Raw genomic sequence first — 57,671 nt, 5'->3', positions numbered from 1 at the left:
TCCGCGCGATGTTGAATCAGGTGGAGAAACACACCCCGCTGAGACGCACCGTGACCACCGAGGAAGTCGGGAACGCCGCCGCTTTTCTGTGCTCGGATCTGGCGAGCGGGATCACCGGGGACATTCTGTACGTGGATACCGGGTTCAACATTCTGGGTTTGGGGTGAGAAATGGATGGCGCTCCAGCCATCGGGACATTTTTCCTTTTATGACCGATCCCCTGCTTCAAGTCGAAGGTCTGACCACCCAGCTCGGCGCCGTCGAGCGCCCGGCGAGGGTGGTCGATGGACTGGATTTCACGATTCGCGCGGGCGAGACCTTCGCGCTGCTCGGCGAATCGGGTTGCGGTAAATCCATGACCGCACTCTCGCTGATGCGACTCCTGCCACCCTCGGGCCGCATCGTCGCGGGCTCGGTTCGGCTCAACGGGATCGATCTGCCGCGTCTGACCGAGACCGAGATGCGCCGCATCCGTGGCGGTCGCATGGCGATGATCTTTCAGGAACCCCAAACCTCGCTGAATCCGGTGCTGACGGTCGGCGATCAGATCGCCGAGGCGGTGCGGGTCCATGAAGGCCGCTCGCGCAATCAGGTGCCGGCGCGGGTCGTCGAATTGCTGCGGGCCGTGGGCATTCCAGATCCCGAGCAACGGGTCGGCGAGTACCCCCATCAGCTTTCCGGCGGCATGAAACAGCGCATCATGATCGCCATGGCGCTCGCCGGGGATCCGCGACTTCTGATCGCCGACGAGCCGACCACGGCGCTGGATGTCACGATTCAAGCGCAGGTGCTGCGCCTGCTGAAGGATCTTCAGCGCGACACCGGCATGGCCGTGCTGCTGATTACCCACGATCTGAGCGTGGTGGCCGAAACCGCCGATCGTCTGGCGGTGATGTATGCCGGCCAGCTCGTCGAAACCGCGACAGTGGCGGATTTTTTCGCAGCCCCAGCCCATCCCTACAGCCGCCGCTTGATGGAAAGCCTGCCGAGCGCTGACAAGCGCAGCGGACGGCTGGCCGTGATTCCAGGCCGGGTACCGCCGCTGGAGACGGTTTTTCGTGGCTGCCGGTTCGCCGATCGCTGTCCCGCGGTGATGGATATTTGCCGCCAGGAGCCGCCGCGCTGGCTGGACATCTGCGAGGGGCGGGGCGTGCGCTGCCATCTCTGGAACAGCGGTCGGCGGTCAGAGGTCAGCGATTCGTGGTCGGAGCCTGGGTCCGCGACCGCTGCCGAACCGCGCGCGAGGGAGGATGAGCTGCTGCTGCGCGCGACGGATTTGAAGGTCCACTTTCCGATTCAGCGTGGCGTTCTGCGACGGGTGGTCGGTTATGTCAAGGCCGTGGATGGCGTCTCGCTGGAACTGCGCGCCGGCCAAACCCTCGCTCTTGTCGGCGAGTCCGGCTGCGGCAAGACCACCGCCGGCAAGGGCATTCTGCAATTGATCCCGCCCACCGGCGGTTCGATCCGCTATCGTGACCAGGAATTGGTCGGACTGGGACATCGCTCGATGCGCGCCTTCCGCAAGGATCTGCAGATCATTTTTCAGGATCCCTATGCCTCCATGAACCCCCGCATGCTGGTGGGCGACGTGATCGGCGAGGGCTTGCAGTCCCTGGGGATCGAACCGCGCCGCGCCAACCGGATGCGCCGGGTGGCCGAATTGCTGGAGCTGGTCGGCATGGACCCCGCATCGGCGCAACGTTATCCGCACGAATTTTCCGGCGGGCAGCGCCAACGCATCTGTATCGCCCGCGCATTGGCGGTGGAGCCACGGATCATCGTCTGCGACGAACCCACCAGCGCCCTGGATGTCTCCGTCCAGGCGCAGATTCTGAATCTGCTGAAAGATCTTCAGGATCGGCTTGGACTCGCCTATCTCTTCATCACCCATAACCTTTCGGTGGTCGCCTATCTGGCCCATGAGGTCGCGGTCATGTACCTTGGGCGGGTGGTCGAGCAGGGGTGGGTCGACGAGATTCTGGACGATCCGCGCCATCCCTATACCCGCGCGCTGCTCTCGGCGGTTCCGGTGATCGACCCGGCGCAACGACGCCAGGTCATTCGGCTGGAAGGCGACATGCCGTCGCCGGCGCATCCGCCCGCGGGTTGTCATTTTCACCCCCGTTGTCCAGAGGCCCTCGCTGACTGCGCCAATGCCTATCCCACTCAGACACGCCTGAGCGATTCGCGGCGGGTGCACTGCTTCCTGGCCGAGGTGCGAGCGGAAGCACGGAATCCATCCTGTCAACAGGATGCGTCTTGATCATCGAAAAAAGTTGAAGCCATTCATTGACCACTGATTTTTTCTAGTCCGGCGCGACTGAGCGTCAAGGGCTTGAGTTGGGCGGCTCGCCGCGTCAACCAAGCGCGGATCAATCCGCCTGATCAATGTTGATTAGGTTTTTGGAACAGGTTAAACGCGCCTTGTCGATTTATCAGGCCAATCCACCCATAGACAGTCTCGTGCTCTACAAGATCCGCCCGGCGCGGGTCGTGAGCATCGGCGAGAAGATCGAGATCGAACTCGATGGCGGGCACAGTAAGCGGGTGCGCGCCAAGGATGTCGAACTGCTCCATCCCGGCCCCTTGCGCAGTCTGTCCGAGCTGGCGCCGCAGCAGGGCGAGTTGACCGAGGCATGGGAACTCCTGGAAGGGAGCGAAACCACCCTGAAGGATCTGGCCGAACTGGCCTTCAACGCCTTTACGCCCGCCACCGCCTGGGCCGCCTGGCAACTCGTGGCCGAGGGCTTGACCTTTACCGGCAGGCCGCAAGCGATCCAGGCCCGCACCCGCGAACTGGTCGAACGCGAGCAGGCCGAGCGCGCCGCGAGGGACGCAGCCGAGCGCGACTGGAAAGCCTTTCTGGAGCGTATGGCGGCGGCCTGTCCGGCACCGGAAGACACCCATCGTCTGGGTGAGGTCGAACGACTGGCGCTCGGTCAGTCGGAGCATAGCCGTATCCTCGAAGCGCTCGGCCATCAACAGACGCCGGGCAATGCGCATCGAACGCTGGTGCAGGTCGGCTACTGGGAGCGCAACCACAATCCCTATCCGGTGCGCTGTGGCGCGCCCACCCAGGATCCGGATCTCCCGGTCCCAGAGTTGCCAGAAGAGGATCGGATCGATCTCACCCATCTGTCCGCCTATGCCATCGACGACGAAGGCAACCAGGATCCGGACGATGCGCTGAGTCTCGATGGCGAGCGGCTCTGGGTGCATGTCGCCGACGTGGCCGCGCTGATCGATCCGGACAGCGATCTGGAACGCGAGGCGCGCGCGCGCGGGGCGAATCTTTATCTTCCCGAGCGGATCGTCAACATGCTCCCGAGCGCCGTGACCGACCGGCTGGGGCTTGGTCTCCAGCCGGTCTCGCCAGCGCTGTCCTTCGGTTTCCGCTGCGGGGATGCCGGTGAAATCGAGGCGATCGAGGTATGTCGGAGTTGGGTGCGGGTCGAGCGGTTGAGCTATGACGTGGTCGAGACGCAACTGGATACGGCGCCATTCGCCGCGCTCCGCACGATCGCCAACCGTTTTCGGGATCGCCGCTCGGCGCAGGGCGCGACCAGTCTGGAGCTACCGGAGGTCAGTGTGCGTGTCGTCGACGGGCAGGTGGTCATCCGTCCGCTGCCAAGACTCAAAAGCCGCGCTATGGTCATGGATGCGATGCTGATGGCCGGCGAGGCTGCGGCGCGTTTTTGTCTCGATCAGGGTATCCCGATCCCGTTCGCGACCCAGCCCCCGCCTGAGAATGGCGATGAGGCGACCGATCTCGCGGCGATGTACGCGCGGCGACGCTGTTTCAAACCGACCCGTCTATCGGTCGAACCGGAGTCCCATGCCGGTCTCGGTCTGCCACTCTATACCCGCGCCACGAGTCCGCTGCGGCGCTACTCGGATTTGCTGGTGCATCAGCAGATTCGTGCCTGGCTAGGCGGCCGCGAGCCGCGATCGGCGCAACGGATCATGGAATGCAGCGGCGAGGCAGACACCGCATCCATCGCCATTCGGCGTGGCGAACGTCTCTCGAATCAGCACTGGAAGCTGCTGTTTTTAAGGGATAATCCAAATTGGAAAGGGGAGGGGATCGTGGTTGGTCGCGAGGATCGCAAAGTGATTTTGCTGCTGCCCGAGTTGGCCATGGAGGCGCGCGTCAGGGTTCGCGACGAGGTGGAACTGAATCAACGTCTGCGGCTTGCGGTGGGTGAGATCGACGTCGCGGAACTCACAGCGAGCTTTCGGATTCTCGGTTAAACGGAAACGACCGGCCTATCAAATGATCTGGATCAATTGAGCCTCGCGCGACCAACGTATAACCTCGCCTGAAAAGGGAGATTAAGAGACTCCCGCGCATTGCTGCAAACTCGGGCCATGGACCCGAGTTTCCTTCACCGCGACTCAGGATTCAAAGAGACGCATCGGCTACTCGGACCGGTATCGCTTCAAGCGCCCCAGCGCCTGACCGCACCAGTGTCCAGATGGACGAAATTCGAGCGCGGATAATATCCGACACCGCCGCGGCCAAGCGCGACGGCAGCATCGCGAATATAGCGGATGGACAAATCGGGAAAACGGACATCGACTGCCTGGCCCGTGAGGTGCAGGCTGTTTTTTGCGACGCCATGAGACGCGCGTCGAAGCATCGAATTGGTTTGCGGAGAACGATACGCGCTCAAGACCTCAAAGCGGGCGTCCGAATCTCCCAGGTGGGTTTTGACATCGTACAGCAGGTCGAAAAGCTGGGGATCCATCGCGACGGTTTCGCCGGTGCGGAAATCCCGGAAGAAGTGATTCAGTTGCTGGAGCGCGCCTCGTTGATAGCGGTCACCGATTCGGTAGACGACGCTGATGCGGTCTTCCGTATGTAAATGATGAAATGAGAGTTGACGCGGCCGTTCGGAGACTTTTTTCGCAAGCGCGGGCGCGGACGCCAGGGACAATAGCGTCCCAAGGAAATAACGTCGATTCATGTTCCCTCCGGTACATTATATGGACGTTTAACGATCATTGAGGCTGCCATTATAGGCACGCGAATCGAGAAAGCAATCACAAATTCCCTTCGAGCGGCTTCCTGCGCAAACTTAAAGTGTTACACGAAGTAAAAAACATAGATCGCTAATCTTCAAGTCTTCCAAATGAAAATCCTAGAATTCACTTGACTCGACTTTAACATCTTTTTATAACAAAAAATCTATACTGAAAACAAATGCTTCAAGACCGAGTCCGATCGCATCGATCAGCTTTGGAGATCCGCCGGGAAAGGCACTTGGGTCACGATGCCCTTGGGGCGCGAATTGGATTATGATGGATATTGTTCGCCCTTTCCGGGAGGCACGCGATGCTTGTTGCAATACGGTTTGTTTTGACGGCGGGTCTCGTCGCGACGATGTGTGGAGAGCCCGCCTGGGCGGATGTCTACAAATACGTGGATGCAGCAGGGAATGTCTATTTCACCGATGCGCCGCTGAAGGGCAACCGCTATCGTCTGGAATGGCATCGCGAGGCGAGAAAACTCGTGCGGGAGAGTCAGCGGAATGTGCTTGGCAGCCGACAGAAGTCCTTGCCTCAGGGCGTCTCTTCAGGCAAGTCGCTGCCCAAACAACGCTCCACCTATCACGGTTTGGTGCTCGCGAACGCGCGTCGTTACCGATTGTCTCCAGGGCTGCTGCATGCCGTGATCCGCGCGGAATCCGCCTACAATCCAGCAGCCGTCTCTTCGGCGGGGGCTCAGGGATTGATGCAGTTGATGCCGGGGACCGCGGCTCGCTATGGGGTTTCGGACAGTTTCAATCCGGTCGAAAATGTCCGTGGCGGGGCGGCCTATCTGCGCGATCTGCTTGACATGTTCGATCAGGATCTGCGGCTTGCGCTCGCGGGCTACAATGCGGGCGAGGGCGCGGTGATGAAGCATGGCCGCCAGATCCCTCCCTATGCGGAGACCCAGGGCTATGTCCGCAAGGTGCTCCAATACTTCCGCGACGAGCAGCCCGCCAGCATCGCGCTGACCGTGCGCTGACCCCGCGTTTTCCTGATCGTCTTTTCGCTCAGTCCTCTCCGATCACGCGCTCGTCGCGCGGGGTCGAGAGGATTTTTTCGGCCTCGCCCTGTTGTCTCGCGAAAATCAGACGGTACTCGACGCCCGTCTCGGCGGGCTCGTGTTGGCGACGCTCGCGCACGGTCGCGCGCGCGGTCCGATAACTCTCGACCGTTTCGAGGTGTTCGAGTTGTCGAGGCGGGGAAATCCTGTAGACGAAATAGGGCATGTCGAGAAAATCCTAACGATGGTTGGCCTGACGCAAGGCGCGGAGATTTCAGGAGCGCATGGCGCGAGGGTGGTGGAGAATTTGCCGTGAAGTCTATCGCAATCCGAAGTCGCATGACGCTCCAAACCCTTGCGAAATTATTGGCTCCATAAACATAACCATGTCCGGACTGGTCCGCGCTCGTGATAAGGTTCCCGCGCTGTCAACCATGCTCGTCCGGAACCTTCCAGAGAGCATTGTCCGATCAGCGAACCGCCACGCAGTCATCTTGTTGAATGCACCTTCCGTAATCCGTCGATACAGCCGAGAGGAGAGACAGGCGATGATCAAACCCGTGGGTTCCGAGACCTTGAAACCACTGTTCGTCTACGACCCGGACCAGCACCACGCACTGATGCGCGAGGCGGAAACCCTGCCATCGGTGGTGATCAGTTCGCAGGCGGCCGGCAATGCCGTCATGATGGGCGGCGGTTACTTCAGCCCGCTCGCGGGATTCATGAGTGTGGCGGACGCCGTCAGCGTCGCCGAAACCATGCGCACGGTCGACGGCCTCTTCTTTCCCGTGCCAGTCCTCTGTCTGCTGGAAAGCGTCGCGGCCATCGGCGACGCCCGGCGGATTGCCTTGCGCGATCCGAACGTCGAGGGCAATCCGGTCCTGGCCGTCATGGATGTCGCGGCCATCGAGCAGATCTCCGATGCCCAGATGAACTTGATCACAGAGAAGGTCTATCGCACCCAGGATCCGCAACATCCGGGCGTCGCGACCTTCCATGAGCAGGGCCGCCATGTCGTGTCCGGCGCGATCCAGGTGCTGCATTTTTCGTATTTCCAGGACGATTTTCCGGATACCTTCCGCACCGCCGTCGAGATCCGCAACGAGATCGCGGAACGTGGCTGGAAGCGCGTGGTCGCCTTCCAAACCCGCAATCCCATGCATCTGGCGCACGAGGAACTCTGCCACATGGCCATGGAGCGTCTCGATTGCGACGGTCTGGTCATCCACATGCTGCTCGGCAAGCTCAAGCCGGGCGATATCCCGGCGCCGGTGCGCGATGCCTCCATTCGCAAGATGGTCGAACTTTATTTCCCGCCCAATAGCGCCATGGTGACGGGTTATGGGTTCGACATGCTCTATGCGGGGCCGCGCGAGGCGGTGCTGCATGCCTATTTCCGTCAGAACATGGGGGCGACCCATTTCATCGTCGGTCGCGATCACGCGGGCGTGGGCGATTATTATGGCGCGTTCGATGCCCAGACCATCTTTGAGGAAGAGGTTCCGGCGGGCGCGATGCAGATCGAAATTTTCAAGGCGGATCACACCGCTTACTCGAAGAAGCTCAATCGAGTTGTCATGATGTGCGAGGCGCCGGATCACACCAAGGACGATTTCGTGCTGCTCTCCGGCACCAGGGTGCGCGAACTACTCGGCAGCGGAGTCGCGCCGCCGCCCGAGTTCTCGCGTCCTGAAGTGGCACAGATTCTGATGGATTACTACCAGTCGCTCGATTGATCGCGACGGATCGGCGCAAAGGTCGTCCGCTGACGACATGAGGGGAGCGAAGGCATTGTTTAGGAGTGATCGATGACCGCTGGCCTGCTGGCTTTTTTGCGCCGCGACTGGCATGAGCGCCTGCTAGCCGGGACGGCTCGGACCCCGCTGGAGTCGCCGGACGGCGCCCGCTGGCTGGCGCGCTGGGCCTTGGTTTGCATGATCGTCGCGGCAACGCTGGTTTTGGCGTGCGGTTATCACGCCGGATTCGTTCGCCTGAACGCCTGGGCCGCGGGGTATCCGGACTGGATCTGGCAATGCCTTACGGTCCTGGGCGACGAGCGGGTGCCGTTCGCGCTGTCGCTGCTCTTCTCGCTGCGCTATCCGCGCGTGTTCTGGACGCTGGTCGTGTCCGCCGTGATCGCGATCCTCTACAGTCGCGGGCTCAAGGAACTGGTCGACTCAGCCCGTCCGCCGGGCGTACTGGCCGCCGATGCTTTCCATCTCATCGGTCCCGGTCATCGGCATCACAGCTTTCCGTCGGGTCACAGCGTCACGGCCGGGGTCTTTTTCGGCGTGCTGATCTACCATGCGCGCCTGATCGAGTGGCGTCTGCTGTTTCTTCTGCTCGCGATTCTCGCTGGTCTCAGCCGGGTCGCGGTCGGGGTGCATTGGCCGGTGGATGTCGCGGCGGGTCTGATGGGCGGGGCACTCGCGGCCTGGCTCGGCGCCCGGCTCGCCGCGCGCTGGTCGGGACCAGCCACCGATGTCAGCGTCCATCTGGCGATCGTCACGCTGGCCGCTGTTCTGGCCATCGGCCTGCTGTACGACGATGGCGGTTATCCAGAGGCCGCGCTCATGCTTCAGGCATTGGGCGCGGGCGCGCTCCTGAGCGCGCTCTTACAGTATCTCGTCCTACCGGTGTTGCGATGGCGGCGGCGCGGTTGACCGCCGACAACCTGTCAGCGCTCCCGGTTCAATGGTACTGCTCGGTGGTGTACTGGCCGGGCGCGTGGCGACGGTGCCGGACGAGTCCGCGCGCCTCCAGGATCGCCTTCGCGTCCTTGATCATGGCCGAATTGCCGCACAGCATCACATGGCTGGTCGCCGGGTCGATGGTCGCGCCGACCTGGGCCTCCAACTGGCCGCTGGTCAGGAGGTCCGTGATGCGGCCGGGCAAGGCGCCTGGACTCTGTTCGCGGCTCACCGCGGCGACGAAGCTGAAGCGATCGCCATAACGTCCGGCGATCTCGCTCAGGGTTTCGCCATAGGCAAGGTCCGCTGCCTGACGCACGCCATGGACCAGGATCACGCGCTTGAAACGCTCCCAGGGCTCGGCGGTGCGCAGGATCGAGAGATAGACGCCAAGCCCGGTGCCGGTCGCGAGCAACCAGAGCGTCTCGGCCGGCTCCACCGTTTCGAGGGTGAAGATGCCGCCCGCCGTGGCCGTCATCCAAACCTCGTCGCCGGGATTCAGGGCGGAGAGCGGCGGTGTCAGCGGGCCTTCGGGCACTTCGTTGAAATAGATCTCCAACGGACGATCTTGGGGCGCATTGACTAGCGAGTAGGGTCGGCCGATGCGTTCGCCGTCGATTTCGAGCGCGACCTTAATGTATTGACCCGCCTTGAAATCGGCGATCGGCGCGTCGAATTGCAGACTGTAGAGGCCCTCGGCCCATTGATGTTTGCCGATCGCCTTTGCTTTCACCCAATCGTTCATATCCGTTCCGTTCTCCGTGGTTGATCGTCGCCCGCGAGAGGCTGTCGGGGCGTTAAAACATGATCGGTGCGGGCGCGGCTATTGCAATCCCGCCCGAACCGCCCGACCTTTTTTTCCTGATTCGTGCACTCTCAACCGAAAGAGATCGCTCATGAAAAACACCCTGTTTGCGCTTGGGCTGACCGCCGTCAGTGCCACGGTGGCGGCCGACCCGAAAAGCTGTTCGTCCCTGCTGGATCTCGATGTACGCCGACTCGCCGGCGATGAGACCGTGAATCTTTGCGAGGCCTATCAGGGCCAGGTGATTCTGATCGTCAACACCGCCAGCAAGTGCGGTTTCACGCCCCAATACGAAGGGCTCGAAGCACTCTATCGAAAGTACAGGGATCGGGGGTTCGTCGTTCTCGGGTTCCCGTCCAACGACTTCGCCAATCAGGATCCGGGATCGGAGGAAGAGATCCAGAAATTCTGCCGACTGACCTACTCGGTGGAATTCCCCATGTTCGAGAAGGTCGGCGTCAAGAAGGGCAGGGCGGCCCCCCTGTTCGAGCGACTCGCCGCGGCTGGCGCGCCCTATCCGAAGTGGAACTTCTATAAGTATCTGATCGACCGCAATGGCAACCTCGTCGATCACTACATCAGCACCACCGGGCCGGAGAGCGCGAAGGTGGTGAAAGCGATCGAAAAGCTGCTGTCTTTCCAGGATTCGAAGTAAATGCCAGCGTCAACGTTCAGACCGTCCCCGAAGTTTCAGGCATGACGTCACCATTCCGAGCATGCCGTGAATCGCTAGCAAGGGTCGCCATGCTTTGGACCCTGGCCGGATTGGGTGCTAGGATGCCGATAGAGCCAATGATTCATGATATCCCATCGCTGTGCTCTGACCGATGACGATTCTCCAACTCCAACCTGGAGCGACCCACCGTGAGCGATACTCAACGACTGCTCGAACAGGCCATCGAGCATCAACGAGCCGGGCGTGGCGAGGCTGCCGAGTGGCTGTATCGCGCGGTGCTGGCGCTTGATATCGAACATGCCGAGGCCAATCACCATCTCGGCATCCTCGAAATCGAAAGTGGCCAGATCGAACCTGGATTGGAGCACCTGCAAAAGGCTGTGGAGCGCGCGCCAGAAGTCGGCGGCTACTGGCTCGCCCTCGCCGAGGCACTGCTACTGGCAAAGCGCCCGCCGGATGCGCTGGTCGTGATGGACCGCGCCCGCAAGGCTGGTCTGGATTCGCAAACCGCGGATGCGTTACGGCGGCGTATCGAAGACGCGATCGCGCCAGAGAGTCGGCTGGACCCGCCGCGTCGCGAGGCAATAATCCCGGCGACCGCGCAGGCGACCGCATCGCCTTTGCCATCGCCCCTTATCTCCCCCGCCATTCCGGCCCAGGAACCTCCCTCCGGAACCTTCGTGGTGTCCATAGCCGGAGACGTCCGTGTCCGCGTCCCTGCCGATATTCACTGCCTGACCACCTATGCGCTCCTGGAGCAGGAGGATTGGTTCGAGGATGAAATCTCCTGGGTGCGCCAGTTCGTTCAGCCCGGCATGGTCGCCTTGGATGTTGGCGCGAATCATGGCATCTATGCGCTAACCATGGCCAAACTGATGCAGGGAAATGGCCGGGTGATTGCCCTGGAACCGACATTGACGTCAGCCGACCTGCTCGCCCAGGGGATAATCGAAAATGGCCTGGCGGATGTCCTGACGCTGATTCGTGTTGGGCTGTCTGGCCAAGCCGGCGAGGCGGATATCGCGATCCGCGGCTGTCGCAGACCAAACAGTCCGCAAGACGACCGCCGCACGGAGTGCGTGCCCATGTCGACCCTGGATGACCTGCTTGGGGACGCGCGTTGGCCAACCGGGGTGGCGGTCGATTTTCTACGGCTTAACGTTGGCGGCCAGGATCTCGGTGTCCTTCAGGGAGGAAACGATTTCTTCATGAAACAAACCCCGTTGGTCATGTTCCGAATCCCACCGAACCCAATTCGATCAGGTCTTATGGACGCCTTCGCTGGTTTGAATATGGAAATCTATCGTCTGATCCCCGGACTGAATGCACTGGTTCCCTTTGGTTCCTCGCATCCGCTCGATGAATATCGACGCAATCTTTTCGCCTGCGGGGCGGAGCGCGCCAATTCCTTGAGGCAGCGAGGATTGATGCTCTAAATCGTCTCCGGTATGACCGGTGTCGTAATCGGCATTCCTAATGGAAAAATCGATGAATCAAGCTATCTGGCCTCTCCGACTTGCCGCCTATCCCTATGCGCAGCCGCTGCTGATTGGCTGGCAGATCGCCGACCGCTCGAAAGATGTCTATTGGATCGCTTACGAGACGGCGTTGAATCTCTATCTGCTGGCTCAGGACGAAACCCGTCCCCTGAATGATCGCTATCGGTTCCTGCTCGAAAGTCAGGAGCGTTTCCGGAATCTTCTCGCGCAAGGCGATGGGCATCTCGCAACCCATCTGGTCCTGATCCGGATTCTGCTCGATCTGGGCGAGCGACAGGCGGCGGTGGGTAGGTTAGAGAATTTGTTGCGCGAGATGACCTGGCTCGCGGAGCCGCTGCACGAAGACCTGCAGATTTCCATCAACCGCCCTTTCCTGCCGCCAGCGAGCGATTTCGATCATCGCGAGCTGCAAAGCGATCTCGGCAAATGGCTACAGGCGTCCGTCATCGAGACGCTGGAAAGGCAGCGCGCTTTTTCGTCCTATTTCCATAACGATCTGCATCTGCTCAAAAAAGTGCTGGAGAATTCAAATCATACCCCCGAGATGGAGCGGCGCGAGCGACTCGTCAGGCTACGCCTCGGGATGCCCAGGCCGCCGGCTGGGCTGAATCGCTCTCCTCGGGGCAGCGACGGCGGCCCCAATGCGGCAGTCTGGGATCTTCTCGCATAGCGAGCGCCGATGAAGGCAGTCATCCTGGCGGGCGGTTTCGGTACGCGCATCTCGGAGGAGTCGCACCTGCGACCCAAGCCGATGATCGAGATTGGCGGGATGCCGATCATCTGGCACATCATGAAGTTCTACTCCCATCATGGCGTCAACGAGTTCGTCATCTGTTGCGGCTACAAGGGCTACGTCATCAAGGAGTACTTCGCCAACTATTTCCTGCACATGTCCGATGTCACCTTCGATGTCGCCAACAACCGCATGGAGGTCCATCAGCGCAAGGCGGAACCCTGGCGGGTAACCCTGGTCGACACCGGGGCCAACACCCTGACCGGTGGGCGGCTCAGGCGCGTGGCGGATTACATTCGGGACGAGGACGCCTTCTGCTTCACCTATGGCGACGGGCTCAGCGATGTCGACATCCGCGCGCTCATCGACTATCACCGGGGGCACGGTCGCTGGGCGACCGTCACCGCCGTGCTGGCCCCGGGGCGTTATGGGGCGATCGAGCAGACCGGCAACGAGGTCACCGGATTCGTCGAAAAACCACGCGGCGATGGCGGTCTCATCAATGGCGGTTTTTTCGTGCTCTCGCCCAGGTGTCTCGATCTGATCGCCGATGACCAGACCAGTTGGGAGGGCGAACCGCTCGCCCGTCTGACCGGGATGCGTCAGTTGATGGCCTATGATCACTTCGGTTTCTGGCAGCCGATGGATACCCTGCGCGACAAAAATCAGCTCGAGGATCTCTGGAGTTCCGGTCGGGCGCCCTGGAAGCTCTGGGAATGAACCCAGGCTTTTGGCGTGGCCGGCGCGTCTTCGTCACCGGGCATACCGGCTTCAAGGGTGGCTGGCTCGTGCTTTGGCTGAGCGAATTGGGCGCGGATGTGTGCGGATATGCCTTGGAGCCGCCGACCGAGCCCAATTTCTTCGCCCTTGCTCGTCTCGCCGGGCGCCTGTACGGGCAGCGCATGCGGGATATCCGCGATGGCGATGCCCTGACCGAGGCCATTGCCGCGAGCGCGCCCGAGATCGTTTTTCACTTGGCCGCCCAGCCTCTGGTGCGCGACGCCTATCGCGCCCCGGTCGAGACCTATGGGGTTAATGTCATGGGGACGGTCAACCTGCTGGAGGCGGTGCGTCACAGCGGGACGGTGCGCGCCGTCGTGGTCGTGACCTCGGACAAATGTTACGAGAATCGCGAATGGATCTGGCCTTACCGGGAGTCCGACCCGCTTGGCGGCCATGATCCCTATGCCAGCAGCAAGGGCTGCGCCGAACTCGTCACCGCGGCCTATCGCCGCAGTTTCCTGGCCAGCGCCGGCGTTCAGATCGCCAGTGCGCGCGCCGGCAATGTCATCGGCGGCGGCGACTGGGCAGCCGATCGGCTCGTCCCGGATTTTTTGCGGGCACTCGATGGGGAACGTGCCGTGTCGATTCGCTCGCCCCAAGCGATCCGTCCCTGGCAGCATGTGCTGGAGCCGCTGGCCGGGTATCTGCTTCTCGCCCAACGTCTGTACGAGGGGCGCGCGGCCTATGCCGAGGCCTGGAATTTTGGCCCCCAGGATACCGATGCCCGCCCCGTGTCCTGGGTCATGGATTACCTCTGCGCCAGGATGCCGGAGGCGCGCTGGCGGTACGACCCGCCCCAATGTCCCCCTGACGAGCGTCCCCTAGATCAATGTCCCCCGGCCCGGCATCCCCACGAAGCCGACGTTTTGAGGCTCGACAGCACCAAGGCTGGCGCCCGCCTGGGCTGGCGGCGGCGCTGGAATCTGGAAGGCGCGCTTGATCGCACCCTGGAGTGGCACCAGGCCTGGCGCGATGGCGAGGACATGGCGCGGTTTTCGCTCGGGCAAATCGCCGCTTACCGCACCGCCGGGGCCGGGCCATGAGCGCGCGCTTGCGTCCTCGGTCCACCGACATCGCCGCAGTCACGGTGATCGAGCGGCTGCCGATCGCCGACGAGCGAGGCTTTCTGGAGCGTGTCTTCTGTGCCCGCGTGCTGGCGGACTTCACGCTGGGCAAACCCATCGCGCAGATCAACCGCACCCTCACTCGGCATCGCGGCACGGTGCGCGGCCTGCACTTCCAGCGCCCGCCGGACACCGAAATCAAGCTGGTCACTTGTTTGCGAGGCGAGGTCTTCGATGTCGCGGTCGACCTGCGCGCCGGCTCGCCGACTTTTCTGCATTGGCATGGCGAGCGTCTGAGCGCCGACAATGGCCGCACCCTGGTCATCCCGGAAGGTTGCGCGCATGGTTTCCAGACACTCGCCGACGACTGCGAACTGCTCTATCTGCATACCGCCTTTTATTCCCCGGATACGGAGGACGGTCTCCATCCCGAAGATTCGAGGCTGGCCATTCGCTGGCCGCTCCCCATTACCGGGCTATCGCCGCGCGACGCGGCACGCCCGCCGATCGATGCCCATTTCGCGGGGATGCGGCTGTGAAGTGTCGACATTGCCAGACGCCCCTGCGCACCGTCTTCGTCGATCTCGGCAGCGCGCCGCCGTCCAACGCCTATCTGAGCGCCGCAGCCCTCGATGCCGCCGAGATCTGGCATCCGCTGCGCGTGCTGGTCTGCGAGCGATGCTGGCTGGTTCAGACCCAGGATTTCGCCCGTCCCGACGAACTCTTCAGCCCGGACTACGCCTATTTCTCCAGCACCTCGCGCGGCTGGGTCGCACATGCGGCCAGGTACGCCGATGCCATGATCGAGCGGCTGCGGCTCGTCCCGGACTCCCTGGTCATCGAGGTTGCCGCCAACGACGGCTATCTTCTCAGGCATTTCGTCGCGGCGGGCATCCCCTGTCTGGGCATCGAGCCGACCGCCAGCACCGCCGCCGCCGCCGAGCGCCTGGGCATCCCGGTTCTGCGCGATTTTTTCGGCGAGGCGTTCGCCCGGCGGCTGGCCGCGGACGGTCGACTGGCCGATCTGATCGTTGGCAACAACGTCTATGCCCATGTGCCCGACATCGACGATTTCACCCGCGGACTCAAGGCCGCGCTGAAACCCGGCGGCACCATCACCCTGGAATTTCCGCATCTTTCACGCCTGATCGAGCAGGCGCAGTTCGATACCATCTACCACGAACATTTTTCCTATCTTTCGCTCTTCAGTGTCGCGCACATCTTCAAGGCCGCCGGGCTGCGCGTCTGGGATGTCGAGGAACTCCCTACCCACGGCGGCAGCCTGCGTGTTTTTGGCTGTCACTCCAGGGACTCGCGTCAGGACACGCCCGCCGTGGAGCGACTGCTGACGGACGAGGCGCGGCGGGGTTTGCGGAGCATCGCGACCTATCGCGACTTCCAGGTCCGAGCCGACCGCATCAAGAACGATCTGCTCGCATTCCTGATCGAGCAAAAGCGCGCGGACAGGACGGTCGCCGCCTATGGTGCCGCAGCCAAGGGCAATACCCTGCTCAATTACGCCGGTGTGAAACCGGATCTACTGCCTTTCGTGTGCGATGCCGCGCCGTCCAAACAGGGAAAATTCCTGCCGGGGAGCCGTATCCCCATCGTCGACGAGTCGCAGATCAGGCAGCATCGCCCGGATTACATCCTGATTCTGCCCTGGAATCTGCGCGAGGAGGTGATGGAACAGTTGCACGATGTGGGAGACTGGGAGGGGCAATTCGTGACCGCCGTACCGCGTCTGGAGATTAAACCCTCAAGAAAATGATTCTTCGCTTTGCCGCGATGATTGGCTTCACTACCGAGCGTTGAAATCGCCCATGAAAGTGCTGCTCACCGGCTCCAGCGGTTTTCTCGGACGCTATGTCCTGGAGAGCCTGCATCGGCGCGAGATTGCGACGCTGGCCATCGGTCGGCATCCGCCAGCGGGTCCGGGGGCGGACTTTATCGCGGTCGACCTCCTCGCCGCGCCGGATTTCGATGCCCTCTGTCGGTCCGCCGGGGTCACCCATCTGATCCATCTGGCCTGGTATGCCGAGCACGGCCAGTATTGGGCCTCGCCGCTCAACCTGCGCTGGACCGAGGCCAGCGTCCGCCTGGTCGAAGCCTTCTGCCGCGCCGGCGGTCGGCAGGTCGTGGCGGCGGGCACCTGCGCGGAGTACGATTGGTCTCATGGTTATTGTCGCGAGGACGCGACGCCCCTGAATCCGGCCACGCTCTATGGTGTCGCCAAGGACGCAACCCGTCGTCTGGTCAGCGCCGTGTGCGATCAAGCGCAAATTCCGTGTGCCTGGGGCAGGATCTTTCTGCCCTTTGGACAGGGCGAGTCCAGTCAGCGTCTGATTCCTTCGCTGATCGACGTCTTTCAGGGCAGACGCCTCCCCTTTGGCGTGAACGCGACTGCCTACCGCGATTTTCTACACGCATCGGATGTCGCCGAGGGATTTTTCGCCCTGCTGCACGCTGGCGCGAATGGCGCCTATAACGTCAGTTCGGGTGAACCGGTGCGGATTGGCGAATTGGTGCGAGCATTAGCGGGTTACTATGACGCCGATCCGCGGCCGGTATTGGACTTGACGACGGAGCGCCAGGGGGAGCCGCGACTGCTGGTTGGCGAGAGCCTCGGGCTCAGGGCTTTTGGTTGGAAACCTCAAGACTCGACGATGGGTCATTTATTGAGCGGGAAACAATATGTTTTTTAGTGGCGGTAATTTTAATATCACGAACATCACTTTGTTTAGGCAGTGCGTGGAAGGAATAAGGAAAAGCATTACGACTCCAGATCATTTTTTTTGTTCAGATAACATGATTACATGGAATAAAAATCTGAGTTTTCTTCAGAATGATAAATTTTTGGAATCGATGCGGAAGCATTCGAATACAAATATTGAACTTGCGATTATCTGGAGAACCTATATTCTCTGTTATTTCGCCAATTACGCGAAAAGACTTCGCGGCGATTTTGTCGAAGTTGGTGCCTATAAAGGCAATACCGCGAGCATTATTCTGGACAACACCGGTCTGGAAAAAACGGAAAAGCGTTATTATCTCTACGATACCTTCGAGCATTCCGATATCGATCTCAATCACATTCTTCCAGAGCATAGTAATATCCTTTACGACCAAGTCCGCTCCAGATTCGAGAGGTTTGATTTTGTGAAGGTGATTCAGGGATATGTGCCGGAGTCTTTTTCGAGGGATTTTCCCGAGAAAATTGCGTTTGCCCACGTCGATCTCAATCAGGCGCCAGCAGAGGTTGGAGCATTGCGACGCATTATTCCCGTGCTTTCTCCAGGCGCGGTTATTATCCTGGACGACTATGGTTGGTGGGTCTATCATGAGCAAAAAGAAGCCGAGGATCCTCTGTTCGCCGAATATGGACTTGCGGTTCTTGAGTTACCGACGGGGCAGGGTTTGGTATTAAATCATCGCGACTTTTTTTAGGTGTCGATCATGACCGAGTTCGAGCAGGAAGTCATAGAACGCATTGCCGCGAACGAACAAGATCGGCGGTTAATGGATGCCGGACAAAAATTTCTGCACGCGGCGACACAGCCCAAATATTGCTATAACTTCGCCTGGCTCGGCCGCCCCATCATTCAATACCCGCAGGACATCGTGGCGATCCAGGAATTGATCTGGTCGGCCAAGCCAGACCTGATTATCGAGACCGGCATCGCCCACGGCGGTTCGCTCATCCTCAGCGCCTCGATGCTGGCCCTGCTCGACTATTGCGACGCGGTTGCGGCCGGCGTATCGCTCGATCCCGCCAATCCCAAGCGGCGGGTAATAGGTATCGACATCGATATCCGCGCCCATAACCGCGCGGCCATCGAAACTCACCCCATGATTTCGCGTATCCAAATGATTCAGGGATCGAGTATCGCGCCCGAGGTGGTCGAGCAGATCAAGACCATCGCGGCCAATTATTCGCGCATTCTGGTCTGTCTGGACTCCATGCACACTCATGGCCACGTCCTCGCCGAACTCAATGCCTACGCTCCACTGACCAGCATCGATAGTTATTGCGTCGTCTTTGACACCATCATCGAGGATCAGCCCGCTGACATGTATCCGGATCGCCCCTGGGGGCCGGGCAACAACCCCAAAACCGCCGTGCACGAGTATCTCAAGACCCATCCCGAGTTCGAGATCGACCGGAGTATCCAGCACAAACTGGCGATCACGGTGGCGCCGGATGGATTCCTGAAACGGGTGAAATAACCTCGGCGGGGCGGATCGTTCGCCCCGCCTGGATTCTTCGATCAATGGTTATCAGAGACAGGTTAGGTGCGAGATGACGGCGGCTTCGGGACGAATCTCCCTTCCCGTTTCGTCCATGCCGATCAGCGACCAGCGAGCGCTCCGTAGCGAGCAGGACAATTGCGGCATCATGTCAAGCCATCGAGACACATCTCAGTCGCGCCGAGTATTTGTGTCTGGAAGAACTTGTCGATAACGATCGCACTCTCCTGCTTTTATGAAGGCATCGGATTTGAGTCGAGAGATCGCGATGCCTGAAAACCAATTGACAGCATTTCGGAACGCTGCCGATGACAAATACCGCCGATCTCTGCAATCTTGCTCTGAGCCACTATCGCGCCGGCCGTCTGGACGTGGCGGAGAGTCTCTATCGCGCCATCCTGGCGCTCGACGAATCACATGCCGAGGCGCATCACAATCTGGGCATCATCGACCTCCAGCGTGACCGACTGGAACCGGGACTGACGCATCTGCGCCGTGCCCTGGCACTGGCGCCCGAGATCGGCGGCTACTGGCTCTCGCTCGCCGAGGGGTTGCTGATGGCGCAACAGCCGGAGGAGGCGCGTTCGGTGATTGAGCGGGCGCGGGCGATCGGGCTCGATACGCCAGACGCGCGGGCATTGCGTCAGCGGCTTGTCACGAAAAAAATATCTAACGCGCCTGCCCCGAGAGCGCAAGCGACCGCCATCCCTTTGGCACGACAGGAAAGGGTAGTGGCTTTATTGCAGCGCGGGCAACTTGTCGAGGGAGAGACCGCCGCCCGCAAATTGACCAAGCGCTATCCGAGCGATGCATTCGGCTGGCGGGCGCTGGGTACCCTGCTGTTCAAGCGAGACGATTATCAGGGTGCCCTGACCATGCTTCAGAAGGCGTTGAGTATCGATCCGCATCATGCCGAATGCCTCAATACCCTGGGAAATGCCCTCAATAACCTTGGCCGGGCGAGGGAGGCGATCGACTGCTTTAACCGTGCGCTGGAGATCGATCCGGACTATGCCGCAGCTCACAATAGCAAGGGCGTCGCCCTGAAGGATCTTAATCGCATGGAAGAGGCGATCGCCTGTTATCGTCGAGCGCTTGCCCTTGCCCCCGATCTGGCCGAGGCGCACAACAATCTAGGGGCCGCGTTCAAGGGAGTCGGGCGTTTAGACGAGGCGTTGGAATGTCATCGGCAAGCATTGGCGATCAATCCCCGCTATGCCGAGGCCTACAGCAATCTTGGAGGCGCGCTTCAGGGGCTGGGACGCTTGGATGAGTCGATTGCCGCCTATGAGCGGTCATTGCAGCTGAATCCCAAACTCATCATGGCTCCATCGAGTCAACTGTTCGTTTTGAACTACCATCCCGATAAACCGGCCGAGGAGATCTATGCTGCCTATCGTGATTTCGATCGGCGTTATGCGGAACCGCATCGCGCAAGCTGGCGGGCGCATGACAATAACCGCGATCCTGATCGGCGTTTACGGGTCGGCTATGTCTCGCCTGATTTCCGCTCGCATTCGGCGCGTCATTTTTTGGAGCCGCTGCTGGAGTGGCATGATCGGGGCGAGATCGAGGCGACGGCCTATGCCGAGTTAGCGAGCGAGGACGCGGTTACCGCACGCTATCGTGGCTATGTCGATCATTGGGTCGCCACCCGGGGGTTGAGCGATGAGGCGCTGGCCGAGCGTATCCGCGCCGACGGCATCGATATCCTGGTCGATGTGGCGGGCCACACCGCCAATAACCGCCTGAGCGTCTTTGCGCGTCGTCCAGCGCCGATCTCGCTCTCCTGGATGGGGTATGGCTATACCACTGGGCTTTCCGCCATCGACTATTTTCTGACCGATGACGTCATGGCTCCGCCGGGCAGCGAAAATCTGTTTGCCGAGCGACCCTGGCGTATCCCGGTGCCCTCGTTGGCCTATCGGCCCGCGCAAGGGATGGGCGCGGTTGGTGCGCTGCCCGCGTTGAGACGGGGTTTCGTCACCTTCGGTACCCTCACGCGGGGCATTCGCATCAACCATCGCATCATCCGCGTTTGGTCGGAATTGCTTCAGCGTTTGCCGGGTGCAAGACTCTTAATCGACAGCCAGGATTTCGTCACTCCCGAGGCCCAAATCGCGATATCCAAACGCTTTGCCGCTCACGGCATCGACACCCGGCGACTGGAACTCGGATTTCATTCTCCCCCCTGGGATGTCTTGCGGGGCATGGATATCGGCCTGGACTGTTTTCCGCATAACTCGGGCACGACCCTGATCGAATCGCTCTATATGGGCGTACCCTTCATTACCCTCGCCGAACGCGCGAGCGTGGGGCGAATCGGAAGTATGATGCTGGCGGGGGCCGGACATGCGGAGTGGATTGCCGACAGCGAGGACGATTACATTGAGAAGGCCGTGGAACTGGCAAGCGATTTGACACGCCTGGTGGCCATTCGCGCCGGTCTGCGCGGCGAACTGGAGGCGGGCCCCTGGCGCGACGAAGTCGGCTTCGCACGTCGGGTCGAAATGGCTTACCGGGAGATGTGGCGACGCTGGTGTCTTGGAGATCAATGAGATTCAGGCATGACATGACACGTCTGGGCGTCGACGCGCGTAACCATTCGTTCGAGGTGTTGGCACCGTGACCGATGAGACGGCGGATACAACTGCGCTCTTGCGCGAGGCCCTGGCCCATCACCAGGCCGGGCGCCTGGAAGTGGCCGAGAACCTTTATCGGGCGGCGTTAGCGATCGATGCCGGAACTGGCGATGCATACTCTTATCTCGGTTTGATCGAGATCGCCCGAGGTCGGAACGATGCGGCGATCATCAATCTGCGCCTGGCTTTGGAGCGTGCGCCAGAGAGACACGCCAACTGGCTCTCGCAGGTCGAGACCTTGCTGGAGCCGAGCCGGCACGAAGAGGCCCGTTTGGCGATGGATCGGGCGCGCTCGCATGACTCGAACAGCGCCGCCGTGCGTCCCCGCTCGCCCCGGACCTCATCTCCCGCGGAACGGGACGCGCTGGTCGCCTTATTCGGTCGCGGGCGGCTAAACGAGGCGCAAGCATCGGCCCGGCGGCTCGCCACGCGCTATCCCGACGACGCCTTTGGCTGGAAGGTTCTGGGGATCGTGCTCCTGGAGTGCGGCCAGGCGCGTGATGCCCAAGTGCAACTCGAACGCGCGCTCGATCTCGATCCCAAGGATGCAGCCGTCCTCAATAGCCTTGGCAATGCCTTCAAGATCCTGGGGCGCCTGGACGATGCATTGGACCATTACACCCGCGCGTTGCGGATCAGTCCGCGCTTTGCCGAGGCACACAACAATCGGGGCGGCACGCTTCTGTCGCTGGGCCATCTGGAAGAGGCATTGACGAGCCTGCGGGACGCCATCGCGTTAAAGGCCGATTTTGCCGAGGCCCATCACAACCTGGGTCAGGTTCTTGCCGAGCAAGGGCGATTCGACGAGGCCGTGGCCTCTTACCGCCAAGCCGGTCTGCTCAATCCTGACCTGGCTGGGCTCCAGCACAGCCTGGGCCTGGCGTTCTATCGCTTGGGACGGTTGGACGAAGCCCTGGCCTCGTTATCGCTGGCGGCGAGGAGCGAGCCCGATCAGGCCGGAGTACTCAGCGATCAGGGCAATATTTTGCGTGAACTCGGTCGTTTCGAGGAAGCGCGCGACAGCTATCGGCGCGCCCTTGCGATCGACCCCGCCAATGCCCTCGCGCACACGAATCTCGGGAATCTGTTGCGCGAACTCGGGCATCTTGACGAGGCCCTGGAGCATCATGCCGCAGCATTGAGGATTGCCCCCGATTATGCCGAAGGCTACTGCAATGCGGGACTGGTGCTGCAGGATCTTGGGCGTCTGGAGGAGGCCCGCGCGCATTACAGTCAGGCCCTCTCGATCAACCCGAATCTGGCGCAGGCGCATGGCAACCTGGGGAATTACTGGCAGGAGTTGAAGCGCTGCCACGAAGCCCTGGAGTGCTATCGGCGGGCGCTCGCCATCGAGCCGCGCTTCGCCGAAGCCCATAACAACATGGGTCTGGTCTTGCTGGAGCAGGGAAATTTCGACGAGGCACGCGAGCGCTTCGAGCAGGCCCTGTCGATCAGGCCCGATTATGTCGATGCCTATCTCAATCTCGGTACCTGTCATGGGAGAGTGGGACGCTACGACAAGGCCCTGGATTGTTTCGATCGCGCCCTTCGGATCAGCCCCGATCTGGCCACGCTCAAGCCCGGTTTGGTCAAGGTTCACAACGCCTTTCTCTTCATTTTGAATTACCATCCGGACAAGAGCGCCGAGGAGATTTACGCGGCCTATCGGGCCTTCGATCACGCCTTTGGCGAGCCGCATCGCGTGGGCTGGCGCGCCCACGCAAATGTGCGTGATTCGCGGCGACGGTTGCGGATCGGCTATGTCTCACCCGATTTTCGCGCCCATTCGGCCCGAGGATTTCTAGAGCCGCTCCTGGCCAATCATGATCGAAACGAGATTGAGGTAACGGCCTATGCCGAGTTGACGCAAGAGGACGAAGTGACCGCCCGCTATCGCGGCTATGTCGATCGTTGGGTCGCCACGCGAGGGGTGAGCGATGACGTGCTGGCCGAGCGTATCCGCGCCGACGGCATCGATATCCTGGTGGACCTGGCGGGTCACACCGCCAACAATCGCCTGGGCGTCTTCGTGCGCCGCCCGGCGCCGGTCTCGGTCTCCTGGATGGTGGGTTACGGCTATACCACGGGGCTCTCCGCCATCGACTATTTTCTGGCCGATGAAGCGATGGTTCCCCCCGGTAGCGAAGGTCTGTTCGCGGAACAGCCATGGCGGCTGCCGGTCCCCGCGCTCGTCTACCGACCGGCGGAGAGAATGGGTGATGCTGGGGCTCTGCCCGCACGGGATTTCGGCAATCTCTCTTTTGTCACTTTATCGCGCGCGGTGCGCATCAATCATCGCACCGTGCGCGTCTGGTCGGCGCTGCTTCAGCGTTTGCCCGGCGCGCGATTGGCCATCGATAGCAAGGATTTCGAGACGAAACGCGCGCAATCCGACATGTGCAAACGTTTCGCAGCGCATGGCATCGCCCCCGAGCGCCTGTTGATCGGCTGCCACAGCCCGCCCTGGGACTTGCTGCGTCACATGGACATCGGTCTCGACTGCTTCCCCCACAACTCCGGAACTACCCTGATCGAGTCGCTCTACATGGGCGTGCCCTTCGTCACCCTCGCCGGGCGCCCCAGCGTCGGGCGCATCGGCAGCACCATGCTCGCGGGCGCCGGACTCGGCGAATGGATCGCCCACAGCGAGGACGAGTACATCGAGAAGGCCGTCGCGCTGGCCAGCGACCTGGATCGTCTGGCGGCGCTGCGCGCCGGGCTGCGTACCCGGCTGGAGGCAGGCCCCTGGCGCGACGAGGCAGGCTTCGCGCGGCGGGTCGAGGCGGCCTATCGGGAGATGTGGCGGCGCTGGTGCGCGGGTGTCGGGGCGAATTCATGCGCCCCGACAAGGCCAATTGCATTCGATTCGGGCGAAGCGATTCGCCCCGACAAGGGGGCATGAATTTGCCCTGACACCGCCAAACGCGGCGGTTTCGCTCGGGTACGCACCGCGTTTCTTTAACACGCCCCATTCTTCCGGCATCGGATGGGATTGGCGCCAAGAATAAGGTGAATCGACCACATGAAGACTTTTTCGGATCTGCTCGCGGAGGGCTTGGCACATCATGGCGCGGGTCGCCTTGATATCGCCGAGGGCCTCTATCGAAGGCTGCTGGAGCGCGATGCGGATCACCCGGAGGCCAACCACGTCTTGGGTGTGCTGGAGGTTGAAAGAGGTCGCTTCGAGTCTGGATTGACGCATTTGCAACGGGCGCTGGAGCGCTCGCCAGAGACTGGCGCCTATTGGCAATCCCTCGCCGAGGGTCTGCTGTTGGCTGGACAGTCCGAGGATGCGCTGTCAGTACTTGAGCAGGCGCTGGCGAGCGGGCTCGACACGAGCGCCACCCGCGAACTCAAGGCCCGCATCGAACGCGCGATCATGGGCGATGGACCAGTCCAGGCCGAACCTGTCAGGGCCGACCATGACCGGCTGCTCGATCTGCTTCGCGCTGGCCGACTCGCGCAAGCCGAGAGCCTGGCGCGCCAACTCACTGAAACCGCTCCAACCGACCCTTTCGGCTGGAAGGTACTTGGCACGCTGTTGACCCAGGGCAAGCGCGAGCAGGATGCACTGCCGGTGCTGGAGCTGGAGCTGGCGCTGCGCCTGGCTCCTGGGGATGCGGAGACGCTCAATAGCCTGGGGCGCGCCTACCAGTCGCAACAACGGCTGGAGGACGCTGTCGACAGTTACCGCAAAGCCTTGGAAATACAATCGGATAGTCCGGAGATTTGGAACAATCTTGGGATTTCCCAGCAAAGTCAGGGGTATCCGAATCAGGCGCTGGCGAGTTTCGAGCGTGCGCTGACGCTGCAGCCCGACTATGTCAAGGCACACAACAGCCGCGGTCGCGCGCTCCGCGAACTGGGCCGAGTCGAGGAGGCGCTGGCCTGCCATGACCGGGCGTTGAACCTCGATCCCAAAAATGCCGATGCGCACAACAATCGTGGTCTGACGCTGATGTTGCTGGGTCGGATTGGCGAGGCCATTGCCAGTTATACCCAGGCATTGTTACTGCGGCCGGAGGATGCGGATACCTTGATCGTACTGGGCCTCGCCCTGAGTGATGTCGGGCGTTTCGATGAGGCGCTGACCTGCTATAAACACGCACTGGCGATCGCTCCGGATTCCGTGCCCGCCTACGTCAACCAAGGCATCTCCATGCATTACCTTGGGCGCGACGATACCGCCCTGGCCTGTTTCGATCAGGCGTTGTCGATCGATCCGGACGCGATCGAGGCATGGAGCAACCGGGGCATCGTCATGCAGCACCTTGGCCGCAAGGAGGAGGCATTGACCGCCTTGAATCGGGCATTGGAGATCAAGCCCGACTTCGCCATGGCCTTGAACAACCGCGGCAATGTGCTCAAGGATCAGGATCGGCTCGACGACGCGATCGCCGATTATATGAAGGCGGTGGACATCAAGCCGGATTTTGCGGTGGCCTATTCGAATGCCCTGTTTGTGTTGAATTACCACCCGGATAAGCCCGCTGGGGAAATTTTTGCCGCGTACCGGGATTTCAATCGTCGTTATTGCGAACCCCACCGGGTGGTCTGGCGCGCGCACGCCAATGACCGCGATCCCGAGCGGCGATTGCGGGTGGGCTATGTCTCCGCGGATTATCGCGGCCATTCGGCGCATTATTTTCTCGAACCGCTATTGGCGAACCACGATAAAGGGATCGTCGAGATCACGGCCTATTCGCAAGTGCTGCGCGAGGATGTCGTCACGACTCGTTTTCGAGACGATGCGGATCGCTGGGTGAAGACGTTGGGGATGAGCGATAGCGCGCTGGCCGAGCGTATTCGCGCCGACCGCATCGACATTCTGGTGGATCTGGCCGGTCATACCGGGGGCAACCGACTCGAAGTCTTCGCGCGTCGCCCGGCGCCGGTATCGCTGTCCTGGATGGGTTACGGCTACACCACCGGGCTCACCGCCATCGACTACTTTCTCACCGACGAGGTCATGGCCCCGCCCGGCAGCGAGGCCCTGTTCGCCGAGCAACCGTGGCGGATCGCCGTCCCCTCGCTCGTCTATCGCCCGGCGCCCGACATGGGCGCGGTCAGTCCATTGCCGGCGCTGGCGCGCGGTCATGTCACCTTCGGCACCCTCACGCGCAGCATCCGCATCAACCACCGAACCGTGCGGGTCTGGTCGGCGATCCTTGACCGTCTGCCCGCCGCCCGGCTGGTCATCGACAGCAAGGACTTCACAACGGTGTCGATGCAACGCGCGCTTGCCGCGCGTTTCGCTACGCACGGCATCGCCGCCGAGCGGCTCGCGATCGGCTACAGCAGCCCGCCCTGGGGCGTGCTGCGGAGCACGGACATTGGGTTGGACTGCTTCCCTCACAACTCCGGAACCACCCTGATCGAATCGCTCTATATGGGCGTGCCCTACGTCACCCTCGCCGGGCGCCCGAGCGTCGGGCGGATCGGCGGCATGATGTTGACGGGCGCTGGCCTGGAAGACTGGATTGCCGTGAGCGAGGACGAGTACATCGAGAAGGCCGTCGCGCTCGCGAGTGACCTGGAACGCCTGGCGACGCTGCGCTCCGGTCTACGTGCCCGGCTGGAGGCTGGCCCCTGGCGCGACGAGGCCGGGTTCGCGCGGCGGGTCGAGGCGGCCTATCGCGCGATGTGGCGGCGCTGGTGCGCCGAACAGGCGTAGGAGCGAATTAATTGGCCCTGATCGAAAGAATTTGCCCCGATCAAGGCGAAGACACTTCCCGGGCGAACCAATTCGCCCCTACCGTTATGAGTCGATGCTAGCGTCATGCTTTTGACGGCGGCGGATCGCGAAAACGGCCCTGAGTGTTCGATAGATTGACGTCATCCCGGGCGGGCGTTATGACTTGCCGGTCCGCCGATCTGACAGGCGTCACCCGATCAGTGGGTCAGCATCGTTTCTGCACCCAGAATTGATACATCCCGGAAAATGTCGTGGGGTTGTCCGCCTCGAACCGGTCCCAATGGTCCAGGCCGGTCGCGGTCGGGTCATCCGGAAAACGCCTCGCATAGCTCGCCCGCGTCTGCTGGTCGACGATGAAGCCGAGAAAATCCAACTCCAGCTCGCACAACAGCTTGGCAATCCGCGGCAGCGTGAAGCGATGCTCCTGGACATGAAACAGCAGATCGCGGCAGCCGCTGAGGCTGAAGAAATCCTGCCCCAGTGACAGTTGGCGGTATTCCGCCTGGTCGCGTCGGTCCATGATGTCCTGACGGCAGCGCCGGATATCGTCGGCCGTCGCTGCGTATCCCTGCCGGGCAATGAGGTCGCGGGCCATGACCACTGGACGGCGCGCCCGTTCGCTATAGAGTCCGAGATACATGAACCCGCCCGGACGCAGGCGCGTCAGCAACATCTTCCATCCGGCGACCGGGTCTTCCAGATGATGCAGGACGCCGACCGATTCGATGAGATCGAATTGCGCGTCGAACCCATCCAATCGCAGAAGATCGGCCTGGGCATAACGAATGTTCGTCAATCCCAACTCCAGCGTTTTGCGTTGCGCATACGCCAGGCTGCTCAGCGAAAGATCGATGGCCAGCACCTGGGCGCCCGGAAAGTTCAGGGCGGTCTCGATCGAATGTTGTCCGGTGCCGCAGCCGGCCACCAAGATGTCAATATTGGCGTGTTTGCGCAGCGATCGGAAGGGAACTCCGGGAAACTGCTGGCGGACATGGGCATCGACGGTCAGCGTTGGTGGAACGAGTGCGGCCCGCGCCCAGCGCGGATAGGGATTTTCCTCGTATTGGTTTCGCACCAGTTGCGAGACACCCTCGCCGATCCCGCTCAGGCTTGGCATCCCGCGGCGGTACTCGGCCTGTTCGAGCGGTTCGCGTAGCTGTTGGATCAGTACCTTCATGACCGGTTCCGGCCAATCCCGTTCCAGCAGGGTCGCGGCACCGGGCAGGCGGTCGAGCGGGCAATAGGCCGCCAGGATCGCTAGCTGCCGCGCAGTGACGGGTATTTGACACTGGAGCGCCGTCGCCAGCGACTCCCTCAGGGCTTCGCTCAGCGCGCGCTCGTCCGCCGTGACGGCATAGACATATTCGTTGAGATAACACTGCATGGCCAGCGCCGGAAACAGACGCAGCCAGGCGGGCGAGGGGGAGTTCTCGACGCAAACGGTCTCCAGGAGGGAGCGCCGCAGCAGGGTCAGGAGACGTTCCAGTCCCACGTCGCAGATCGGCGTGGTTTCCAGCAGCGCGACCAACAGTTCGTCATCGGCCAGGGCCGCGATCCCGGACGTCCCGAGCAATTCCTCGCGCGAGACAGGGTTGGGCCAGGCCCGCTCCGCGCGCTGGATGGCCGCGACGAGCGCCGGATTCAGTTGGAGGAAATCGCGGCCGACCGTCATCAATTCGTTAGGGCGGCACCATGCCTCCCGCAAGGCCCGGATCAGCAGGCGCCGGATCGCCGGATCCTCGTGCTGGAAACTCAGACGGCCAAGACAGCGGGCAAAACCGCTCCTGACCTTGATGGACTCCGGGTCGAACTCCAGCGCCCGCCGATAATGCCTCAGTCCCTCCTTCAATCGCCCAAGTTCGCGCAGGACGGATCCCATATTGTAGTGCGCCTGCGCGAAATCTGGTTTGAGCGCCAGGGCGTGCGCATAAGAAGCCAGTGCCTCCTCGGGGCGATTCAGTGCCTTCAGGACGTTACCACGGTCATTGAGCGCAATCGGCGAGTCCGGATTGATCGAGAGCGCGCGATCGAGACTCGCCAGTCCTTCCGCCGGGCGGCCCAGCAGCGCGAGCGCGTTGCCCCGATTGGCATGGGCACCTGCGTAGTCCGGCTTGATCGACAGGGTGCGCTCGAACAGCCCCAGAGCATCCTCCGCGCGTCCCAGATCCTGAAGCGTCTTACCCAGGCTGTTCAGACATTCGCTATCGCGCGGGGCGATTTCGGTCGCGCGCTGGAGGGTCGTCAGTGCCTCGTGATGACGGCCGCGCGCCAGCAGCGCCGTGCCCAGCGCCTTCCACCCAAAGGCGGCCTTCGGATAACGCTCGGCGAACTGGCGCGCCAGTGTCTCCACCTCCGCCAAACGCCCGGCGTTGAAGAGCGCGACCAAGGCATCCTGCTCGGCTGGCGGGGGCGACCGCCCATGAGTCAACTTTTTGACGGTATTGGTGCCCGCTTGTCTGCGGCCTGTGGTGGTTTTTTTACGCATCGAGTCTGACCGCCCTTGCTGGAGGGACTTGGAAGACATGGGAGCGGCTGGAGAAGGCATCCCGCCAAATCCCAAAATCGCTGATAGAAGATATGGATAGCGACTCCTCCGCGCACGCCGCCAGTGGGCCGCGTGTCAACGCACACCGGCAAGCGGGTACGACGATGGCGAGTCGGGCGGCGTCGGCATGCGGGGCTCCGCACGCGGCAATCGCAGTGGCATATAAAGTGCTTGAATAGGTCTGCGCATGGTCGCTGGCGACGGAGAATACCGCATTGGCCGATACCCCGCGCAAAACTTCGATTGCCCCGGCAATTCTCATTTCGACGTAGGGCGATGGCTGGGCAAACCTAAAAGCATGACGTAGGAGCCCGTTTGCGGGCGACTAGGCAGATCCAAAGGCGTCTTGGCGGGTTACGTTGCCCGCAAGCGGGCTCTTGCCGCCGCTTTCGCCCAAGGGGCCGCTGGTGCGTCAACGACAGGAGATCAGTCATGTCCTTGGTTATCAACACCAACGTTGCCTCGCTGAACGCGCAGCGCAATATCACCAAGTCCCAGTCCAGCCTGAGTCAGTCGATGGAGCGGTTGAGCAGCGGTCTGCGCATCAACTCGGCCAAGGACGACGCGGCGGGTTCGGCCATCGTCAGCCGTCTGACCTCGCAGGTGAAGGGACTCGATCAGGCAGTGCGCAACGCCAACGACGGTATCTCGCTGGTGCAGACCGCCGAAGGCGCGTTGAGCGAGTCCAGCAACATCCTCCAGCGCATGCGCGAACTGTCGGTGCAGTCCGCCAACGGCACCTACACCAGCGGCAACCGCACCACCCTCAACGCCGAGACCCAGCAGTTGGTCAAGGAGTTGAACCGCATCTCCGAGACCACCAACTTCAACGGACTGAATCTGCTCGATGGTACTTCCCAGGAGGTCACGTTACAGGTCGGCGCCGACGCCAATCAGGTTATAAGCGTCAGCATCGGGGTCATGGATGCCGCGTCCCTGGGCATCGCCGACTCCGCGGGCATCGGCTCCGTGACCCGGATCGGCACCGGGACCGCTGCGACGTCTTCCGCCGCCAATGTTGCCACGGCCATGGCAGCTTCCGCCGGCAATGCGGGGGTCTTGGCCTCCGGCGATCTGATCATCAACGGCATTGCCATCGACGGCGCCGCCGGTGCTTCCGATACCGCCTCGACCTACGGCAAGAGCAGCAGCGCCATCGCCATCGCTGCGGCGATCAACGAGAAGAGCGATCAGTCCGGCGTCACGGCGGTGGTGGGCGAGACCCGCCTGGGCGGCAGCAGTATGCTCGCCGGGATCGTGACTGGCACCATCCAGCTCAATGGCGTTTCCATCGACCTAACGACGACGGACGACGCGACGACCACGCGCGCCGCCGTGATCCGGGACATCAATCTGGTGTCGGAGCGGACGGGCGTCATCGCCGTCGATAGCGGGACCGACATGGGCGGTATCACCCTGACGGCGGCGGATGGGCGCAATATCTCGCTGATCGAGACCGTCGGCAATTTGACCACGGGCAACTACACTGGTCTCGGTTTCGCCGGTGCCTCCCTCACCACTGCCCTTGCCACCGGCACCGTCACCCTGGTGGCCGACGGCGGCAAGGAGATCACCATCGCCTCGGGCGCGACCGGCAACGCCAAGGATGCCGGCTTCAGCGAGGGCACCTACAGCGGCACCGCCACCCAGGTCGCCTCAAATCTAAACGATGACCTCCATGCCATGACGATCGGCAACCTGCTGGTCAACGGGGTGCCGGTAGGTCCGTCCTACGCCACGGACGACACCGCCTCATCGGCCAACCAAGACGCTAGCGCCATCGCCAAGGCGGCCGCCTTCAATCTGGTATCCGACAAGACCGGGGTGACCGCGACGGCGAACCCGAATATCGCCAAGAACACGACGCTCCAGGCGACCGGCGCCGTAGCCGTTTCCGGCAGCATCAACGGGGTCGCCATTACCACCTTCACCTCGGTCGCCGGCAACGATGCCCGGAGCGCCAACCGTCAGTCTCTGGTCAATGCGATCAATGCCATTGCCGAACAGACCGGCGTGCGGGCGATCGATACCGGCGAGGACGGCTCTGCGACGGGCGGCGGCGTCCAGCTCGTCGCCGATGACGGGCGCAATATCGTCGCCAATATCGCCAATGGCGCGAATGCCGGCTTCAACTCGGCCGTGGCGACCGCCTATGTCGGGGAGTTCACGCTGCACTCCGACCAGGAGATCGTGATCGAACGGGGGATGGACGACCATCTTGCCTACTCCGGCTTGACCGTGGGCACCTACGGCGGCGGCGAGGACGGCCAGTCGCTCGCCAGCATCGACATCTCGACCATTGAGGGGGCGAACAAGGCGATCGTGGCCATCGATAACGCCCTCGAAAAGGTCAACAACGTGCGTGCCGACCTGGGCGCGGTCAACAACCGGCTGGACTTCACCATCAACAACCTGTCCAGCATCTCGCAGAACGCGACGAACTCGCGCTCGCGCATCCAGGACGCGGATTTCGCGTCGGAGACGGCGATGCTCTCCAGATCGCAGGTGTTGCAGCAGGCGAGCTCGGCCATGCTGGCCCAGGCCAACGCAGCGCCAGAACAGGTGCTTTCGCTCCTGCGCTAGCAGCCTGTCGGGCTTTCGAGCTTCCAGGGGTTGACCGGCTTGGTAGACTGACGCCCACCTTCAGGACGCACGCCGATGCCTGACTTCCGCCTGATCGATCGCGACCTCCCCTTGGAGCTGCCCTTTCGATTCGGTGGTTTTTCTCATGATTTCCCGCTGACAGACCTGGCGGCGATGCACTGAACCGTCGAGCGATTGTATGCTGGTCTTCTCGATTGGTTTTATCCGAACCCTGTCTCGACACAAATCATGTCATTCGATGCCCATTTTCTCCGTCCGCTCTGGCTGCTGGCCTTCCTGCCGCTGGCGCTGCTGCTTTTGATCCTGTGGCGACAGCGGCAAGCCGGCGCGTCGGTCTGGCGGGGTCTGGTCGATCCGCATCTGCTGCCGCATCTGCTGGTGGGCGAGGAGGGGCAATCCAGGCGCTGGCCGCTCGTCCTGCTTGGACTCGGCTGGTCGCTGGCGGTGCTGGCCCTGGCGGGTCCGGTCTGGGAACGCCTGCCGCAGCCACTGTTCTCCACCGCGAGCCAGCGGGTCATCCTGCTCGACCTTTCGCCCAGTATGAACGCGGCCGATGTGCCTCCCTCGCGGCTGGCGCGGGCGCGTTTCGAGCTGCTGGATCTCCTGCACGCATCGACCGAGGGCCAGGCGGCCCTGCTCGCCTTCGGTCCCGAAACATTCGTCGTCGCGCCGCTCACCGGCGATGCGCGGACCATCGCCGCGCAGGTTCCGCAATTGACCACGGATCTGATCCCGGTCCCTGGCCCGCGTCGCACCGATCTGGCGCTCGAACAGGCGGGCGAGATGCTGGCGCGAGCGCAAGGGCAGGGCGGCGACATCGTTCTGATCACGGACGGAGTCGGCGAGCTGGCCGCTTCGCTGGAGGTCGCCCGGCGGCTCCAGGCCGCCGGTCACCGGCTGTCGGTGCTTGCGGTGGGAACCACGAAAGGCGCGCCCGTGCCAACCGGCACGGGCGGATTCGTCCAGGATACCGCGGGCGGTATCCAGATTGCCCGGCTCCAGTCGGAGACCTTGCGCGAACTGGCCCGTGCGGGCAAAGGCCGTTATCTGGAGGCCGAGGTCGGCGATCGCGATACCCTGACGCTGCTCGCGGCGGGTCCGGAACGGGGCGAACGGATCGCAGAAACGGCCTTGACCGCCGACCAATGGCGCGAGGAAGGCCCCTGGCTCCTCTTGGCGCTACTGCCGCTGGCCGCACTGGCCTTTCGGCGTGGCTGGTTGCTGCCGGCCCTATTGCTCGCCTTGATGCTGCCTCCGCGTCCGGGTCTTGCCTTCGGCTGGCCGGATCTCTGGTCGCGTCCCGATCAGCGGGCCGCGCGCCAGTTCGCGGCCGGCGATGCACAGTCTGCCGCAGACCAGTTTCGCGATCCCGCCTGGCGGGCAGCGGCGCGCTATCGCTCGGGCGATTATGCCGCTGCGCTGGACGATCTCGCGGGACTGCAAGACCCGGAGGCGGATTACAATCGGGGCAACGCGCTGGCGCGTCTCGGCCAGTTCCAGGAGGCGGTCGATGCCTATGAAGATGCTCTGAAACAAAACCCGGATCAGGCCGATGCCCGGCATAATCTGGAACTGGTACGCCAACTCCTCGAACAACAAAACCCGTCGGATCGACAGCAGAATCCGTCGGAGCAAGATCAATCGAATGGGGAGGGCGGGGAGTCGTCCGGAGAGGAGCGGAATCAAGGACAGGATCAGGGCGAGTCGGGGGCTAGCGACCGGGAAAACGCGCAAGACGGCGATCAGGCATCCGAACCGGGAGAATCCGATTCACGTGGCGATCAGGACGAAGGGGCTGCATCCGCGTCGAACGAAGCGACCGAACCGGCGGGCGAACAGACCGCTTCCCAGCGTGACGAACAAGGTTCGGATGCGGATGCCGCGTCAGGGCGCGACGCAGGCTCGCCCAACGACCCGGACGCCGGCGATTTCAGCCCGGATGCACTGAACGCCGGAACGCAACCGGACGAGTCCGGGCCGACAGGCGACGATCAGGCCGAGACCGCGAGTTCGACCATGACCGATCCGGCTGACCGGCGACCGGACGGGGAGCCCGAGTCATCCGTCAGCGCAATCGATTCGCTCACACCCCAGGAACGCGAGCAGCAACAGGCCATGGAGGCGCAACTGCGCCGCGTTCCCGACGATCCGGCCGGACTGCTGCGCCAACGCTTCCTGTTACAACATCTCCGCCGTGAGGGACGTTTGCCGTGATGCCGAAATGCCGATCACTGAAACATCTGTCCAGTCTGTCGATTTTGTTGTTACTGGCGACATCGCTTGCCTGGGCCGCCAATCTCCAGGTGCAACTGGATCGCAACCGTCTGACCGTGCAGGACACCCTGACCCTGCGACTCATCGCGGACGGCACCACAAGCGGCGAACCCGATTTCACGCCGTTGACGCAGGATTTCGACATCCTCGGCCGGGGACAAAGCAAGATGACGAGCATCGTCAACGGCGCCATGTCCCATACCCGCCAGTGGACCCTGGAACTGGCGCCCAAACGAACCGGTGCGTTGTCGATTCCATCCCTTTCGCTCGGAAACGCCCGCAGCCAGAGCCTGACGGTCGAGGTCACCGAATCGAATGGCGGCGGCGCGGAGGACGGGTCCAGGCCCATCTTCCTGGAGGCCGACGCCGAGACCAAAGCGCCCTATGTTCAACAAGCGTTCGAGTATCGGGTGCGAGCGTATTTTCAGGACGAGCCGCTGCGGGCAACGCTGTCCGATCCGCTGGCGGATGGGGCGACCGTCGAACGGATCGGCGAGGATCGCGGTTATGAGGAGTTCGTCGATGGTCAGCGCTATCTGGCGATCGAACGTCGCTACCGCGTCATCCCCAATCGCAGCGGTCCGCTCGCCATCCAGGGTCCGCGTCTGGAGGCCGTGGTTCCCGATACCCGCGCGGGCCGTCAACACGACCCCTTCGCGGATCTGGATCAGGCCTTTGGCGGCACGCTCTTTCAGGGTTTTCCGCAGATGCAGGGTCTGGGCAATCCAGGGCGGCGCCTGGTGGACCGGGCGGGCGATCTGGAGATTCAGGTCCGCGCCCAGCCGGACGGCTCCGGGACGCCATGGCTGCCGGCGACCTCGGTGCAGATCGCGGATGAGTGGACACCCAGTCAACCGACCTTTCGGGTGGGCGAACCCCTGACCCGCACCCTGACCGTCACCGCGCAGGGCGTGACCGCGGCCCAGTTGCCGACGCTGGATCTCGGCACGCTGGACGGCGTTCAGGTCTATCCGGATCAACCCCAAAGCGAGGATCTGTCCGGTGAGTCGGTCCCCACGGCCATCAAGAGCTTCAAGATCGCGCTGGTGCCGACGCGCGCCGGGCCTCTCACCCTGCCCGAGATTCGGCTGCACTGGTGGGATACGGTCGCCGACGAGCCGCGGGTTGCCGTCGTCCCGGCGCGCACTCTGGAAGTCGCCGCCGCGCCGTCGGGCGGCGCCGGGCCATCGCCCGTGATCGAAGCGACGACCGGGAGCGAACCGACGGGAAGCGCCGAATCCTCCCCGGATGCGACACGGCAACCCAGATCGCCAGCACATCCCGGCATCGGCACGACCGGTTTCTGGCCCTGGCTCACGCTCCTGCTGGGACTGGCCTGGTTGGGAACGCTTGTCTGGTGGCGTCGGGAGCGCCGTTCGCGGCTGACAGTCACCAATCCGATTCAGGAAGCGCAAGATCGGCGGGCCGCGTCCCTGAACGCGGCCCGCCGCCAGGTCGAAAAAACCTGCCTGGCCGGCGATGCGCGGGCCGCGCGCGCGGCGCTTCTCGATTGGGCGCATGCGCGCTGGCCGGATCATGCCCCGCAAGGACTGAGCGAGTTAGCCAACCGGTTGGGCGGGGAAGAGATCGGCGATCTCCTGCATGTGATCGACCGCGCCATCTATGCTCCGCCCGGCGAGGTTTGGGATGGCGCGGCGGCCTGGCAAACGTTGGCGCCCTGGCTCGGTGGCGCGACGCGGGACGCGCCGGCGCGGGCGGACGATCCGCTTCCGGAACTCTACCCTCGCACCTGATATGGCCTGAGAAGGTCTGGCCGCTTACGTCTGTTTTGCCGACGGCACTCGCGCGACGATCTGGCGATATTGGATTTCCTGCGTCAGGTCGCTGAGCGGACGCCCAAGTTCGGGGTGAATGATTTCCGGCGCAATCTCGATCAGCGGTATCAGCATGAAATCCCGGAGCAGTAAACCTGGGTGAGGAATTTTGAGATTGCTGTCGTCCAGGATCGTGTCGCCGAAGAGCAGAAGATCCAGGTCGATGGTGCGTGGGCCGTTTTTCAGGATTCTGAGTCGTTCCAGACGAGTTTCGATCGCCTGTGTCTCGGCGAGGAGTTGGCGCGGCGAAAGGCGGGTTTCCAGCCCGATCACCAGATTGATGAACTCTGGCTGCGACTCGATCCCCCAGGGACTGGTGCGGTACCAGGAGGATTCCAGGACCAGTCTTGAGTCGGGAAGGCTCCGCAACCTATCCAGACAACAAGGAATGTTCCGCCAGGGTTCGATATTCGAGCCGACGGCAATATAGGCATGCGCTTGCTGAATCATCCGCGCATGATACCGCGACAGGAAGCACGGTTTCGCTTGACTCTGGTTGTATTTTTGCAATCGTTCGACTATTGAGAATGAGCGTAGTCGCAAGACTTTGTTCCAACGTTCCAGTCGATTGCCAGGAGGCTGCTGAATGCACGAAAAGCAGACGGTTTTTTTGGTCGATGACGATCCTGCGATGCGTGAATCGCTGGTCTTGATTCTCGAATTGGCCGGTTATCGAGTCAGAAGCTTCGCCTCTCCCCATGACTTCCTAGAGGCATTTTCCGCCCTGGAACCCGGTTGCCTGCTCCTCGACCAGCGGATGCCCGAGATGAGCGGCATCGATCTGCAGGAACTGCTCCTGGCGCGAGGCTGTCCCCTTCCCATCATTTTTCTGTCCGCCTTCGGCGATGTCCCGACGACCGTGCGGGCGATCCGGGGCGGTGCGATCGATTTTCTGGAAAAGCCGACCAGTCAGGACATCCTGCTTCAGCGCGTTGAAGCGGCCTTGGAAGAGGATCGCAAGCGGCGCGAGGAGGTCGCCGTGGAAAGCGAAATCCGTCAGCGTTTCCAGCAATTGACGCCGCGCGAACAGGATGTCATGTCGCTGACCACCCAGGGATTCACCAATAAGGATATTGCCCGTCAACTCGGAATTAGTCCTCGAACCGTGGAAAATCATCGGTCGCGCATGATGTTCAAAATGGGCGCGGCCAACTTCGCTGAATTGTGTCGTCTATCGGCGATTTGCACATCCGCTTCCGGTAAGGCGTCTCTGACGAACAATTGAGTATTTTTACGGATTCCTGGATGACGCGGCATGATCTACGCTTTCCTAAAGTATTGCCTCGTTCTTGAGATCACGGCCCCGACGACCGCCATCATGGCGCGATTGTATTCAGGCGTGACGGATCGGGTCTTCGGATTTCGGCGGATTGACTTGAGTACGCAGGCGGCTTCATTCCTCACTGATCGATTGACGAGGCATGACGATGAACATCGACACTCAGATCCAAGGGGCGATTCCAGGAACGCTCTTGACTCCAGGAACACTCTTATCGGTCTCCGCGCAGGTCAAGCAAGAGGCGGTGCGCTGGAGAGAAGCGGCCTCCGCGAACCACTGGGAAGTGCTCGCCGCGCCGATTCGGCGAGACGCGCGCAATTCTCGCTATTCCCCCCCATCCCCGCCGGTCAATTAACCGGCATGACCGCGTATCGTCCGAGATTGCCGGGCCTTGGATCGTCGGGCAATCTCTCTTGCCACCGAGGCGTTCCGCGCGAGCGACGCGAGGCATGCCAGAAAGCGAGTGAAATCGATGGATCACCGGCTTGGACAGCGTGTCGACATCACTCTCCCCGTGCGCCTACGTTTCCAGGATCAAACAAACCATTCAGGTTTCACCGTCAATGTCGGCAGAGGCGGGATGTTTGTCGAAACGCGCGCCCCCGTGCCCGCTCATGGCTGCGTCGAGGTTCAGATCGCGCTTGATCTGTCGGCTGGCGGCCAGGACATCCTGCTCTCGGCCTTTGTGGTCCACCGCTTCGGAAGCGGTTTGGGTTTGATGTTTCGCGATCTCGACGCATCGAACGGGCAAATGATCGAAAACTTGTTGATTCAATTCGGCTGATTCCGCATTCCGGGTCTTTCCGCTTTCCGGCGCGATCCCCGACGGACGCTTTGTCGGCGGCTTCCGCTTGTATTGCAGGTATCCGCAGGGATGTCGTGGCGCGTTTGGGAATGAGTAGTTCCCCGGATACTTGAGTGTATCTTCCTCGTTTATTCTGTCGCCAATGAACTCGATTGCCTGGCTGAAGATTGCTTCGATTTTGAGAAACTGCGTTCGGCGAACAGGGGCGGGTCAAGCGAAGCCCTCCTTATCTTCCGGCGCAGATCTCGACATCAGGAATTGCTGAGTCCCCTGAGTGTGCATGAAGAGGGAAGGAGGCTGACTACGAATGCAAACGAATGGAAGTGCCTATTCGACTCGTGTGCGAAATCTGATCTATGTCGCCAGTCCGCCTCGGACCGGGTTGACGCAACATCTCTGCGAAGCGGGCTGGAACGCCTATATTGCGGATGATCTCGGCCAGGTAACCGAGATCTGTCATGGTCGCGAACTCTCGGTCGGGCTCGTTGAAATCAGCGATCCGGAGACCGGCGCACAGTTGCTTCCGCAGTTGGTCGATATTTCCGGAAGCGACCTCAACTGGATTGCGCTGATCGCTCCCCAGCACCTACAGCATGCGGAAATACGTCGCGCCATTGCGCGATTCTGCTATGACTTCAGTACTCTGCCAGTGCCCTTTGAACGGTTGGCCGTGACGCTTGGACGCGCTCACGGAATGACCGAGCTTCGCCAAAAGATGAGTGAGATCGATCGCGACGCGTCCGCGCAATTCGGTATCGTCGGTATCAGCGACGCCATCAAGGCGGTCAGACGATCCATTATCACCTTTGCGGTACCGGATGCCCCGGTGCTGATCATTGGCGAGACCGGAACCGGCAAGGAGCTGACCGCCTCCGCCATTCACGCCCTGTCGAGACGCGGCACAGGCCCGCTCGTGACGGTGAACTGCGGAGCTTTACCGGCGTCATTGATCCAATCGGAATTGTTTGGCTACGAAAAAGGTGCGTTCACAGGGGCCGAGCGACGGGTGATCGGAAAGCTCGAAGCGGCCAATACGGGAACCATCTTTCTCGATGAGATTGGAGATCTGCCGTCCGAGCAACAGGTCAACCTACTGCGCGTACTACAGGAGCATCGGGTGCAGCGCGTCGGCGGATATGCCGAAATCGATCTGGATCTGCGAGTCATCGCGGCAACCAATGCCAATCTCGAACGCGCGGTCAAGGAAGGCCGGTTCCGCGAGGATCTCTATTATCGGCTGAATGTCCTGTGCTTGACGTTGCCGCCTCTGCGGGAACGGATCGAGGATATCGAGATCCTCGCCCGCCACGCCTTCCAAACCCATCTCCACGAGCGAACCCACAAAGTCAAGGATTTTGGCCAGAATGCCTGGAAGGCGATGCGGTCGCACGCCTGGCCGGGGAATGTGCGAGAACTCATCAACCGTGTGCGTCGTGCCGTGATTACTTGCGAGCGGCCGTTGATTGGCGCGAATGATCTTGGGTTGGGCGATCTCGCGAGGGCTGGTAACGGCGGTTCGCTGAACGATGCCCGATCCCGCGCCGAGCATGAATTATTGACCCGAATCCTGCGGCAGACCGGCGGCAATGTTTCCGAGGCCGCGCGACGCATGGACGTGACCCGCGCAACGCTCTATCGGCTGATCCGGAAATATGACATCAATCTCGATACCGATCTGGAGGCTTCGTCACCGGTCGAGACGGGCATCCAGATCCGGCGTCCACTCAATGGTCAGCAGGTCTTGCCATTTGACGCTCGTCAACTGCACAAAGTGCGTTGAGGCGACCATGGCATCGGGTCGAAGCGGTTTCGGGAAGTCCTGGATGCTCATCGTTGGCGTCCTGAGTTCCTGGATGGGCAGCGCTCCCGCTGGAGAAATCCCCAGTGCGCGGACCGCGAGCAACATCATTACTCTGGTGACGATTTCCGGCGGTCAGCCCACTCTGATCGCCAATCCAGCCGCTTACGCGAGCGTGGCAACAAATAGTGTGGCCGTGTCCATGTCGACGACAGTGCGTGCCATCCAGGATGCTCTCGGGCTTCCGGTTCTGGCGACCAATGGCATCAGCCTCTACCAAGCCGGATCGAGTGTGGATCTGTCGGCGATTGTCGCGGACCAGGTTGTCGTCGGGGGGGCGATTGCACCAGATGAACCACTCGTCGTCTTTCGCGGGAGCAGCGAGACGTTGGCGGCCGCGAGTTTTGCCGAATTACTGTTCGCGCGCGCGGGCACGGTCAGCCAGGGCGTGCTGGATGGCGCAATCCTGAACGGTTCGAACGGCGGCTCTTCGCTCAATCTGAGCTGGTACCTGGACGATTGGCTGATTCTGGACGTGGAGCCGATCGGCGGACTGGCCTTGGTTAGCCAGCGAGTCCAGTTCTTTCAGGTATCAGCGACCGGGCAGGAACAAAGTCTCGGGGAGGTGAGCCTGCTCGCCTGGCTGGAGGATGGGGAGGCCAGCCTCCGCGTCTTCGATGGCCTTGATTCAAGCGCTTTCCAGGGTTGGGTCGGCGACTCGCTGGTCTTCGCGCCTGGCATCCTGCTTCAAACATCCATCGCCCTGCCCGCGAGCGAACAATCCATCTCACTGCGTATTGTCGACACCCGCGCCGAGGTCTCGATCGCGGCGGCGCCACGGGCAAGCCTTCCGGTTCTGTCCGGCGTTGGCTCCCGTCCTGTGCCTGAAGGCGAGGATGCCCCGCGAGTGTACTGGGATCCCGAAACCGGCATCCTTCGCTTCGACCCGCTTCCAATCAATTGGAGCGGCGGCGTTCTCCCTGACCAGGCCGACGATGCGCTGCTCTCTGGCGGCAAGATCGAGATCGGCGATTTTCGCTACTTCGGTGAGTCGGATGGGCGGCGCTATTTTGTCGGTGGCACCCTGACACTGACAGACAGCCAAGGCGCGCCACTGCTCAGCGCCAGCCTGCCCGCGCTGGTCCTTGAGGACAGCCTGTTTCAGTTCCAGGGATTCAATCTGTTCGCGCCGATTCTCAATATTCTGGACGTGAATCCGGACCGTTCCGGATGGCTCGATGGACTCGCCGATCTGTTGACCATGGACTCAACGTATCTGCCGGAGTTGTTCCTCGGCGTCGATGACCTTGCCTTGAGCAAGAACCTCTGGAATGCGTCATTCGATGCGCCCGTCAACGGCATGCTCGCATTTGCCGGAATCGCCGCGCCTCTCGATCTCGAGAACTGGCATGGGGCGATTCCGCTGCCCGCCACCATTGCACTGATCGCGTGTGGATTCGCCCTGATGCTGCTGCGGTGCCCCGGATTTTCGATAACCACAGTCACTCACCGATCGGGAAAGTCATCATGGAAATGCGAAGACAGGAATACCCACGCCGCGCGGCCGCTGCCTCGTTTATCGTCCTGGCCATGGCGTTAAGTCATCCGTGGGCTGCGTTGGCTGCGCCGTCCGGAGTCAATGCCGAGATCGACTCGCTGCGCCGCACGGTTGACGAGTTGCTCCAGCGCGTCAAGGAACTGGAGCAACAACGCGCCAGCCGCTCGCCAACGGGAGACGAATCGTGGGCGGCAAAAACGTCCGTGGCGTCGCCTGGCTCGGAACGGACGCCATCCGCGCCCGCCGTCGGCGCACCCAAGGCGGCGGGCCCTGGCGCGATCGCGGTCGACGAACTGGCGGCCGAACGCGCACTCGAACGGACCCTGACCGCCGAAGGCGCGCTTCTGCTCGGTCCCAAACAGTTCGACGTGGAGCCAAATTTCAATTACGTCCGGCGTGAATCCGACCAGTCGATGCTGATCGTCGCGGATGGCGCGATCGGCATCCGGCGGGCGTTGACGCGCCGCAACGAGTTCGATCTGGGACTGAGGATACGTGCCGGTCTGCCTTTTTCGTCCCAGTTTGAATTGGATCTCCCTTACCGGTGGGTCGATCAATCCCTGGTGCTACCCGTTGGGCTCACTGGAGTCAATGAGACGAGCAATCAGGGGAGTTCCGTGGGGGACATCAAGGTCGGGTTCGCAACCACCCTGCTGCGCGAGCGCGGCTGGCGTCCCGACCTGGTCGGGCGCGTGACCTGGGATACCGATACCGGCGACCAGATGGACGGGGTCGTGCCCATGGGGATCGGCTACAACGAGTTGCGCTTCGGGCTGACCGCGCTCAAGCGACAGGATCCGCTCGCCTTCACGACGTCGCTTTCCTACACCACGACGTTTGAAAAGGACGACATCAAGCCTGGCGACCAATGGGGACTCTTGCTGGGAGTCTCGCTGGCGGCGAGCCCCGAGACATCCCTGAGTCTGGCATTGGTGCAAAGTTTCAGCGGGGAAGTCGAAATCAATGGCCATCGGATCGCCGGCAGCGACCAAGTGAGCAGCGTCCTGGCCTTGGGCGCCTCCTCGATCCTCGGGCGGCGCACCCTGCTCTCCGTCAGCCTGGGCATCGGACTGACCGATGACGCCCCGGACTATTCGGTGAATCTGTCGCTGCCGATGCGATTTTGAGGGACGCTCGGGAGGGGAGGTGGGCGATCCAGGCGAATCGCCCGTTTCATCCTGGGGCATCGTGGGTTACATTCGATCAAACCTTGCATGAAACCGCCACGATGATCGAATCGCCTCCTTGCCGCACCGGCATCTGCGGGGACGGCCGGAGACGTTGGGGACGCTGCGGCTCATTCGCCCATCGATCTGATCTCTCGACGATCCTCTCCCGCGTTCCCTATCCGCTGCCGATCCGTTCGCTCGGATCGCTGGCCGGATCTTCCAGACAGACCGGGCCGAATCGTTCAGACCCGTCGCGGTAACGGCCTGTCCGAAAATCGCGTCGCGTCCTTCCCCTGGGGAGGTACCGGGAGCACTCCGCGACAGGTTTTCCCGAGGAATGCGAGCAGCGCATCGGCATGCGTTTCGATGGCGTCGATGGAGTCGTGATCCGTGTCGGGAAGTATCAGCAATTCAGTCGAGGCATCTCGCCGATTGGCGTAAATGCACTCCGCGTCCTCGGGTGGAACCCGCGAATCCGTCTCGCCATGAACCAACAGCACCGGGCAGGTGACGTGCCGGATGCTCCGGCAGGGGGCGATGTCGTCGAAACGCGCCTGGATGGTTCGCTCGACCCAGCGCATGACCAGCCAGCCCAATGTCCAGGGAATCCGGTTGCCGCGAAACTGCCGGCGCATAAGTTGCTCCGGATGGGCGAAGGCGGCAATGCTGATGACGGCGGCCAGATCGCGGCGGCGCGACGCTAAGAGCAGCACCGCGCCGGCGCCCACCGAGTGTCCGAGCAGCGCCAGGCGCCTGGGGTCGATGCCCGGTTGGCGCGCGAGCCAGTCGAGTCCGTGTTCCAGATCCTCGGCGAAGCGCGGCAGGGAAGAGAATCCGTCGGTATCGCTCCGGCCATGATTGCGGGCGTCGATCAGCAGCACGGCATAGCCCTCGCGATGCAGCGGGGCGGCGAAGGGCAGCATCTGTTCCGCGTTGCCGCCCCAGCCATGCAGCACGATCACCGCGGGCAGGGGTTCGGCGGGCTCGGCGGGCGAGACCAGCCAGGCGAACAGGGTTTTGCCGTTGACGGTCGGAATACGTAGGCTGCGGTAGGGCAGGGCGAGCGCGGCGGGCGTGCCCTGCTCGCGGATGCGCGGCGCCCGGTAGACGCGATGCAACAGGGCCGGCGTCAGGGCGACACCGGCCGCGAGGAGACCGGCGGTCAGGATGAAGGCCGTCAAGGGATGCTCCGTCTCAACCGCGCGTCTCCGGTTCAGCCGTGCCCGTGCGCCACGCTCTCGGCGCAGGGCGCGGCGGCGACGAGGGTGCCGCCGAGATACTTTTCCAGCGATTCGCGCACCGTGCCCGTCGCGCCGGTGGCGGTTTTGATGCCGGCCTGCGTAAAGAACTCGATGGCGCGTCCGCCCATGCCGCCACTCAACATGACCTCGGCGTTCTGTTGCCGGATGAACTCCGGGATTTCGCCCGGCTGATGGGCTTCGGCGAAGGGATTGGCGATGTCCCGCGTCGCGGTCACCGCACCGTCTTCAATGTCTACCAGAATGAAATAGGGCGCGTGTCCAAAATGTTGGGCAACCTGGCTGTCGAGTCCCTGGCTGGTTTCGGCGGTAATGGCAATTTTCATCTCAAGTTTCCTGGTTGTTGATTAGGTTGTTCAAAGGTGAGTTGTTCAAAGGGTTTTTCGTGCGGTCATGCCGGCGCTTCCAACAGGAAGGGTACGACGCGCTCCCACAGCGCGGACAGCGCGAGGCTGGCGGGGGCGTCGGGGCGATAGACGGTCACCGCCTCGCCCGCGACCATGGCGCTGGCGACGGTCAGGTCGAAGGGAATCCGGCCGACCGTGGCGATCCCTTGCGCGGCGCAATCGGCTTCGATCTCGCGCGCGCCGTCCGGATAGACATCGGCCTTGTTGATGCAAACCAGTGCCGGAACGCCAAAGTGCTGGACGGTTTGCAGCGCGCGACGCAGGTCATGGATGCCGGAGACCGTCGGTTCGGTCACCAACAGCGCCAGATCCGCGCCAGACACGGCGGCAATCACCGGACAGCCGATGCCGGGCGGGCCATCCACGATCACCAACTCGCGCTGCTCGTCCAGTGCGTGCTGGCGGGCGCGCTGCCGGACCTGGGTGACCAGCTTGCCGGAATTTTCCTGACCCGGAGACAGATTGGCATGATGGAGCGGTCCATAACGGCTGTCGGATCGGGCGCATTCGCCGACCGTCTGTTCCTGCATGGCGATGCTTTCGGTCGGACATTGATAGACGCAAGCGGCGCAACCGTCGCAGGCGATGGGGTCGATCGCCCAGCCCCCGTCGATCTCGACGATGGCGTCGAAGCGGCAGACCGATTCGCAGTCGCCACAGCGCATGCAGGTGTCGTCGTCGATCACGGCCACTTGGCCGCCGCGAAACGGCTGGGTGTCGAGCCGGCGCGGCTGGAGGACGAGTTCCAGATTGGCGGCGTCCACATCGGCGTCGGCCAACAGAATCCGGTCGGCGAACGGCCCCTGGGACGCCAGATGGGCGAAGGCCGCGGTGACGCTGGTTTTGCCGGTGCCGCCCTTGCCGCTGAGAATGACGAGCTGTTTCATGGGTTCACCCCGGCGACGATGCGCTCCAGAAGGTCGTGGAAGCCGGGCCGGTAGTCGGGCGCGGCGTCCACCAAGGTTCGACCGCTGGCGATGGCCACGGCGATGCGCCGCTCCATCGGGATGCGCAGCAGAATCGGCAGTCCGCTGTCGGCGCACCAGGTGCCAACGGCGTCGTCGCCGATGCCGTCGCGGTTGACCACCACGCCGGCGGGAATGCCCAAGTCGTGGGCGATGGCGGCGACCTGTTTCAGATCGTGCAGACCGAAGGGCGTCGGCTCGGTGACGAGCAGCGCGAAATCCGCCCCGCGCATCGTTTCCACCACCGGACAGGAAGCGCCGGGTGGGGCGTCGCGGATTTCGAGCGCGCCGCTCGCCCTGAGCGAAGTCGAAGGGCCTGTCCTGAGCGAAGTCGAAGGGGGCACGTCACGGGTCGCTGGGGTCCATTTTTTCAGCTCGCGCAGGATGGGCACGCCCATGGTCTGACCGACGTTCATCATGCCCTGGGCGAACGTGATGCCTTCCGGTGTCGTGCCGCTGTCGATCGCGCCGGTTACCGCCAAGTGCTCGCTGATCGCCTGCTCCGGGCAGTTCCAGGTGCAACTGCCGCAGCCGTGGCACAGATCGTCGAACACCAGTACCTTTTTGCCGACCACGGCGATGGCGTGGAACTGACAGATCTCGGCGCACCTTCCGCAAAAGGTACAGGCTTGCGCGTCCACGCGCGGGACGCGGATACCAACGTCCCGATGCGTCTCCAGGTCGGGGTGGAGGAAAAGCGCGGCGTTGGGGGCTTCCACGTCACAATCGAGGAAACGCACCGCGTCCCGTTCCGCGGCCACTTGCGCCAGGCTGGTGGCGACGGTGGTTTTGCCCGTGCCACCCTTGCCGCTGGCAACGACGATCCGCATCATTCCCTAGCCTCCGTGATGGCCGCCATGGGTGGCGCCATCGGCTTCGGCCAACTGCCCCGCCCGGAACGCGGCCAGGATGTCGGCGGCGCTGCGGGCCGCGTTCCCCGGCGCGAGATAGCGCTGGATGTTGGCGGCGGAGAGCGTGTCGTAAGCCTTCGGACCATAGGCCCCGCTGACGACTGCCCGCGCGCCGAGGCTGGCGACGAACTGCGCCGCCTGCACGCCCGCCCCGCCCGACGCCGAGAGCGCCGGATTGGCGTGGACCGTCCAGGTGCCGGTGTCCGAGTCGACCAGACAGAAGGATTCGGCGCGTCCGAAACGGGCGTCGAAGGGCGAATCAAGCGATTGACCGGCGATAGAGATGGCAAGTTTCATGAGTTCGTCTCAGTGTGTCCTATGAATGCGAATCCGGACGGGGCGCATCCAGCCGTTCCGTCAGTTGTTGAACCATGGACCGCAGCTCGTTGAGCTGCTGCCGCATCCAGGACATCATCGAATTGGCGTTGCCATTGGTGCCCGCGCCTTGACCGCGTCCGCGAAGTCCGCGTCCACGGCCGCCTTGGCCTCCAGCGTGACTCAGTCCCGCGCGGTTTGCCGCCTGACGTCCGCGACACCCGCCTTGACTTTGCCCTCGGCCCTGACCTGGTTGACTCGGACCGGTTCCGTCTTTGAATGGCATGCTGTTCTCCCGTGTTCTATTTGAGCGTTAATCGTGATTGCTTCACCGAATTTCGGTTCGCAAAGGTTCTGGGGCCGGCATCAGGCCGCGCCGCCATCCTCGCCGATCAGGATCGTCGTCTCGTTGAGATAGGCGTGTTTCGGGATCACCAGGTTGGTGGGCGCCGGAACATTCTTGAACACCCGTGCCGCGAGATCGAAACGCGAGCCGTGGCAGGGGCAGAAGAAACCGCCCTTCCAATCGGCGCCCATGTCGTCCGGCGCGACTTCCGGCCGGTAGATCGGCGAGCAACCTAAGTGGGTGCAGATGCCGATCGCGACCAGATACGCCGGCTTGATGGAGCGGGTGGCGTTCTGACAATACGCCGGCTGCTGGGGTACCCCGGATGCCGGGTCGACCAGCTTGGGATCGTTGCTGGCCAGGGAGGCGAGCATCTCGGGCGTCCGGTGCACGATCCACACGGGCTGTCCCCGCCATTTGACTCGCAACAGTCCGCCCGGCTCCAGTTTGCTAACATCCGCTTCGACCGGCGCGCCCGCGGCCCGGGCGCGGGCGCTCGGATTCATGGACGCGACGAACGGAACTAGCGCGTAGCCGACGCCCACGGCGCCGACCAGTCCGGTCGCGGCGACGAGCACGCGCCGTCTCGTCTTGTTCACAGCTTGTTCGCTCATGGACGCTTGTCTCCTGGCTGATGCGAGCGGCGCCGGCCCTATGACAGGCGGGCTTCCCACGCCACTTGGATAAAATCCGATTGCCGACTTTTCTGATCGACATCATCGCCGTTTTCCCGAGCGAATTACCCTGATATTTGTCAATGCAAAAAGAACATATGTGCGTTTAACTGGGCATCTCAAATCAGCACGAACCACGCTTAGGAGGCACAGTGCCGGGTCGACGACGACGTGCCCGCTGGATTGGATTCGATCCGGGCTTTCTCTGTTTCAAACCCTGCGGCCGCTCGGGATGCGGCATGGATAGCGTGGTGCTGCGCGCCGACGAACTGGAAGCCCTGCGGCTGGCGGACCTCGAAGGCTTGTATCAGGAAGACTGCGCGCTGCGGATGGGCGTCTCACGCACGACTCTGTCACGGACCCTGACACAGGCGCGCCGCAAAGTGACGGATGCGCTGATCAACGGCAAACGGCTGGTGGTGACGCCCGCTCAGGATCTCGCGGAAGCGCCGGATGTCGGGAACGACGCAGATCCCATTTCGATTTATCCTGAAAAAAGCAGTTGAACCACAAAGAACGCAAAGTCTTTCAAAGCACTAGCCATGCGGAGGAAGCCACCTGCGGGGTGACGGTCGCGGATGAGACAAGCATCTGTTTTTTCGCGTCCTTTGCGCCTTTGCGGTTCCAAGTGCCAAATTTAATTTATTCACTCAACTGGAAAGCAATCTCATGGCCTCGAATTACGAAACCTTCTTTACCCTCTCCAGCTACGCCGTCGTCGGTCGCTCCCAGGCCAAACCCTTCCCGATTCTCAGCTATCGCGGACTGAAGGCGATGGGCAAAACGGTCTATGCGGTCGATCCCAGCGCCAACTTCATCGACGGCGACGTCGCCTATCCTGGGCTGGCGCAGTTACCCGGCCCCGTCGAGGGCTTGATCGTCGAGGTGCCGAAAGCGGAGACCCGCGACTGGATCGCCGCCGCTGCGGCGGCGGGCATCCGCGATGTCTGGGTCCACATGGCGCACGATACTCCGGAGGCCATCGCGCTGGCCGCGGAGAAAGGCATCAATCTGCGCACTGGCACCTGTGCCGTGATGTACCTGAATCCCGGTTTGTCATACCACAGCATTCACAAGCTCATCATGAAGATGGTCGGTAAGTATTGATGCGTCGCCATCGCTTCTCTTTCGACTGACGTGGAGACCGCAGATGAATCAACGCAAAACATTCGCACTCGTCTTGACCGTCCTTGGTCTGCTGCTCGCGGTTGCCGGACCTTTTCTGCCCGGCGGCATCCATCTGACGCCAGTTGGCCCGCCGGGGGCCGGACATGTGACGAGCCTTGTCGCCACGGACCAGGGCGACATCCTGGCGGGCACCCAGGCGGGTGAGGTCTGGCGTCTGCGCGGCGGAGCCTGGACGCGGGAAAACCTGGCGCTGGGCGGTCAGCCGGTGCTGGCCCTGCTCGGCGAGCCGGGACGCACGCCGGTAGGGACCGCCGCGGGACTCTTTCCGCCGGCCGGCGAGTCGCCGCTGGAGGATCGGGTCGGCAGTCTGTTGCAGACCGAGCTGGGGCTGCTGGCGGGGACCGTTGGCGGCGTGCGTCTGCTCGTCAATGGCCGCTGGTCCGCGCCGGGGCCGGTGGCAAACATCTATAGTCTGAGCGGTCAGCGACATGGCGACGGGCACTGGCTGCATGCAGGGACCATCGGCGCGGGCGTGCTGTCCACGTCAGCGGCCGAGGCGGGCGCCGCCTGGCAGCCGAACAGTCAGGGATTGCCGGAAGCGGTGAAGGTCTTCAGCTTCGCCACCACCCAGGGCGGCCTATTGCTGGCGGGAACCGATCAGGGCGTGTTCTGGCAGTCACGGCCGGGGCAACCCTGGCGGTCGCTGCATCCCGCGCTCGACGGCAGACGGGCGATGTCGGTACACATCGCCGCCGACGGCGAACGGCAAGGTCGCGAGCGCTTGTGGATCGGCGGCGACGCCGGACTGTCCTCGCTGGCGCTCGCCGAGCAGGGCGAGACGCTCGCCGCCGAGGGCGATCCGCTGCTGGCCGACAGTGCGGAGTGGCAACCGCCGTTCGGGATCGGCGCCATCGTGTCGAGCGGTGATCGGCTGCTGGTCAGTGCCGGGGCGGTCTATGAATACGGTCCAACCCCGCTGTCCGGCTGGTACTGGATCTCGCTGGCCGGCGTGGTGCTGATCCTGATCGCCGGTTGGATCATGCCGCGGCCCACGGGCGCGACGGCGGACCCGGCGGATGTTTGAGGATTCGTCAGAGGGTGTAGACAAAAATAATTGAGCTGCTATTTGTATACCAGTCTACAACTGAGCTGGTGTGCGCTGATGTCGAAAGCTGGTCGTCCCCCCAAGATTCACGAGGCGGAGCAAGCGGTATTGCGTCAAATTGTCACGGATCGCCCGACCTCCACGCTGTCAGAGATTGCCCGGGAACTCGCGGCACGGACGGGAATCGAGGCTCATGAAGCAACGATTCGCAAGTCCTTGCGGGAGGCGGGCGTCACGCGCCTCCGGGGCGAGAGTGGTCTCGAGGCGCAAGCGCGCGCAACGCCGCGTCGGTATGGGTATACGGATGCGCATCGTCGCCACGACCCCGACCAAAGCTACCCAAGTTGTCTGACCGATGCGGAGTGGGACTTGGTCGCCGCTCTCTTTGAGATGCCGGGCGGGCGGGGTCAACCGCCCCGCGTGTCGCGCCGGAGCATCCTGGAGGCGTGTTGCTACGTGGTGCGCACGGGGTGCGCGTGGCGGATGCTGCCGCACGATTTCGCGCCTTGGCAGAATGTCTACAAGACGTTTCGCCGTTGGAGTGCGGCTGGGAAGTTTGAGCAGATGCATGATCGACTGCGGGGGCAATGGCGCGAACGCGAGGGGCGTGAGATCGCGCCGACGGCGGCGGTGCTGGATGCGCAATCGACCCGCGGCTCGCCGCAGGGTGGACCGAGCGGCTTTGATGCGGGCAAGCAGGTCAAGGGGCGCAAGCGCAGCCTGGTGGTCGATACCTTGGGGTTCGTGTTGGCGGTGAGCGTGGTCGCGGCCAATCTTCAGGACCGCGATGCCGCCTCGGGCGCCGTCGCTGACGCGGCCGCCAAGTACCCCCAGATCAACACGCTGTTTGTCGATAGCGCCTACGCCGGTCAATTTGCCCAAACCACCGAGCAGACCCACGCGATCCGCGTGGAAGTCGTGCGCCATCCAGCCAACAAAAGCGTTGGCTCCTGGCACGTGGACGGGGCGCCTGACCGAGTGGTGATCGCCAACGCCGACGGCTTCGTTCCGCTGCCGAAGCGCTGGGTTGTCGAGCGCACCCATGCGTGGAATGAGCGTGCCCGTCGATTGATCATGCATCATGACCGTCTGCCAGCGGTCTCCGAAACCTGGGTTTGGCTGGCGGAGGCGCGCATCCTGCTGCGGCGGTTGACCACAACGGTTTGATTTTGTCTACACCCTCTCAGCAACGCGATGAAAACCTACCTGGACTGCTATCCCTGTTTTCTGCGTCAGGCGTTGAGCGCGGCCCGCCGTGCCCATGCCACGGCGGAACAGCAGCGCGAGATTCTGCTGGAGACCATGGACCAACTGCGCGCGCTGCCGCTGGAGGCGACGCCGCCGGCGATGGCGGAGCGCATCCATCGCCTGGTCCGGGAGCGGACCCACACGCCCGATCCCTATCGCGCAAGCAAGCGGGACGCCACCGAACAGGCGCAGGCGCTGCTCCCGGAATTGCGCGAACGCGTGCGCACCGCGCCCGATCCGCTGGAAACCGCCGTGCGGATCGCCATCGCCGGCAACATCATCGACGACGGCGTGGCGGAAGGCTACGACCTGCGCCCGACGCTGGAGCGCGTGCTCGCGCAGCCCTTCGCCATCGACGGTCTGGCGCAACTGCGTCAGGCGCTGCGCACAGCCGATGCGATTCTGTACCTGGCCGACAATGCTGGCGAGACCGTCTTCGATCGCGTCCTGATCGAGACGCTCGCCCCGCCGGTGACCTACGCGGTCAAGGGCGGACCGGTGATCAACGATGCCACGCGGGAGGATGCGCTGGCCGCCGGTCTGGAGACCGTCGCCACGCTCGTCGATAGCGGCTCCGACGCGCCCGGCACCCTGCTCGATCGCTGTTCCCCGGCATTTCGCGAGCGCTTCGCGCGGGCGCCGCTGATCGTCGCCAAGGGTCAGGCGAATTACGAGACCCTGAGCGAGGTTCGCGCGCCGGTCTTTTTTCTGCTCCAGGCCAAGTGTCCCGTCATTGCCGACGATCTGAACGTCCCGCTCGGCAGCGTCGTCCTGAAGCCGCCGCGCGAATCGGGCCAATGGGTCGACGGCGACCGCGAGGCGTGATCGTGAGCGCCGCATCCTCCGAGATCGATCCACGGAAGTCGCCCGCCATGCGCACGACCCTTCTCGCCTTCGTCCTGCTGGCCGCCATCCCGTCCGCGCTTGCGGGGGCGCCGGACACCTACACCAATGACATCGGCATGCGGTTCAGACTGATCCCAACTGGCACCTTCCGAATGGGCTGCGATCCCGACGCCGCGACCTGCGGGCGTAGCGAGATACCCCAGCATGCCGTGCGGTTCGAGACGCCTTTCTATCTGGGCGAGACCGAGGTCACTCAGGCGCAGTGGGAACAGGTGATGGGTGACAATCCGTCCCACTTCAAAGGTCAAACCAACCCCGTGGAACAGGTCTCCTGGAACGACGCAGCGGACTTCATCCGCGCGCTGAACGAACGGGAAGGCTGTCGCGACTGTTACCGTCTACCGAGCGAGGCCGAATGGGAATATGCCGCGCGCGCCGGCACGACCACCGCCTACTGGTTCGGCGACAGCGAAGAGGAACTGGGGCGGTATGCCTGGTACGTCGCTTCGTCCGGCGAACGGTCCCATCCGGTCGGACAGAAGCCGGCTAATCCCTGGGGCCTGTACGACATGCACGGCAACGTCCTGGAATGGGTGCGGGATTGCTATCACGAGAACTATACCGGCGCACCCACCGATGGCACGGCCTGGACCACCGACTGCAAGACTACCAAGGACGGCACGCCGTTATACGGTCAGCGTGGCGGTGCCTGGTATCTCTATCCCTATGGCAGCCGTTCCGCGTTCCGTTTTTACTACACGCCCGCCTTCCGGGCCTACAGCTATGGCCTGCGGGCCGCCCGGACTTTGCCGCCGGATGCCGCGCCATGACGCGCCAGTCCAGCACCGCCTGCCCCTGCGGTTCCGGCCAATCCTACGAGGCGTGCTGCGGCCCCTTCCTCGCAGGCGCAACCCTGCCCCCAACCGCCGAGTCCCTGATGCGCTCGCGCTATAGCGCTTTTGTCCGCAATGACGTCGAGTATCTGCGCGCGACCTGGCATCCCGCCACCTGTCCCAGGGATCTCGCCCCCGACGCCTCGACCCGGTGGATCGGGCTCAAGATTCTGTCGACGGAGGCCGGCGGACCGAACGACGGGCAGGGGTCGGTCGAGTTTGTCGCCCGCTACAAGGTTCAGGGCCGCGCCCATCGTCTGCGCGAGCGCAGTCGGTTTGTGCGTGACGAGGGGCAATGGCGCTACCTGGATGGGGAACTTGCGGTTTAAGGTGATTTCCAGGAAACCTTGTGCCCGCGATCAGCCCGATCATCGACAGGAGTAACCATCCCCCGGCAGAGCCGGGGGCTTTGAATTCGTGAGCCGCTCAAAGCGGCAAGGGGTCGCTAACGCGGCCCCACGGTTCTTGGGCCGCCTAAAGGCGGCAAATCAGTCCCACAGATTGAGCTGGTCGAGTCGCTTGTCCTCGCGCTCTTGGTGCTGAATGTACGCACGGATCGTTGCTTCATCCCGACCGACCGTCGACACAAAATACCCGCGTGCCCAGAAATGCTGTCCCCGAAAGTTGCGCTGACGCTCTCCGTAGACCCGCGCCAGGTGGATGGCACTCTTACCCTTGATGTAGCCCACCACCTGGGACACGGCGTACTTGGGCGGAATCGCAATCAGCATATGCACATGATCCGCCATCAAATGCCCTTCCTCGATCACGCTTTCGCGCTGCCTCGCCAGCTTGTGGAAGACCTCCCCAAGATGCGTGCGCAACTGCCCATACAACACGCGGCGACGGCACTTCGGAATGAAGACAACAGGATATTTACACTCCCACTTGGAGTGGCTTAGGCTTTCAAATGCGTCCATCGGACTCTCCTCAGTCGTGTGCTTGGCGGCTCACGCTGCGGAGTGTCCCCGATGGACTCCCGGAAATGTCAAACTGCTACTGTCACCCCGGCAAAGCCGGGGGATTTCTCATTTTATTAATAGGATTTCGGTCGGGTATGAACTCCCCTCAAAGCGGCGAATCGACCGCGACCAGCAAGGCCATCCGTACCAGCTCCGCCAGCGACTCGGCGCGCATCTTTTCCATCACGCGCGCCCGGTGGGCCTCCACGGTTTTGGAACTGACCCCGAGCGCCGCCGCAATCTCCCGGTTGGATTTTCCGTCGGTGACCATGGCCATGACCTCGTGCTCGCGCGGAGTCAGCTCGGCCAGACGCATGGCGATGTCGGCCTTCGCGGAGCGGCTGGCCCGATGCTTCTGGTCGAACTCCAGCGCGTTGCGGATGCTGCGCAGCAGATCCTCGTCGTGGAAGGGTTTTTCGATGAAATCCACCGCCCCCGCCTTCATGGCCTTGACTGCCATCGCCACGTCTCCATGGCCGGTGATGAGGATGACCGGCAGTCGATACCCCTGACGCATCAGATAGCCTTGCAGTTCCAGTCCGCTCATGCCGGGCATCCGCACGTCCAGCAGCAGACAGCCGGGGCGGCCTGGATAATGGCTGGCGAGAAACACGTCGGCGGACTCATACGTCTGCACCGACAGGCCAGTCGATTCGATCAGCCATTGCAGCGAGGTTCGCATGGCTTGGTCGTCGTCGACGACGAAAACGGTCGCATCGGTTGTCATGTTGTTCAGGTATCCAGACGTTCGGTATGGCCGCCGTCGCTCTCCCCGGTCGGGAGCGACAGCGGCAGTGTCATATGAAAGGCCGCGCCGCGTCCCAGTTCAGACTCGGCCCAGATTCGACCCTCATGATTCTCGACGATCGTTTGGCTGATCGCCAGTCCCATTCCCATGCCGCCCTCTTTCGTGGTCACGAACGGATCGAAGAGACCGGCGAGACGCTCCGGCGCGATTCCAGGCCCCGTATCCTCCACCACTGCCCAGGCATCGCCATCCTGGATGCCGGTGCGGATGTGCAATCGCCGCTGGTCTTGCGGCCGGTCTTCCAGGGCATCGAGCGCGTTGCCGAGCAGATTCAGCAGCACCTGTTCGACCTGAACCAGATCGACCTGGATCGGGATCGGCTCCGGCGCCAGGTCGAGTTCGATCTGGATGCCGACCCGAGTGGTCTCGAATTCGAGGAAGGAGCTGACCTCTCGCACCAGATGGTTCAGATCCGTCTGGATGCGGCTGGGCGGCTGCTTGCCGACCAACGCGCGCAGCCGCTTGATGATCTCGCTCGCGCGCTGGGCCTGCGCCGTGATCTGACCCATGGCGCCGACCAGCTCCGCGGTCTGCCCCGAGCCGCCCTGCAGCCGCCGGCTGCACCCGTTAGCATAGTTGACGATGGCCGAGAGCGGCTGGTTGAGTTCATGGGCCATGCCGGTCGCCACCTCGCCCATGGTGCTGAGCCGGCAGACATGGACCAACTCGGCCTGATGCTGACGGGATTCCTGCTCGGCGCGGCGCACGGCGGTGATGTCGCGGGCATAGATGTTCAGGTACCCAAGATCGCGGATCGGCGCGAACAACAGCGAGTAGACCTGACCCGAGATCTCGAGTTCGCGTTCAAGGGGTTGACCGGTTCCCAGCGCCAGGGCCACGACGTCGCACCATTCCTCGGGCAGGCGGACGCCCGGTTCCGCCCGCCAGGCCAGCAGCAGGGGACGGCTGGCATGATTGGCATAGACGATCAGACCCTCGGCCGTCACGCGCATGATCGGGTTTGGGCTTTCGCTCGCGAAACGGGCCAGGCTTTTGATTTCCTGTTCGGCCTGCTTGCGGCTGCTGATGTCGTGAATGTAGAGCGTGTAGAACCGCCGTGCCTCAAGCTCGATGGGCGCAATGGAGATTTCCACCGGAAGCTCCGAGCCGTCCGAACCCAGTGCCAGCAACTCGCCGCGCCCCAGGGGTTCGCGATGCAGATGGCGGGAACGATCGAGCAGACGCTTGAAGGCGGCGCGCGCGACATCGGGCAAAAATCGCTCCGCGAAGGACTCGCCGATCGCCTTCCCGCGCCCCAGACCGAACAGGCGCTCCGCCGCCGGATTGAATTCGATGATCTGACCGGCCTGATTCAGCGTGACGATGGCATCCAGCGACGCCTCCATCATCGCCGCCTTGAGTGCCTCGCTCTCGCGCATCGCGGCCTGATGCTTGCGGTTCATCTCCTCGCGGGCCGTCAGCACCAGCTGCGTGAAATGCTGGATCCACTCCTCCAGCAGCAGGAGTTGGTTGCCACCGCGATGAAAACCGGGCTCGGCGATGCCGAGTGCCCGCTGCGAAAAGCGGGTCATGCGCTTGAGCACTTTATTCAGACGCGAGGACACCAGATAGATGACGGCGGTGAAGACGATCACAAAGACAGCCGCCGCGATAAAGCGTTGGCGGCGCTCGAAGATGCGCACATGACGCGACATCCGCTCCACGACGGTATGCGGGACGAAGGTCGCGAAGAGCAGATTGGAATCGGAACCCTCGTACTCCGGCAGAGATTGGGAGGTGATCACAGAGGTATCGTTCCAGTCGCTCAGCAGGCTGCCCGGAATCAAGGCCGCCGAATCAACGCTGGCGACGATGCGCTGGTCGTCGCCGTCGACGAGCGCCACCGCCGCGCGGCCGACGTCCAGCCCGCGCTGCGAGGCGGCCAGAAAGGCCTCGTCGATGGGAACCAGCACGACCAGATAGCCCATGCCATAGCCGCCGGCGTCCTCGACCGCGTCGCTGTTGATCAGGTAGAGCTGGTTGCCGATACGTTCGATGACGGAACGTGTCGTGCTCGGGTCGAGGAATCGCGCGTTCACGCGGGTCGCGATTCCGCCGGGCGCCGGCACCTCTCCGGCCTGAAAGATTTCCCTGACCCGCCCCTGGGAATCCGTGAGCAGCACATGGCTCGGCGGACTCAGCACGTCGGGCTCGAAAAAATCCGGTAGCCAGTGCGGGCGGAATTCCTTATACACCACCGGACTGACGGTTTCGTCCTCGGACCAGAAGAGAGGCTCCAGATACTCCGACAGACGCCGGTGATTGGCGAGCAAGCGGGTCATGGCGCTATAACTCGACAGGTGACGGTCGAAGCGAATCAGGCTCTCGCGCGCGCGCAGATCGAGCTGCACGCGCAATTCCTGGTCGAAAATCTTATCGACCTGACGGCTCTGGATTTGATCGAGGGTGCTCCAGATCGCGATTCCCGCGGCCAGCCCGATCAGAATTGCGATCCATGGCATGGGTAGCCGTCGCAAAAGCTTAAACAAAAGTGGTTTAATAATGACCCGGTTCAACATAGCGGCTTCCGTTCGAAGCTATCGATCAACAACCATTCGGCAGTAGAAACCATGGAATTCGACGTCACCCTTGCCAATCAGCCCTCACTCTTCCGACGCCTCGGCGCGATGCTCTACGATAGCGTACTGTTGCTAGGCGTTCTGATCCTTGCAACCGCCATCGTCGCCATCCCCTATGAGATCGTCGTTGGCGCGAAGGTGTATGAAGCGACACTCCCGCTCGCCCTGATGCGTCTTTATCTACTCGTCGTCGTCGCGGCATTCTACGTCTACTTCTGGATGCGTGGCGGTCAGACGTTGGGCATGCGCGCCTGGCGCTTCCGGGTCATCGGCGACGATGGCGGCAATCTGGGGTTCGGCAGCGCGCTCCAGCGTTTCGGCTGGGCCATCCTCAGTCTTCTGCCGGCGGGTCTTGGTTTCTGGTGGAGTCTGATCGATCGGGACCGACTCGCCTGGCACGACCGCAAATCGCACAGCCGGCTGGTGATGCTGGAGAAGCGCACGGGGAAGGCGTCCTGAAACCGAGGTTTGCGGATCTTGGTCCGCAAA

General features: G+C 62.6%; 50 protein-coding genes (1 of these 50 only partly in view). 36 read left to right on the top strand and 14 right to left on the bottom strand.

The features are described from left to right. The 3 genes from THIVI_RS04400 to THIVI_RS04390 all read left to right on the top strand — a co-directional run. Nucleotides 1–167: the 3' end of an enoyl-ACP reductase FabI gene (locus THIVI_RS04400; RefSeq protein WP_014777425.1), read on the top strand. 610 nt of this gene lie to the left of the window's left edge; 167 of the gene's 777 nt are visible here — the last part of the coding sequence; its start codon lies off the left edge, out of view; it ends in the stop codon at nt 165–167. Between the two features lie 41 nt (nt 168–208). Continuing rightward, a complete protein-coding gene (locus THIVI_RS04395) occupies nt 209–2,263 on the top strand; it encodes an ABC transporter ATP-binding protein (RefSeq protein WP_014777424.1) in 2,055 nt (684 codons plus the stop codon). 125 nt (nt 2,264–2,388) lie between these two features. Next, on the top strand, nt 2,389–4,251 hold the full coding sequence (locus THIVI_RS04390) for an RNB domain-containing ribonuclease (RefSeq protein ID WP_014777423.1): 1,863 nt from the start codon (nt 2,389–2,391) through the stop codon (nt 4,249–4,251). 188 nt (nt 4,252–4,439) lie between these two features. Here the strand turns inward: THIVI_RS04390 and mepK are convergent, their stop codons facing one another. After that, nucleotides 4,440–4,967: a peptidoglycan L,D-endopeptidase MepK gene (gene mepK, locus THIVI_RS04385; protein ID WP_014777422.1), complete on the bottom strand. Its 528-nt coding sequence runs from the start codon at nt 4,965–4,967 to the stop codon at nt 4,440–4,442. 368 nt (nt 4,968–5,335) lie between these two features. Between mepK and THIVI_RS04380 the strand changes: the two genes are divergently transcribed. Beyond that, entirely contained in the window at nt 5,336–6,013 is a 678-nt protein-coding gene (locus THIVI_RS04380) for a lytic transglycosylase domain-containing protein (protein WP_014777421.1), read from the top strand. Nucleotides 6,014–6,041: 28 nt separating this feature from the next. On the opposite strand, the gene THIVI_RS04375 is transcribed toward THIVI_RS04380, so the two are convergent. Further along, entirely contained in the window at nt 6,042–6,260 is a 219-nt protein-coding gene (locus tag THIVI_RS04375) for a hypothetical protein (protein ID WP_014777420.1), read from the bottom strand. A 322-nt stretch (nt 6,261–6,582) separates the two neighbouring features. On the opposite strand from THIVI_RS04375, the gene sat reads away from it, so the two are divergent. Together sat and THIVI_RS04365 are read left to right on the top strand one after the other, a co-directional pair. Next, complete coding sequence (sat, locus tag THIVI_RS04370) at nt 6,583–7,770, top strand: sulfate adenylyltransferase (protein ID WP_014777419.1); 1,188 nt, start codon at nt 6,583–6,585, stop codon at nt 7,768–7,770. Between the two features lie 72 nt (nt 7,771–7,842). Beyond that, a complete protein-coding gene (locus THIVI_RS04365; protein ID WP_014777418.1) occupies nt 7,843–8,697 on the top strand; it encodes a phosphatase PAP2 family protein in 855 nt (284 codons plus the stop codon). Nucleotides 8,698–8,725: 28 nt separating this feature from the next. Here the strand turns inward: THIVI_RS04365 and THIVI_RS04360 are convergent, their stop codons facing one another. Continuing rightward, nucleotides 8,726–9,469, bottom strand: a complete 744-nt coding sequence (locus THIVI_RS04360; protein WP_014777417.1) for a ferredoxin--NADP reductase — start codon at nt 9,467–9,469, stop codon at nt 8,726–8,728. Between the two features lie 151 nt (nt 9,470–9,620). Between THIVI_RS04360 and THIVI_RS04355 the strand changes: the two genes are divergently transcribed. The 13 genes from THIVI_RS04355 to THIVI_RS04295 all read left to right on the top strand — a co-directional run bounded on the left by THIVI_RS04355 (nt 9,621) and on the right by THIVI_RS04295 (nt 26,848). Beyond that, entirely contained in the window at nt 9,621–10,184 is a 564-nt protein-coding gene (locus THIVI_RS04355; RefSeq protein WP_014777416.1) for a glutathione peroxidase, read from the top strand. 209 nt (nt 10,185–10,393) lie between these two features. After that, nucleotides 10,394–11,641, top strand: coding sequence for an FkbM family methyltransferase (locus THIVI_RS04350; protein WP_014777415.1), 1,248 nt, complete (start codon nt 10,394–10,396; stop codon nt 11,639–11,641). Nucleotides 11,642–11,693: 52 nt separating this feature from the next. Continuing rightward, a complete protein-coding gene (locus THIVI_RS04345; protein ID WP_014777414.1) occupies nt 11,694–12,374 on the top strand; it encodes a hypothetical protein in 681 nt (226 codons plus the stop codon). 9 nt (nt 12,375–12,383) lie between these two features. After that, nucleotides 12,384–13,157, top strand: coding sequence for a glucose-1-phosphate cytidylyltransferase (gene rfbF / locus THIVI_RS04340; RefSeq protein WP_014777413.1), 774 nt, complete (start codon nt 12,384–12,386; stop codon nt 13,155–13,157). Beyond that, nucleotides 13,154–14,263, top strand: a complete 1,110-nt coding sequence (rfbG, locus tag THIVI_RS04335; RefSeq protein ID WP_014777412.1) for a CDP-glucose 4,6-dehydratase — start codon at nt 13,154–13,156, stop codon at nt 14,261–14,263. Before rfbF ends, rfbG begins: the two co-directional genes overlap by 4 nt. Then, nucleotides 14,260–14,823 (top strand): dTDP-4-dehydrorhamnose 3,5-epimerase family protein, encoded by a 564-nt coding sequence (locus tag THIVI_RS04330; protein WP_014777411.1) that lies wholly within the window; start codon nt 14,260–14,262, stop codon nt 14,821–14,823. The genes rfbG and THIVI_RS04330 overlap by 4 nt, the downstream gene beginning before the upstream one ends. Then, nucleotides 14,820–16,055, top strand: coding sequence for a class I SAM-dependent methyltransferase (locus THIVI_RS04325; protein WP_014777410.1), 1,236 nt, complete (start codon nt 14,820–14,822; stop codon nt 16,053–16,055). The genes THIVI_RS04330 and THIVI_RS04325 overlap by 4 nt, the downstream gene beginning before the upstream one ends. Before the next feature lie 52 nt (nt 16,056–16,107). Beyond that, nucleotides 16,108–16,989, top strand: coding sequence for an NAD-dependent epimerase/dehydratase family protein (locus tag THIVI_RS04320; RefSeq protein WP_014777409.1), 882 nt, complete (start codon nt 16,108–16,110; stop codon nt 16,987–16,989). Beyond that, a complete protein-coding gene (locus THIVI_RS04315; protein WP_014777408.1) occupies nt 16,979–17,731 on the top strand; it encodes a class I SAM-dependent methyltransferase in 753 nt (250 codons plus the stop codon). Before THIVI_RS04320 ends, THIVI_RS04315 begins: the two co-directional genes overlap by 11 nt. Before the next feature lie 9 nt (nt 17,732–17,740). Further along, on the top strand, nt 17,741–18,511 hold the full coding sequence (locus tag THIVI_RS04310) for a cephalosporin hydroxylase family protein (RefSeq protein WP_014777407.1): 771 nt from the start codon (nt 17,741–17,743) through the stop codon (nt 18,509–18,511). Between the two features lie 329 nt (nt 18,512–18,840). Continuing rightward, nucleotides 18,841–21,090 (top strand): tetratricopeptide repeat protein, encoded by a 2,250-nt coding sequence (locus THIVI_RS04305; protein WP_014777406.1) that lies wholly within the window; start codon nt 18,841–18,843, stop codon nt 21,088–21,090. Nucleotides 21,091–21,157: 67 nt separating this feature from the next. After that, the gene (locus THIVI_RS22525) at nt 21,158–24,076 is read left to right on the top strand and encodes a tetratricopeptide repeat protein (protein WP_014777405.1); all 2,919 of its coding nucleotides are present in this window, start codon (nt 21,158–21,160) and stop codon (nt 24,074–24,076) included. A 120-nt stretch (nt 24,077–24,196) separates the two neighbouring features. After that, on the top strand, nt 24,197–26,848 hold the full coding sequence (locus THIVI_RS04295) for a tetratricopeptide repeat protein (RefSeq protein WP_014777404.1): 2,652 nt from the start codon (nt 24,197–24,199) through the stop codon (nt 26,846–26,848). A gap of 226 nt (nt 26,849–27,074) precedes the next feature. Here the strand turns inward: THIVI_RS04295 and THIVI_RS04290 are convergent, their stop codons facing one another. Further along, nucleotides 27,075–29,354 carry a tetratricopeptide repeat protein gene (locus THIVI_RS04290; protein ID WP_014777403.1) on the bottom strand — a complete coding sequence of 760 codons (2,280 nt, stop codon included), beginning with the start codon at nt 29,352–29,354 and terminating at the stop codon, nt 27,075–27,077. Between the two features lie 492 nt (nt 29,355–29,846). Between THIVI_RS04290 and THIVI_RS25995 the strand changes: the two genes are divergently transcribed. The 3 genes from THIVI_RS25995 (at nt 29,847) to THIVI_RS04275 (ending at nt 36,046) form a co-directional block, all read left to right on the top strand. Beyond that, complete coding sequence (locus THIVI_RS25995; RefSeq protein WP_014777402.1) at nt 29,847–31,997, top strand: flagellin N-terminal helical domain-containing protein; 2,151 nt, start codon at nt 29,847–29,849, stop codon at nt 31,995–31,997. A gap of 249 nt (nt 31,998–32,246) precedes the next feature. After that, nucleotides 32,247–34,232: a VWA domain-containing protein gene (locus THIVI_RS04280; protein WP_014777400.1), complete on the top strand. Its 1,986-nt coding sequence runs from the start codon at nt 32,247–32,249 to the stop codon at nt 34,230–34,232. Next, the gene (locus THIVI_RS04275; protein ID WP_014777399.1) at nt 34,232–36,046 is read left to right on the top strand and encodes a BatD family protein; all 1,815 of its coding nucleotides are present in this window, start codon (nt 34,232–34,234) and stop codon (nt 36,044–36,046) included. The genes THIVI_RS04280 and THIVI_RS04275 overlap by 1 nt, the downstream gene beginning before the upstream one ends. A gap of 24 nt (nt 36,047–36,070) precedes the next feature. Here THIVI_RS04275 and folK read toward each other — a convergent pair whose 3' ends face one another. Continuing rightward, nucleotides 36,071–36,577 carry a 2-amino-4-hydroxy-6-hydroxymethyldihydropteridine diphosphokinase gene (folK, locus tag THIVI_RS04270; protein ID WP_041447283.1) on the bottom strand — a complete coding sequence of 169 codons (507 nt, stop codon included), beginning with the start codon at nt 36,575–36,577 and terminating at the stop codon, nt 36,071–36,073. 136 nt (nt 36,578–36,713) lie between these two features. Here folK and THIVI_RS04265 point away from each other — a divergent pair, with 136 nt between their 5' ends. The 6 genes from THIVI_RS04265 to THIVI_RS04245 all read left to right on the top strand — a co-directional run bounded on the left by THIVI_RS04265 (nt 36,714) and on the right by THIVI_RS04245 (nt 42,694). After that, complete coding sequence (locus tag THIVI_RS04265) at nt 36,714–37,352, top strand: response regulator transcription factor (protein WP_014777397.1); 639 nt, start codon at nt 36,714–36,716, stop codon at nt 37,350–37,352. A gap of 202 nt (nt 37,353–37,554) precedes the next feature. Next, nucleotides 37,555–37,761: a hypothetical protein gene (locus THIVI_RS24420; RefSeq protein WP_014777396.1), complete on the top strand. Its 207-nt coding sequence runs from the start codon at nt 37,555–37,557 to the stop codon at nt 37,759–37,761. Nucleotides 37,762–37,797: 36 nt separating this feature from the next. Next, nucleotides 37,798–38,190, top strand: coding sequence for a PilZ domain-containing protein (locus tag THIVI_RS04260; protein WP_157174361.1), 393 nt, complete (start codon nt 37,798–37,800; stop codon nt 38,188–38,190). A gap of 328 nt (nt 38,191–38,518) precedes the next feature. Beyond that, on the top strand, nt 38,519–39,991 hold the full coding sequence (locus THIVI_RS04255; RefSeq protein WP_014777394.1) for a sigma-54 dependent transcriptional regulator: 1,473 nt from the start codon (nt 38,519–38,521) through the stop codon (nt 39,989–39,991). Between the two features lie 43 nt (nt 39,992–40,034). Beyond that, entirely contained in the window at nt 40,035–41,609 is a 1,575-nt protein-coding gene (locus THIVI_RS04250) for a hypothetical protein (protein ID WP_157174360.1), read from the top strand. Then, the gene (locus THIVI_RS04245) at nt 41,537–42,694 is read left to right on the top strand and encodes a transporter (RefSeq protein WP_041446823.1); all 1,158 of its coding nucleotides are present in this window, start codon (nt 41,537–41,539) and stop codon (nt 42,692–42,694) included. Before THIVI_RS04250 ends, THIVI_RS04245 begins: the two co-directional genes overlap by 73 nt. Nucleotides 42,695–42,978: 284 nt before the next feature. Here THIVI_RS04245 and THIVI_RS04240 read toward each other — a convergent pair whose 3' ends face one another. The 6 genes from THIVI_RS04240 to petA form a co-directional block, all read right to left on the bottom strand. Continuing rightward, nucleotides 42,979–43,917: an alpha/beta hydrolase gene (locus THIVI_RS04240; RefSeq protein WP_014777391.1), complete on the bottom strand. Its 939-nt coding sequence runs from the start codon at nt 43,915–43,917 to the stop codon at nt 42,979–42,981. 32 nt (nt 43,918–43,949) lie between these two features. Next, the gene (locus THIVI_RS04235; RefSeq protein ID WP_014777390.1) at nt 43,950–44,321 is read right to left on the bottom strand and encodes a NifB/NifX family molybdenum-iron cluster-binding protein; all 372 of its coding nucleotides are present in this window, start codon (nt 44,319–44,321) and stop codon (nt 43,950–43,952) included. A gap of 65 nt (nt 44,322–44,386) precedes the next feature. Continuing rightward, complete coding sequence (locus THIVI_RS04230; protein WP_014777389.1) at nt 44,387–45,289, bottom strand: ATP-binding protein; 903 nt, start codon at nt 45,287–45,289, stop codon at nt 44,387–44,389. Then, nucleotides 45,286–46,200, bottom strand: coding sequence for an ATP-binding protein (locus THIVI_RS04225; protein ID WP_245537374.1), 915 nt, complete (start codon nt 46,198–46,200; stop codon nt 45,286–45,288). Before THIVI_RS04225 ends, THIVI_RS04230 begins: the two co-directional genes overlap by 4 nt. 3 nt (nt 46,201–46,203) lie before the next feature. Continuing rightward, complete coding sequence (locus THIVI_RS04220; RefSeq protein WP_014777387.1) at nt 46,204–46,575, bottom strand: NifB/NifX family molybdenum-iron cluster-binding protein; 372 nt, start codon at nt 46,573–46,575, stop codon at nt 46,204–46,206. Nucleotides 46,576–46,959: 384 nt separating this feature from the next. After that, nucleotides 46,960–47,553 (bottom strand): ubiquinol-cytochrome c reductase iron-sulfur subunit, encoded by a 594-nt coding sequence (gene petA, locus THIVI_RS04210; RefSeq protein WP_014777385.1) that lies wholly within the window; start codon nt 47,551–47,553, stop codon nt 46,960–46,962. A gap of 212 nt (nt 47,554–47,765) precedes the next feature. On the opposite strand from petA, the gene THIVI_RS04205 reads away from it, so the two are divergent. The 7 genes from THIVI_RS04205 (at nt 47,766) to THIVI_RS04175 (ending at nt 53,162) form a co-directional block, all read left to right on the top strand. Further along, nucleotides 47,766–48,119, top strand: coding sequence for a DUF134 domain-containing protein (locus THIVI_RS04205; protein ID WP_052314955.1), 354 nt, complete (start codon nt 47,766–47,768; stop codon nt 48,117–48,119). A gap of 163 nt (nt 48,120–48,282) precedes the next feature. Further along, nucleotides 48,283–48,720 (top strand): CoA-binding protein, encoded by a 438-nt coding sequence (locus tag THIVI_RS04200; RefSeq protein WP_014777383.1) that lies wholly within the window; start codon nt 48,283–48,285, stop codon nt 48,718–48,720. Nucleotides 48,721–48,763: 43 nt separating this feature from the next. Continuing rightward, a complete protein-coding gene (locus THIVI_RS04195) occupies nt 48,764–49,825 on the top strand; it encodes a hypothetical protein (RefSeq protein ID WP_014777382.1) in 1,062 nt (353 codons plus the stop codon). A gap of 78 nt (nt 49,826–49,903) precedes the next feature. Beyond that, the gene (locus tag THIVI_RS04190; protein WP_041447215.1) at nt 49,904–51,013 is read left to right on the top strand and encodes an IS5 family transposase; all 1,110 of its coding nucleotides are present in this window, start codon (nt 49,904–49,906) and stop codon (nt 51,011–51,013) included. Between the two features lie 27 nt (nt 51,014–51,040). After that, on the top strand, nt 51,041–51,919 hold the full coding sequence (locus THIVI_RS04185) for a damage-control phosphatase ARMT1 family protein (RefSeq protein WP_014777381.1): 879 nt from the start codon (nt 51,041–51,043) through the stop codon (nt 51,917–51,919). A gap of 47 nt (nt 51,920–51,966) precedes the next feature. Then, nucleotides 51,967–52,770 (top strand): formylglycine-generating enzyme family protein, encoded by an 804-nt coding sequence (locus THIVI_RS04180; RefSeq protein ID WP_014777380.1) that lies wholly within the window; start codon nt 51,967–51,969, stop codon nt 52,768–52,770. Further along, complete coding sequence (locus tag THIVI_RS04175; RefSeq protein ID WP_014777379.1) at nt 52,767–53,162, top strand: YchJ family protein; 396 nt, start codon at nt 52,767–52,769, stop codon at nt 53,160–53,162. Before THIVI_RS04180 ends, THIVI_RS04175 begins: the two co-directional genes overlap by 4 nt. A 159-nt stretch (nt 53,163–53,321) precedes the next feature. Here THIVI_RS04175 and tnpA read toward each other — a convergent pair whose 3' ends face one another. The 3 genes from tnpA to THIVI_RS04160 all read right to left on the bottom strand — a co-directional run bounded on the left by tnpA (nt 53,322) and on the right by THIVI_RS04160 (nt 57,065). Next, complete coding sequence (gene tnpA / locus THIVI_RS04170) at nt 53,322–53,753, bottom strand: IS200/IS605 family transposase (protein ID WP_014777362.1); 432 nt, start codon at nt 53,751–53,753, stop codon at nt 53,322–53,324. 148 nt (nt 53,754–53,901) lie between these two features. Then, nucleotides 53,902–54,522, bottom strand: a complete 621-nt coding sequence (locus THIVI_RS04165; protein ID WP_014777378.1) for a response regulator transcription factor — start codon at nt 54,520–54,522, stop codon at nt 53,902–53,904. A 5-nt stretch (nt 54,523–54,527) separates the two neighbouring features. Further along, the gene (locus tag THIVI_RS04160; protein WP_157174359.1) at nt 54,528–57,065 is read right to left on the bottom strand and encodes an ATP-binding protein; all 2,538 of its coding nucleotides are present in this window, start codon (nt 57,063–57,065) and stop codon (nt 54,528–54,530) included. A 108-nt stretch (nt 57,066–57,173) separates the two neighbouring features. Between THIVI_RS04160 and THIVI_RS04155 the strand changes: the two genes are divergently transcribed. Then, nucleotides 57,174–57,641, top strand: coding sequence for an RDD family protein (locus tag THIVI_RS04155; RefSeq protein WP_014777376.1), 468 nt, complete (start codon nt 57,174–57,176; stop codon nt 57,639–57,641). Nucleotides 57,642–57,671 lie beyond the last annotated feature (30 nt).

The organism is Thiocystis violascens DSM 198 (genome assembly GCF_000227745.2).
GTDB lineage: Bacteria > Pseudomonadota > Gammaproteobacteria > Chromatiales > Chromatiaceae > Chromatium > Chromatium violascens.
The sequence above is the reverse complement of the archived record's forward strand: the minus strand, read 5'-3'. Positions and strand labels throughout refer to the sequence as shown.

Bases quoted from the DNA above. Each gene is read 5' to 3' on its own strand.
- THIVI_RS04395 (WP_014777424.1), top strand. From the start codon at position 209: ATGACCGATCCCCTGCTTCAAGTCGAAGGTCTGACCACCCAGCTCGGC.
- THIVI_RS04390 (WP_014777423.1), top strand. From the start codon at position 2,389: ATGTTGATTAGGTTTTTGGAACAGGTTAAACGCGCCTTGTCGATTTAT.
- mepK (WP_014777422.1), bottom strand. From the start codon at position 4,967: ATGAATCGACGTTATTTCCTTGGGACGCTATTGTCCCTGGCGTCCGCG.
- THIVI_RS04380 (WP_014777421.1), top strand. From the start codon at position 5,336: ATGCTTGTTGCAATACGGTTTGTTTTGACGGCGGGTCTCGTCGCGACG.
- THIVI_RS04375 (WP_014777420.1), bottom strand. From the start codon at position 6,260: ATGCCCTATTTCGTCTACAGGATTTCCCCGCCTCGACAACTCGAACAC.
- sat (WP_014777419.1), top strand. From the start codon at position 6,583: ATGATCAAACCCGTGGGTTCCGAGACCTTGAAACCACTGTTCGTCTAC.
- THIVI_RS04365 (WP_014777418.1), top strand. From the start codon at position 7,843: ATGACCGCTGGCCTGCTGGCTTTTTTGCGCCGCGACTGGCATGAGCGC.
- THIVI_RS04360 (WP_014777417.1), bottom strand. From the start codon at position 9,469: ATGAACGATTGGGTGAAAGCAAAGGCGATCGGCAAACATCAATGGGCC.
- THIVI_RS04355 (WP_014777416.1), top strand. From the start codon at position 9,621: ATGAAAAACACCCTGTTTGCGCTTGGGCTGACCGCCGTCAGTGCCACG.
- THIVI_RS04345 (WP_014777414.1), top strand. From the start codon at position 11,694: ATGAATCAAGCTATCTGGCCTCTCCGACTTGCCGCCTATCCCTATGCG.
- rfbF (WP_014777413.1), top strand. From the start codon at position 12,384: ATGAAGGCAGTCATCCTGGCGGGCGGTTTCGGTACGCGCATCTCGGAG.
- rfbG (WP_014777412.1), top strand. From the start codon at position 13,154: ATGAACCCAGGCTTTTGGCGTGGCCGGCGCGTCTTCGTCACCGGGCAT.
- THIVI_RS04330 (WP_014777411.1), top strand. From the start codon at position 14,260: ATGAGCGCGCGCTTGCGTCCTCGGTCCACCGACATCGCCGCAGTCACG.
- THIVI_RS04320 (WP_014777409.1), top strand. From the start codon at position 16,108: ATGAAAGTGCTGCTCACCGGCTCCAGCGGTTTTCTCGGACGCTATGTC.
- THIVI_RS04315 (WP_014777408.1), top strand. From the start codon at position 16,979: ATGTTTTTTAGTGGCGGTAATTTTAATATCACGAACATCACTTTGTTT.
- THIVI_RS04310 (WP_014777407.1), top strand. From the start codon at position 17,741: ATGACCGAGTTCGAGCAGGAAGTCATAGAACGCATTGCCGCGAACGAA.
- THIVI_RS04305 (WP_014777406.1), top strand. From the start codon at position 18,841: ATGACAAATACCGCCGATCTCTGCAATCTTGCTCTGAGCCACTATCGC.
- THIVI_RS04295 (WP_014777404.1), top strand. From the start codon at position 24,197: ATGAAGACTTTTTCGGATCTGCTCGCGGAGGGCTTGGCACATCATGGC.
- THIVI_RS04290 (WP_014777403.1), bottom strand. From the start codon at position 29,354: ATGCGTAAAAAAACCACCACAGGCCGCAGACAAGCGGGCACCAATACC.
- THIVI_RS25995 (WP_014777402.1), top strand. From the start codon at position 29,847: ATGTCCTTGGTTATCAACACCAACGTTGCCTCGCTGAACGCGCAGCGC.
- THIVI_RS04280 (WP_014777400.1), top strand. From the start codon at position 32,247: ATGTCATTCGATGCCCATTTTCTCCGTCCGCTCTGGCTGCTGGCCTTC.
- THIVI_RS04275 (WP_014777399.1), top strand. From the start codon at position 34,232: ATGCCGAAATGCCGATCACTGAAACATCTGTCCAGTCTGTCGATTTTG.
- folK (WP_041447283.1), bottom strand. From the start codon at position 36,577: ATGATTCAGCAAGCGCATGCCTATATTGCCGTCGGCTCGAATATCGAA.
- THIVI_RS04265 (WP_014777397.1), top strand. From the start codon at position 36,714: ATGCACGAAAAGCAGACGGTTTTTTTGGTCGATGACGATCCTGCGATG.
- THIVI_RS24420 (WP_014777396.1), top strand. From the start codon at position 37,555: ATGAACATCGACACTCAGATCCAAGGGGCGATTCCAGGAACGCTCTTG.
- THIVI_RS04255 (WP_014777394.1), top strand. From the start codon at position 38,519: ATGCAAACGAATGGAAGTGCCTATTCGACTCGTGTGCGAAATCTGATC.
- THIVI_RS04250 (WP_157174360.1), top strand. From the start codon at position 40,035: ATGCTCATCGTTGGCGTCCTGAGTTCCTGGATGGGCAGCGCTCCCGCT.
- THIVI_RS04245 (WP_041446823.1), top strand. From the start codon at position 41,537: ATGGAAATGCGAAGACAGGAATACCCACGCCGCGCGGCCGCTGCCTCG.
- THIVI_RS04235 (WP_014777390.1), bottom strand. From the start codon at position 44,321: ATGAAAATTGCCATTACCGCCGAAACCAGCCAGGGACTCGACAGCCAG.
- THIVI_RS04230 (WP_014777389.1), bottom strand. From the start codon at position 45,289: ATGAAACAGCTCGTCATTCTCAGCGGCAAGGGCGGCACCGGCAAAACC.
- THIVI_RS04225 (WP_245537374.1), bottom strand. From the start codon at position 46,200: ATGATGCGGATCGTCGTTGCCAGCGGCAAGGGTGGCACGGGCAAAACC.
- THIVI_RS04220 (WP_014777387.1), bottom strand. From the start codon at position 46,575: ATGAAACTTGCCATCTCTATCGCCGGTCAATCGCTTGATTCGCCCTTC.
- petA (WP_014777385.1), bottom strand. From the start codon at position 47,553: ATGAGCGAACAAGCTGTGAACAAGACGAGACGGCGCGTGCTCGTCGCC.
- THIVI_RS04200 (WP_014777383.1), top strand. From the start codon at position 48,283: ATGGCCTCGAATTACGAAACCTTCTTTACCCTCTCCAGCTACGCCGTC.
- THIVI_RS04195 (WP_014777382.1), top strand. From the start codon at position 48,764: ATGAATCAACGCAAAACATTCGCACTCGTCTTGACCGTCCTTGGTCTG.
- THIVI_RS04190 (WP_041447215.1), top strand. From the start codon at position 49,904: ATGTCGAAAGCTGGTCGTCCCCCCAAGATTCACGAGGCGGAGCAAGCG.
- THIVI_RS04185 (WP_014777381.1), top strand. From the start codon at position 51,041: ATGAAAACCTACCTGGACTGCTATCCCTGTTTTCTGCGTCAGGCGTTG.
- THIVI_RS04180 (WP_014777380.1), top strand. From the start codon at position 51,967: ATGCGCACGACCCTTCTCGCCTTCGTCCTGCTGGCCGCCATCCCGTCC.
- THIVI_RS04175 (WP_014777379.1), top strand. From the start codon at position 52,767: ATGACGCGCCAGTCCAGCACCGCCTGCCCCTGCGGTTCCGGCCAATCC.
- tnpA (WP_014777362.1), bottom strand. From the start codon at position 53,753: ATGGACGCATTTGAAAGCCTAAGCCACTCCAAGTGGGAGTGTAAATAT.
- THIVI_RS04165 (WP_014777378.1), bottom strand. From the start codon at position 54,522: ATGACAACCGATGCGACCGTTTTCGTCGTCGACGACGACCAAGCCATG.
- THIVI_RS04160 (WP_157174359.1), bottom strand. From the start codon at position 57,065: ATGCCATGGATCGCAATTCTGATCGGGCTGGCCGCGGGAATCGCGATC.
- THIVI_RS04155 (WP_014777376.1), top strand. From the start codon at position 57,174: ATGGAATTCGACGTCACCCTTGCCAATCAGCCCTCACTCTTCCGACGC.